The organism is Cellulomonas sp. CW35 (assembly GCF_052378485.1).
GTDB lineage: Bacteria > Actinomycetota > Actinomycetes > Actinomycetales > Cellulomonadaceae > Cellulomonas > Cellulomonas uda.
On record NZ_CP199000.1, the window covers coordinates 2,341,420 to 2,396,122 of the forward strand.

A 54,703-nucleotide genomic window follows, 5' to 3' on the forward strand; every position below is an offset into this window, starting at 1 on the left:
GCGGTGCACCAGCCTAGACGCTCACCGGGTGGCACCGGCGAGCGTGGCCTCCTCCGTGAGCACGTGGCCCTCGTCGACGAGGCCCTCGTCGGGCGCCTGCTCGTCCGGCGCGTCGTGCGCGGACGCCTCGTCGAGCTCGACGAGACGCGTGACGTCGACCGGGCGGTCGCTGCGCACCTCGTCCGCCGCGAGCGCGGCGGCGCCCGAGAGCGTGCGCTCGAACGCCACGGTGCCGTACGTGAGGTCGAGCCCGATGGCCGTCGCCTCCAGCACGAGCGACGTGCGCGTCGCGCCACCCTGGTCCTGCCACTCGCGCGTCGACAGGCGCCCCTGCACGACGACGGGAACGCCCTTGCGCAGCGAGAGACCCGCGTTGACCGCGAGCGCGCGCCAGGCCTTCACCTGGAACCACTCGGTCTGCGAGTCCTGCCACTGCCCCGTCACGCGGTTCCACCACCGCCGCGTGCTCCCGACCCGGAAGGTCGTGTACGCCGCGCGCCCGTCCTGCGCGGGCAGCGTCGTGATCTCGCTGCCGACCCACCCCGTGACGGTGATGTCGAGGGTCCCGTTGCTCATGCTGCCTCCTGCCGACCGGCCCCGTCTCGACCGGGGCGTGTGCGGGCAGCGTGGCCGCGACGACGCCGTCGATGGGCGCGGACCGGCCGGGCTGGGGACCGACCGCGGCGGCCAGGGGGCTGGGGTCGGGTGGCGTCAGCCGCGCGCGGTGTCGAGCAGCCCGCGCACGCGCCGGTGCTCCGCCACGACCGCCGCGGTCGGCTCGACCAGGTCCTGCCGGGCGACCTCCTCGATCGCGGCGCGTCCCTCCTCGCGCACCCGGGCGGCCGCCCGCCGGGCCGCGCGCGCCCGCACGGCGCGCCCCACCAGCAGGCACGCGAGCGCCAGCGCCAGGAGCACGACCCCGAGCCGCAGCGTGCCCGTGACCCCCGCCCCGCCGACGAGCTCGCCGGCACCGAGTCCGCCGACGACGAGCCCCGCGAGCCCGAGCACCGCCGCGAGCGCGACCAGCACCGCCGCGGCGCGTGACCGCCGCACCGCGACCGTCACGTCGCCGAGCGCGTAGCCCACGTGCCGCCCGAGCGCGTCCGCGGACGCGACGCGCTCGCGCACGGACGCCGCCCAGCGCTCCGGGAGGTCGGCGGTCGCGCCCGCGAGCCACGAGCCCCGCGCGAGGCGCACCGCGTCCGGGTGCACGGGCACGATCTGCGGGACACGCACGCCGCGTCCGCGCACGGCCGCGGCGACCGCGTCCGTCACCGCGTCCATGCCCGAGGCCTCCGAGAGCGCCGCGACGATCGGGCCGGTCGCGAGCGCCGCGGGCGCCGGCTCGTGGTCGGCGACACCCTCGGCGAGCCGGCGAGCGGCCGCCGTGACCTCCTGCTCGGCCCGCCGCGCGGCGAGCGAGCGCCCCGCGACGACCCGCGCGAGCCCTGCCCGCAGGTCCGGGACGCCCTCGTCGGTCGCGGCCGACGCCGCCACCACGGGGACGTCCGGCAGCCCGTCCTCCGCGAGCAGGCGCGTCACGTCGGCGACGAGCGCCGCGCGCTCACCCTCCCGCACGGTGTCGACCTGGTTGAGCACGACGAGCATCGAGGTGTCCTGGCCCGCGAGCGACCGCAGGTAGCCCGCGTGCAGCGCCTCGTCGGCGTACTTCTGCGGGTCGACCACCCAGACGAGCAGGTCGGCCTGCGGCAGCAGGCGGTCGACGACCTCCCGGTGCGCGGGCTCGACCGAGTCGTGGTCGGGCAGGTCCAGCAGCACGAGGCCGCGCAGGGGCGCCTCGCTCTCGCCGTCGAGGACGCTCTCGCGCTGGATCCGCAGCTCGGGCTGCACGCCCAGCCAGTCGAGCACCGGGTCGCCCCCGGGACCCCACACGCACGCGGTGACCTGCGAGCTCGTCGGGCGGCGCACGCCCACCTCGGCGAACCGCAGCCCGCTGACCCGGTTGAACAGGCTCGACTTGCCGGACCCGGTGCCGCCCGCGAGCGCGACGACCGTGTGGTCCACGCCCAGCGCGAGCCGCTCCCGCAGCCGGGTGACGGCCGCACGGGCGTCGGCCGACGCGTCCGGGTCGAGGCGCTCGCCCGCCTCGTCGAGCGCGGACTCGAGCGCCGCGACGCGCGCGGACAGCGCCACCGTCTCCTCGCCGACCGTGACGCTCACGGCGGCTCCGGCGCTCGTCGGCACGCTCATGTCAGCCCCTTGATGACGGCGAGCCGCAGGCGCAGGCGCGACGCGGCATCGGAGGCGAGGTCGGGGTCGGCGAGCGGGGTCGCGGCCTCGTCCCGCACGAGCGAGACGCGCGCCCGAGCGCGCCGTTCGAGGTCGTCGCGCAGCTCGGCGACGATGTCCTGCGCGGCCGGCCCGACGAGCGTCGTCAGCGTGTCCAGCGCGTCGTCGACGCCGCCCGCGGCGGCCAGCGCGACGGTCGCGACGACCTCCTCGCCGAGCACCCGCACGCCCTTGTCCCGCCGTCTGGCGGCCGCCCGGTCGAGCGAGGGGTCGGCGAGCGCGCCGCGCACCGCGCGCACGCCCTGCCCCACCCACGCGCGCGCGGCCTGCTCGGACGCACCGTCGGGGCCCGTCGCGCGCGGCGCCCAGCGGTCCAGGACCGCGACGGCCCCGGCCGGACCGGCCGCGAGCGCGTCGCGCAGGTCGACGTCCGCGTCGGTCGCGGCCGCCGTCAGCACGGTCGTCGCCGCGTTCGTCACCTCGGCCCGCAGCGCGGCCACGGCCGACTCGCGGTCGGCGCGCCCGCGCCCGGACCCGCGCACCTTGCCACCGCGCACGACCGAGCCGATCGCCCCGCGCGGCGACGTGAGCTCGGCCCACCTCACACCGACGGCGCCGCGTGCGACGTCACCGCCGGCCACCGCGGCGCTCGCCCGCGCCAGCGGCGCCTCGCTCGCCTGGTCGAGCAGAGCGCCCACCTGCGCGGCCGCGTCGGCCTGCGCCTGGACGGCCTCGGCGAGCTCGTCGACCCACAGCCGCAGCGCTGCGAGCGAGCCCCGCAGGGTCCGCCCGATCACGGTGCGCGCGCGGTCCGGCCCGGCGAGCATGAGCAGCCAGCGCTGCACCGGCGCGACGACGCGCGGCTCGAGCGGACCCTCGTGCGGGCCCTGGTCCGGCACGACGAACAGCGGCGACCCCGCGAGCCCGTGCTCGCGCAGCCGCGCGAGCAGGTCGCCGCGCACCGCGGGCAGGGACTCGGTCGGCACACGGTTGAGCACCATCGCGATCGACGCGCCGCGCTCCACCGCGTCCTGGAGCACGCGCCACGGGAGCGCGTCGCCGTACCGCGCGGCGGTGGTCACGAACAGCCACAGGTCGGCGGCCTCGAGCAGCCGGTGGGCGGCTGCACGATTCGCGTCGAGGACGGAGTCCAGGTCCGGCGCGTCGAGCAGGGCGATGCCGCGCGGCACGGCGTCGTGCGCCACGGCACGGGCCGTGCCCACCAGCGGGTGCGCCTCGAGCAGGTCCGAGTCGCCCGGGTGGTGCACGAGCACGGGCTCGCGCGTGGTCGGCCGCAGCACGCCGGCGGTCGTCACCTCGTGCCCGACGAGCGAGTTCACGAGGGTCGACTTGCCGGCCCCCGTGGAGCCCGCGACGACGACGACCGCGGGCGCGGAGAGCTCGGTGAGGCGCGGGACCAGGTGCTCGGTGAGCTGGTCGACCAGGCGCGCCCGGGACGCGCGCGCCGCCGCGGTACCGGGCAGGTCGAGCGGGAACGTCGTGCGCTCGACGTCCCGCCGCAGGTCACGCACCGCGTCGAGCAGCGACCCCGCCGCGAGCGGGCGGGCGAGGATCTCGCGCGGGTCGTCCGCGGTGTGCCGCCCGGCGTGCCGCGCGTGCTCGTCGGCCGCCGCGGCGTCTCCCGCCGGGGCGTCGGCGGACGAGCCGCCACCCGCCTCGGGCGCGGTCGGTCCGGCGGCCGCCGTCGGGTCCGCGCCGGCCGCGGGCGCACCGGGGTGCTCGTCGGCGGGGGCGTACCCGGCGGTCTGCGCCGTGGTGGTGCCGGGCTTGGCGCTCACGGCGCCATTCTCGCGTCGTCTGATGACCTGCACAAACGCGCCACGCGGGGGTGAGCGCCCGCAGGTGCCCGCGCGCGGTGTCCCCCGGTCGTGCGCCGACCGTCCGGGTGGTCCCCGCGCCGGCTCTCGGCCCGGTGCGTCAGGTCTCGTCCGGCGCCCCACGCCCCGGCGTGGCCGCGAACCGCCGCTCGGCGTCGGACGTGAGCCCGAGCTCGTCCGCGAGGAACAGGAACGCCCGCGCGTACGGCTGCTCGGCCACGTCCGCGCGCACGCGCGGCCAGTCGACCTGCTCGCGCAGCGCCCGCACCATCGGCAGCAGCCACGTGAAGTCGCAGTAGTGCTCCCCCAGCACCCGCAGCTTCGCGGAGACGATCTCCGTGGCCCCGATCACGGGCATGCGCACCGCGAGCACCTCGAGCTCCTGCGCCTGCGCGAGCTGCTCGTGCGTCACGGGCTCACCGACCATGCGGAAGATCACGTCGACGAGCTGGCCGTGGTGGTACGCCTTGAACAGCCAGTTCTCCGCGGGCTCCTGCACGTCGAGGCCGGCCGCCGCGAGGGCCTGGCGGGCGCGGTCGGCGTCCTGCTCGGCGACCGCGAAGTCCGCGTCGTGGCTCGGCTCCGGCGCCCCGAGCGCCCACGCGGCGTACCCGCCGACGAGCGCGAACGGCACCTGCGCGTCGATCAGCGCGACCGCCGTGCGGCGCACCGCGTCCTGCAGCGCGAGCCGCGCGTCGGGGGTGTCGGCGCCCGCGGGCTCGGGCAGCGGCGCGGGTGCGGCACCGGCGCGGGCGACGGCGACGGCGGGCGGGGTCGGGGCGGACATGGTGCGTGTGTACACCGCGCCGCGGCGTCCCGCAGCCCGAGCGCCCGCCGCGCGGCCGGGTCACAATCGCCGCGTGCGGCTCGCGACGTTCAACATCCTGCACGGCCGCTCGACGGCCGACGGGCGGGTGGACCTGGACCGCCTGGCCGCGGGCGTGCGCCGGCTGGACGCCGACGTGCTCGCGCTGCAGGAGGTCGACCGCGACCAGGCCCGCTCGCACGGCGCGGACCTGACCGCCGTCGCGGCGGACGCCATGGGGGCGCCCCACCACCGGTTCGCCGCGACGCTGCACGGCGAGCCGGACCTGTGGGTCGCGGGCACCGGCGACGCCCAGCCCACCGGCGCGGCGTACGGCATCGCGCTGCTGTCCCGGCTGCCGGTGCTGGAGTGGCGCGTCGTCGCGCTGCCCGCGCTGCGCCGGCGGGCGCCCGTGCTGTTCCCGGGGCGCCGGTGGCCCACGCTCGTGCGTGACGAGCCGCGCGCGGCGATCGCCGCGGTCGTGCACGCCCCCGAGGGGCCGTGCACAGTCGTCGGGACGCACCTCACGTTCATCCCCGGCTGGAACGTGCGCCAGCTGCGGCACCTGGTGCGCGCCACGCACGCCATGCCGGGCCCGCGCGTCGTCATGGGCGACCTCAACCTCGCGGGCGACCGGCCGGCGCGCGTCACCGGTCTGCACCCGCTCGCGCGGGCCGCGACGTTCCCGGTGCACGCGCCGGACCAGCAGCTCGACCACGTGCTGGGCACCGCCGACGTCCGCGCGCGCCGCGCGAGCGCGCTGGACCTCGGCCTGTCGGACCACCGCGCGCTCGTCGTCGACGCGGCGTTCTGAGCCCTCCGCGCCCGTCCGCGTCCGCTGGCGCCCCCGGCAGGACTCGAACCTGCGACCGACCGCTTAGAAGGCGGCTGCTCTGTCCACTGAGCTACGGGGGCCGGCAGCCGCAGGGTACCGGTCCCCGGCCCGCGGGCCCCGGTCGTCTCGCCCGTGCCCGGCGGCGATAAATCCCGTGACGGGGGTATCTGCGAGGTGGTCTGGTTGTCCTGCACGGTGGTCGAGACGGGTCGGACCCGCCCGGCCCGTGCCGTCGCGGATCGCCGCACCTTCACCCACCCACCCGAGGAGTTCCTCATGCATGCCCTCATGACCACCGACCTCGCCCGTGCCGACTACGTCGAGCGGGAGCGCGCCGTCCAGGACGAGCTCTCGCGCGCCGAGCGGGCCAGATCTCGTGAGCACGCCGCGAGCCATCCACCGGAACGCCGTCCGGACCTCGCGCTGCTGATGCTGTACGCACGGGCGTAGCAGTCGTCCGGTGCGCCGGACACGCGCGACCCAGGAGAACGGCGGTCCCCCACTCGGGGGGCCGCCGTTCTCGCGTCCGCGGGTCACCCCCGTGGCTCCCGCTGCGCGCGGTGCGGGCGTGCCACCATGTCGCCATGAACGCAGGTCACGCGCGCGTCCCCGCGGGGCGGCGTCGTGACGTGCGCCCGCGCGGGGGCGCCGCCTGATGGGTCGGCATGCCGGACGCGAGCCTCGCGTCGACCTGCGTACGCGGCTCGCCGCGTGGCTCGAGCGCGTCCTGGTCGGGATCGGCGCAGCGGGCGTCGTCGCCGTCGTCCTGCGGTGGGCGGGCACGTCGGTCGGGACGGCCGTGACGGTCGGGCTCGCGGTCCTCGTCCTGGTGCCGACGGCCGCGTGGGTCGCGTCCACCGTGCCGCAGGGCGACGACGAGGCCCCGCGCACCGGCCCGCACCCGGGCCCCCGCACCGGTTCGCACGGCGGGACGTGACCTCGCGGGCCCGCTCGTCGTCCTAGGCTGACCCGAGTGACGACGACGAGCCAGCCCAACGGCCACGAGAGCAGCGACCGCATCGTGTGGATCGACTGCGAGATGACAGGGCTCGACCTGACGGCCGACGCGCTCGTCGAGGTCGCCGCGGTCGTCACCGACTCCGAGCTCAACGTGCTGGGCGACGGCGTCGACGTGCTCGTCGCGCCCCCACCGGAGGCGCTCGAGCAGATGGGCGACTTCGTGCGGACCATGCACACGACGTCCGGCCTGCTCGACGCGCTCGCGACCGGCACCACGCTCGCCGACGCGCAGCGTCAGGTGCTCGAGTACGTCCGGACGTGGGTGCCGGAGCCCGGCAAGGCCCCCCTGGCGGGCAACTCGGTCGGCACCGACAAGACGTTCCTCGACCGCGACATGCCCGAGCTCGTCGCGCACCTGCACTACCGCGTGATCGACGTCTCGTCGATCAAGGAGCTCGCGCGCCGCTGGTACCCGCGCGTGTACTTCGCCTCGCCCGCCAAGAACGGCGGCCACCGCGCGCTCGCGGACATCCTGGAGAGCATCGACGAGCTGCGCTACTACCGCGCGGCGCTGTTCCCCGCCGCCCCGGGCCCCGACTCGACGACCGCGCGCCGCATCTCCGCGCAGATCGCCGCCAGCTCGGTGGCCAAGCGTCCCGAGACGCGCTGACCTGCGGGGACACCCGCACGACGACGAAGGGCGCCGACACGAGATCGGCGCCCTTCGTCGTACTGGGGTGGCTAACGGGACTTGAACCCGCGACCCCCTGGACCACAACCAGGTGCTCTACCACCTGAGCTATAGCCACCACTGTCCCGGTCGGAACCGGGCCGTCGAAAAGTGTACCGGCTCGCGAGCAGTACTTCGCACACGGACCGGTGCCCGGTCCCCGGGCGAGCGGTCAGCCGCTGACCCGGGCCGCCACCGCGTCGGCGAACCGCTCGACCGAGCCCGGCGCGTGCGCGAAGAACAGGCTGGGCTCGGCGAGCTCGAGCTCGAGCAGGACCGGGTCACCCTCGTCGTCGGGGATCAGGTCGACGCGCGCGTACAGCAGCGGGCCGTCGAGGCCGAGGATCCCCGGGAGCTCTCCCACCACCTTGCGGGCGAGCTCGAGCTCCGCGTCGGACGGCTCGGCGGGGCTCATCTTCTCGTCGCGGTAGAGCACCCCTTCGTCGGAGCCCTCCTTGTACGGGCCCGACAGCAGCGCGCCCTTGTGCACGGCGTGCGAGTACTCGCCCTCGACGAAGACGAGCGCGGTCTCCCCGACCGTGTCGACCTGCCGCAGGTAGCGCTGGATCATGACCCAGCGCCCCACGCCCAGCAGGTTCCGGGCGTGCATGATCGCCTGCGACCGCTGGGGCGTCTCGTCCGCGCGGTACCGGCCCGTGTCGCGCGAGCCCGCGCTGACGGTGGGCTTGACGACGAAGTCGCCGAAGGCGGGGAAGCGCGTGTGGATCGCGCGGGAGTTGAAGTTGCGCGCCGGGTCCAGCCAGATCGTGGGGACCGTCGGGACGCCCGCGGACTCGAGGTCGCGCAGGTAGGTCTTGTCGATGTTCCACGTCACCACGGGCGACGGGTTGAGGAGCACGCTCGACCGCTCGACGCGGCGGGTCCAGTCGGCGAACTGCGCCGGGCGGTGCGTGTAGTCCCACGTCGAGCGGATGAGGACGTGCGGGTACGTGCCCCAGTCGACGGTCGGGTCGTCCCAGACGACGACGTCCGTGGCGATCCCCCGCGCCTCGAGCGCCGGGCGCAGGGGGGCGTCGTCGGGGTCGAGGTCGGGCAGCTCCGCGCACGTCACGAGAGCCAGCCGCGCCTGCGTGCCGGGGGGCGTCCCGGGGGTCGTCGTCACGTTCGCAGCGTACCGGCGCGCGCGGTACCGGCCAGGTGACGGTGGTCACGGCTGACGGGTGGTCACGGCTGACGGCGGTCACGACGACGCGCGCGTCCGGGAACGGCACGAGGCCCCCGGCATCGACCGGGGGCCTCGTGAGGTGGTACGGCACCAGGGACTCGAACCCTGAACCCGCTGATTAAGAGTCAGCTGCTCTGCCAGTTGAGCTAGTGCCGCGCGGGAAAGAACGTTAGCAGCCCTGCGGCCCTGCGAGCGAACCGGTGCCCTGCGTCGTGACGAGGGTCACGGGCGAGTGTCACGGACGAGGGTCACGAGCGCGGCCACTGCGGCACGGACTCCTCACGCACGAGCCGGGCCGCGGTCGGGCCGGGCGCGGTGAGGTCCGCGACGAGCGCGAGCGGGACGCGCGATTCGAGGAGCGCATGGATGCGCTCGGGGCTCACGTCGACATCCGGCACGGTCGGCGGGCGTCCTGACGGCACGGGCGGCCGCGCGGCGAGGTCGCTCATGGACTCCTCCTCGGGGACCGGCGACCGTCCGCGCCCCCTGGCCGCCGAGCGTCAGCACACCACCCGAACCTGGCAGTCGCCCGTCGAGGACCGCTCCTCCACGGAATCCACACAGATCGTGCGGCTCACAGGTACAGGCCGGTGCCCTCCCCGGTCGCGCGCGGGGCGGCGACCGCGTGCACGTCCTTCTCGCGCAGCAGCACGTACGTCGCCCCCTCCAGCTCGACCTCGGCGCGGTCCTCCGGGTCGAACAGCACGCGGTCCTGGACCTCGACCTGCCGCACGTGCTGACCCACGGCACGCACGCGGGCCCACGCGAGCCGCTTGCCGACCGCCGCCGTGGCGGGGATGACGATGCCGGCGGCCGAGCGCCGCTCCGCCGCGTCGTCGTCGAGCTCGACGAGGAGCCGGTCGTTGAGCATGCGGATCGGCAGGGGCCCGGCACCGGGGCTCGGGGTGGGGCTCGTGGTCGTCGCAGGCTGGGGCTCGGGCGTCGTGCTCACGCGCCGACGCTACCCCGCGCGCCGTAGGCTGACGCCAGCCGGTGACCGGGCGGTCGCCGCCCCACCTGCCGTCAGCCCGCAAGGAGACCTCATGCCCCGCCTCGCCGTCGGCGACGTCGCACCCGACTTCACGCTGCCCACGGCGGACGGCGGCTCGCTGACGCTCTCGGACCTGCGCGGGCGCCGGGTGGTCGTGTACTTCTACCCGGCCGCGGGGACGCCGGGCTGCACGAAGCAGGCGTGCGACTTCCGCGACTCGCTCGCGGCACTTCAGGGAGCGGGCCTGACGGTCGTCGGCGTGTCACCCGATCCGGTGGCGAAGCTCGCGGCGTTCGCCGCCGAGGAGCACCTGACCTTCCCGCTGGTGTCCGACGAGTCGCGCGAGACCCTGCAGGCGTGGGGTGCGTACGGCGAGAAGCAGCTGTACGGCAAGACGGTCACCGGCGTCATCCGATCGACGGTCGTGCTCGACGCGGACGGCGTGGTCGAGCTCGCGCAGTACAACGTGCGCGCGACGGGCCACGTCGCGAAGCTGCGCCGGGACCTCGGCATCGCCTGACCGGTCATGGCCTGACCGGTCATGACGGGGTGTGGGAGGATCGGCGCCCCGGCGGAAGTGGTGAAACGGCAGCCACGCCAGGTTTAGGTCCTGGTGCCCTCGCGGGCGTGCGGGTTCGACTCCCGTCTTCCGCACCGCGCAGTGCCCCCCGCTCGTGGCGCGCCGGGGCTCCGCCTCCTCGCGGGTGTCGAGCACCGACCGGCCTCACGACCGGCCTCGCGACCGGTCTCACGCCGTCCGCGTCTCGCCATGCGGACCGGTCGCGTGGACACACCCAGACAATTGCCCAGCCGAACCAACAAATCGGCACATTGGCACGTTTCACCTGAAACGTCGTCGGCCAAACCGGTCCGTGTCGCCCGAAGTGCTTCATATCCTCTCCGTGGGAGCGCGCTCACACACCGGCCTCGCGACGCAGACGTGCGTCGTCCCCTGACTGCCGGTCGGCCCCACGCGAGTCCGTCGTGACTCGGCACCGATGAGGAGATCGCATGTCCAGAACGTCCCCGCGCGCCCGTGCCGCAGCAACCCTGATGACGGGGTTCCTCGCGGCCGCCCTCGCGGCGTGCAGCGCCACCGCGAGCGCCGACACCTCCGACGCGGCGTCCGCCGCGGGCAGCGGTGCCGGCGGGCTCGTCACGGTCGGGTTCGCGCAGCGGCCGGGCGCCGACGAGGGTTGGCGCGACGCGAGCACCGCGTCGCTGCGGGCGAACCTCACGTCCGAGAACGGCGTCGAGCTCGTCGTCGCGGACACGCAGCGCACGCAGGCCGAGCAGGTCGCGGCCCTGCGCGGGTTCGTCGAGCAAGGGGTCGACGTGATCGTCTTCTCGCCGGCGGTCGAGACGGGCTGGGACGAGGTGCTCCAGGAGGTCAAGGACGCGGGCATCCCGCTGGTGCTCGTCGACGGCGCGCTCGACAGCCTCGTCGTCGAGCCCTACCTCACGTGGATCGGCCACGACTTCGAGGGCGAGGGCGTCGCCGCGGGCGAGTGGGTCGTGGCGCACCGCCCCGACGCGCAGGTCGCCCAGGTCGTGGGGGCGGCCGACTCGCGGCCGCAGCGCGACCGCGCGACCGGCTTCGCGTCCGCCGTCGGGGCCAAGAACGTCGTGGGCAAGGCGGCGGGCGACGGGACGCGCGCCGGCGGGCGGGCCGCGACGGCCGCCTTGCTCGAGGCCCACCCCGAGCTCGACGTCGTCCTCGCGCACGGCGACGACATGGCGCTGGGCGCGGTCGAGGCGGTCACGGCCGCCGACAAGGTCCCGGGCGAGGACGTCGTCGTCGTCGCGATCGGGGGGAGCCGCGCGAGCCTGCAGGCCCTCGTCGACGGGGAGATCGGCTACGTCGTGGAGTGCAACCCCGCGTTCGGCGAGCAGGTCCTCGACGCCGTGACGAAGGCGCACCAGGGCGTCGACCTGCCGCGCCGGTTCATCGTCATGGACCGCGCGTTCGACTCCTCCGCGACGCAGGCCGACGTCGACGCCCGCCCGTACTGACGCCGGCCGCGGGTCGGCTCCCCCGGCCCGTGTGAAGCGATTGGGAGGGTTACGCCGTCCTCTACCCGGTGGCGAGGCTGCCCACAAGGGGCAGACGGCCCACCCGCGCGGGTCCCGCGCGGGTGGGCCCCACGAGAGGACGTACGCGATGCATCCCAGCACGACGAGGTTCTGGCGCGCGGCGCTGGCGGCGACGACCGCGGTCGCGGCCGCGCTGGGCGCGACGGTCGCGGCGGTCGCGACCGGGAGCGCCGCCCAGGCGGCAGGCTGCCAGGTGGCCTGGAGCACCAGCTCCTGGCCGGGCGGTTTCACCGCCGACGTCCGGGTGACGCCCGGCGCGGCCACGCACGGCTGGACGCTCACCTGGACCTGGCCGTCGGGCCAGCGCGTCACCCAGGCGTGGAGCTCGACCGTCACGCAGTCGGGCTCGGCGGTGACCGTGACGAACGCGCCGTGGAACGGCGAGCTCGCCGCCGGCGCCACGACGTCGTTCGGGTTCCAGGGCACGTGGACGGGCGAGAACGCGGCGCCGACCGACTTCGCGCTCGACGGTGTCGCGTGCAACGGGGGCACGACGCCGACGCCGGACCCGACCGTCGACCCGACCGACGAGCCGACGCAGGACCCGACGGACGACCCCACGCAGGACCCGACCGACGAGCCCACCACCGAGCCGACGCAGGACCCGACCGACGAGCCGACGCAGGACCCCACGGACGACCCCACGACGACGCCGGCGACGTGCGGCACCGCGGTGTTCTGCGACGGGCTGGAGACCCAGACGAGCGCCACACCGTCCGGCACCTGGGCCGTGACGTACCCCGACTGCTCGGGCAGCGGGCGGGCCGTCGTCGACTCGACGGTCGCGCACTCCGGCAGCCGGTCGCTGCGCGTCGACGGCGGGGCCGGCTACTGCAACCACGTGTTCGTCCAGGCGCAGCCGAGCGCCCCGCTGCCGCGCACGGTGTACGTGCGGTTCTGGGTCCGCCACACCACCGCCCTGCCCGTCTCGCACACGACGTACCTGGCGATGCGGGACGCGAACGACGGCAACCGTGACCTGCGCATGGGAGGCCAGAACGCGCTGATGCAGTGGAACCGCTCGTCGGACGACGCGACGCTGCCCGAGCAGAGCCCCGCCGGTCTGACCCGGACCGCGCAGCTGCCCGCGGGCGGGTCGTGGCACTGCGCCGAGGTGCTCGTCGAGGGCGCCGCGGGGCGTCTGACGACGTACCTCGACGGCTGGGCCGTGCCGGGCCTGATCGTCGACGGCACGCCGACGCACGACATCGACGGCCAGTGGCTGAACAAGGCCTGGTCGCCCCGGCTCACCGACCTGCGGCTCGGCTGGGAGTCCTACGGCGACGGCGCCGACACGCTGTGGTTCGACGACGTCGTCGTCGCCGACAGCCGCGTGGGCTGCTGACGGACCGGCCCCCGCCCGCTGCGGGGCCGTGAGACGACGACGGCGCCCACCCCGCCGGGGGTGGGCGCCGTCGTGTCAGCGGGCGAGGACCGCCTGCAGGGTCAGGCCTGACCGTCCGAGGCCGCGGCGATCTTCGCGCGGACCTCGTCCATGTCGAGGTCCTTGACCGCCTGGACGACCTGCTCGAGCGCGGGCCCGGGCAGCGCACCGGCCTGGTTGAAGACGAGGATGCCCTCGCGGAAGGCCATGAGCGTCGGGATCGAGAAGATCTGGAGCTCGGCGGCGAGCTGCTGCTCGGCCTCGGTGTCGACCTTGCCGAACACCACGTCCTGGTGCTGCTGCGACGACGCCTCGAAGACGGGACCGAACCGCTTGCACGGCCCGCACCACTGCGCCCAGAAGTCCACGAGGACGATGTCGTTGTCGGCGATGGTCTGGCCGAGGGTGTCGGCTGTGAGCGTCGTGGTGGCCATGGCGGCCCTCCTTCAGGGTCTCGGGGGTTCCGCCCGCTAGAAGGCGTCGCACGCTCGGGGTATTCCCGTGCCCGGGGCGATTCGGGCTCTCCGCGCGCGCCTGTGACCCGTTCGCGGGCGAGCACGGTAGAACGGCACGGTGACCGAGACGGCCGAGTTCCCGCCCTCCCCCGAGCGCCCGTCGGGCTGGCTCCCGCCCGAGGAGATCGCGCGCGTGCGTGGCCTCATGCCGCTCGTCTACGTCGACGCGGTCCCGGTGCGCGTGGACGACTCCGGCGACGTCGTCGCCGTCGGGCTGCTGCTGCGCGTGACGCGCGAGGGCGTGATGTCGCGCGCGCTCGTCTCGGGCCGCGTGATGTACCACGAGCGGGTGCGGGACGCCCTGGTCCGGCACATCGAGAAGGACCTCGGGCCGGTCGCGCTGCCGCAGATCCCCGCCTCACCGCAGCCGTTCACGGTCGCGGAGTACTTCCCCACGCCGGGCATCACCTCGTACCACGACCCCCGCCAGCACGCGGTGTCGCTCGCGTACGTCGTGCCCGTGCTGGGCGACTGCCGCCCGCAGCAGGACGCGATCGACCTCGCCTGGCTGACGCCGGAGGAGGCGTGCGGCGAGCAGGTGCAGGTCGAGATGACCGGCGGGCAGGGCGTGCTGCTGCGCCAGGCGATGGCGCACGTGGGCCGCCTGCCCTGAGCCCCCGGGCCCCTGGGCCCCCGAGCCGCGGCGGCCGTCGTCAGGTCAGGTCGAGCACCGGCCAGTCCGCCAGGTCGGCGCGCATGCGCCGGTCGTGGGTCGCGACGACGACCGCGGCGGACGTCGAGCGCAGGGCGGCCGTGAGCTCGTCGACGAGGCCGACCGACAGGTGGTTGGTCGGCTCGTCGAGCACCAGCACGTGCGGCGCCGCGAGCAGCGCGCACGCGAGGTCGAACCGGCGGCGCTGCCCGACGGACAGCTCGCGCACCGGACGCTCGAGGTCCTCCTCGGTGAGCAGGCCGAGCGCGGCGACGGGGACGAGCTGCTCGGGGTCGAGCAGCCCCTGCCCCAGCAGGTCGAGCGCGTGGCGCGCGTACGCGTCGAACGCCGACGGTCCGCGGGGCGCGTCCGCGACGAGCCCGGCCGGGCCGGCCGTCGCGTCGGCGTGCTCCGTGGGACCCTCCTGCCCCAGCACGCCGAGCCGCACACCGGGCGCGACGGTGCGCGTCCCGCGGTCGAGCGGCAACGCGCCGACGAGCGCGGCGAGCAGCGTGGACTTGCCGGACCCGTTCGGTCCGACGACGAGGAGCCGTGACGCGGGGGCGACCTCGAGGCGCCGCCCCGGCAGGTCGAGCCGCACCCCGTGCGGGCCGAGCACGCGCGGGGCGCGCAGCTCGAGCAGCGGGCCGGCGTGCGCGGCCCGGCGGTCCGCGTCCGGGTCGAGCGGGCGGTCCGGGTCCGCGCCCGTCGAGGCGCGCCGCGGCAGGCTCGGCAGGTCCGGGAACTGCAGGGTCGGCGGGGGCACGGGCACCGCGACGGCCTGTGCCTCGAGCCGCTGGACGAGCCGGTCGGCGGCCTTGACGTGGATGCGGGCGCGCGTGCCGCGGCGGTGCTTGTCGGAGCCCTTGGGCGGGCGCCACTCGTCGGACAGCCCCTCGTACGACGCGTCGAGGCGCTGCGCGAGCTGCAGCGCGCGCTTGCGCTCGGCCCGGTAGCGGGCACGCCACCGGCGCAGCATCTGGTCCTTCGCGAACCGGTAGTCGGCGTAGCGGGTCGCCCCGTACAGGGCGGGGCGGCCGTCCATCGCGGGGTCGAGGTCGAGGATCGCGGTCATGACGTCGTCGAGCAGCTGCCGGTCGTGCGTGACGATCACGACGGCCCCGGGCCACTCGCGCAGCAGCCCGGTGAGGTAGTCGATGCCCGCCGCGTCGAGGTGGTTGGTCGGCTCGTCGAGCAGCAGCACGTCCGAGCGCTCGCCCACGCGGCACGCGAGGCGCACGCGGTACCGCTCGCCGACGCTCAGCTCGGCCAGGCGCCGGTCCGGCTGGCGCGGGGCGCCGAACCGCGTGAGCGCCTCGTCGACGCGACGGTCCACGTCCCACGCCGCGAGCTGCTCGTACCGCGTCATCGCCGCGGTGAGCGCGGCCAGGTCGCCGGTCTCGTGGTCGAACGCGGCGATGACCGACTCGAGCTCCGCGGCGACCGCACGCACGCCGGCGCCCGTGCCGCGCACGAGCGTGCCGACGGTGTCGTCGGGGCGCACGACGAGCTCCTGGTCGACGACCGCGAGCGACCCCGAGCGCCGCACCGTGCCCGACGAGGGTGCGAGGTCGCCCGCGAGCACGCGCAGCAGCGTCGTCTTGCCCGCGCCGTTCTCCCCGACCAGGCCCACCCGCTCACCCGCCGAGACGGTCAGGTCGAGCCGGTCGAGCACGGGCCGGCCCGGGTAGCCGAACGTCACGGCGTCCGCGACGAGCTGGACCGCACCCGGCAGGGCGTCGGGGGCGGGCATCAGCCGCCGGTGCCCTCGTCGGGACCGGCCAGGACGCGCGCGACGACCGGCGCGAGCGCGCGGAACGCCCGACCCCGGTGGCTGATCGCGTTCTTCTCCTGCGCGGAGAGCTCGGCGCACGTGCGCGACTCGCCGAGCGGCACGAGCGCCGGGTCGTACCCGAAGCCTCCGGCACCCCGCGGCGCGAGCGCGAGCGTCCCGACGAGCGCGCCCGTCTCGACGTGCTCGAACCCGTCGGGCGTCACGAGCGCGGCGGCGCACACGAAGCGCGCACCGCGGTGGGGGTCGTGGATGTCGGCGAGCTGCGCGAGCAGCAGCTCGAGGTTCGCCGCGTCGTCGCCGTGCCGGCCCGCCCAGCGCGCCGAGAAGATGCCGGGTGCGCCGCCGAGCACGTCCACGGCCAGGCCGGAGTCGTCCGCGACCGCGGGCAGACCCGTGAACGCCGCGAGCGCGCGGGCCTTGAGCAGCGCGTTCTGCTCGAACGTCACGCCGTCCTCGACGGGCTCGGGCGCGCCGACGTCCCGGGCGCCCACCACCGCGTCGGCCGCCAGGCCGGGGAGCACGGGGGCGAGGATCGCGCGCAGCTCGCCGACCTTGTGCGCGTTGTGCGTGGCGAGCACCAGGCGCGCGCCGGCCGGGACGCTCACGCGACGCCCTCGACGCGCGTCGCCGAGCCGTCCGAGGGCGGCGCCGCGAGCGCGGCGGCCTGCAGCGCGGCGAGGCGTGCGGTGCCCGCGAGCGCGAGGTCGAGCAGCGCGTCCAGCTCGCTGCGCACGAACGGCGCATGCTCGGCGGTGCCCTGCACCTCGACGAACGCCCCCGAGCCGGTCACGACGACGTTCATGTCGGTCTCGGCGCGCACGTCCTCGACGTACGGCAGGTCGAGCACCGGCACTCCGTCGACGATCCCGACGCTCACGGCCGACACCGAGTCGCGCAGGACCTGGCGACCCGGTGCGACGATCCGTCGGTCGACCGCCCAGGCCACCGCGTCGGCGAGCGCCACGTAGGCGCCGGTGATCGACGCGGTGCGCGTGCCGCCGTCGGCCTGCAGCACGTCGCAGTCGAGGACGACGGTGTTCTCGCCCAGGGCCGCGACGTCCACGACGGCGCGCAGCGAGCGGCCGATCAGCCGCGAGATCTCGTGCGTGCGGCCGCCGACCTTGCCGCGCACCGACTCGCGGTCCGAGCGGCTGTCCGTGGCGCGCGGCAGCATCGAGTACTCGGCCGTGACCCAGCCCTCCCCCGAGCCCTTGCGCCAGCGCGGGACACCCTCCGTGAAGGACGCGACGCACAGCACCTTCGTGCCCCCGAACTCGACGAGGACCGAGCCCTCGCCGGCGGTCAGGAACCGGCGCGTGATGGTGACGGGCCGCAGCTCGTCGGCGGCACGCCCGTCCGGGCGCGCGGAGGTCACAGGGGTGGAAGACATGCCACGAGCCTAACGACCCGGGCGCGCGGCCCCGTCGGCGGTCCGGGCCGCGCGACGCCGCGCGGGGGTGCGCTCAGAGCGTGAACACCGCACCGGGACGCGCGACGTCGATCCGGCCCGCGTACGCGCGGGACGCGTGGGCGACCACGTCACGCGGGTCCTCCCACGCGGTCAGGTGCGTCAGCACCAGGCGTCCGCTGCCCCCGCGCGCCGCTGCGGCCCCCGCCCGTGCACCGGTCAGGTGGATGCCCCGCACGTGGTCGTCCAGCCCGTCCCGGAACCCGGCCTCGCACAGCAGCAGGTCCGTCCGTGCGAGCGTGTCGAGGCCGGGACACTCGTCCGTGTCGCCCGTGTACCCGAGCGTCACGGCGCGCGACGGGTCCTCGTCGGAGGGCCCCGAGACGAGCAGGCCGAACGCCGGCACGGGATGCTCGACCGGCACCGGTGTGAGGGTCAGCGGCCCGATGCGCACCGGCGCGGCCGGGTCCCACGTGCGGAACCGGAACTGCCCGTCCAGCTCGGTCGCCGGGTCCTTGCCTGCCATGTCCGCGAGCCGCTGCTGGGTCCCCTCGGGACCCCACACGTCGACCGCGGGCAGCGGACCGTCGGGCCGGTAGCGGCGCAGCACGTTGAGCACGACGAGGTCCGCGACGTGGTCCGAGTGCAGGTGCGAGACCGCGACCGCGTCGAGCGCCGTCGGGTCGCCGTAGCGCTGCAGCGGGCTCAGCGCGCCATTGCCGATGTCGAGCAGCACGTTCCACGTGCGCCCGTCGGCGTCGTCGGCCTGCACGAGGTACGACGACGCGGCCGCCTCCGCCGACGGGTACGAGCCGGCGCAGCCGATCACGACGAGTCTCATCTCGGGGCCTCCGCGGCGCGACGACGACGGGTCTCGGGACTGGTGGGACCGACCGGGGCCGTCACGGCTGGCGTCACGGGTGCCGTCACCGCAGGGCCCCGGCGGGCTCGACGGCGTCGACCTCGGGCCCCAGGAACCGGCGGGCGAGCGTCCGGAACGACTCCGGGTCACCCGTCGCGAGGAAGCGGTGCTGCGGCGGGCCGGCGTCGACAGAGCGCTCGAGACCGTGCGCGACGAGCGTGCGGTAGACGTCCTTCGCGGTCTCCTCGGCGCTCGAGACGAGCGTGACCTCCTCGCCCATGACGTACGAGATCGCGCCCGTCAGCAGCGGGTAGTGCGTGCAGCCCAGCACGAGCGTGTCGACCCCCGCCTCGCGCACCGGGTCGAGGTACTCGTGCGCGACCGCGAGCACCTCGGGGCCGGACGTCACGCCCGCCTCGACGAGCGGCACGAACCGCGGGCACGCCTGCGTCACGAGGCTCAGGCCGGGGGCGACCGCGAACGCGTCGTCGTACGCGAGCGACTCGACGGTCGCCCGCGTGGCGATCACGCCGATCCGCCCCGTGCGCGTCGCGGCGACCGCGCGTCGCGCCGCGGGCAGGATCACCTCGACCACGGGGATGCCGCGGCGCAGCGTGTACCGCTCGCGCGCGTCGCGCAGCATCGCCGCCGACGCCGTGTTGCAGGCGATGACCAGCAGCTTCACGCCCGCGTCGACCAGGTCGTCCATCACCTGCAGCGCGAACGCGCGCACGGCGGCCAGGGGCTTGGTGCCGTACGGCGTGTTGAGGGTGTCGCCGATGTAGAGCGTCGACTCGTGCGGGAGCTGGTCGAGGATCGCTCTCGCGACCGTCAGGCCCCCGACGCCGGAGTCGAAGATCCCGATGGGCGCGTCGTTCACGCGGACGAGCCTAGCCCGCGGATCCGCCGCGTCCCTCCGGGCCGGGGCCGGGGCCGCCGTGTGTCGCGTCACGCGAGCGGACCCGGACGAGCATCGCGGTGACGAGCGTCTCCTGCAGCTCCGAGAGCATCGCGTACACGCCGATGAACGCGCGGCGCACGGCCGCGGCCTCTCCACCGTCGCCGCCGTCGACGCCGCCGCCGTCCCGTCCGCCGCCCGCGTCGTGGCCGGACGCCGCGTGCAGCTCGGCGTAGACGCGCTCGCCGTCCTCGTCGGTCCGGATCCCGAGGCGGTCGGCCAGCACGATCCGCACGTCCGTCATCGCCGCCGCCACGGCCGGGGCCTCCGCGGCCGTGATGGCGACCGCGTCCCCCTGCCGCCCGCCCGGTGTGCGCAGCGCGTGCCACCACGTGCGCAGCCCGGCGATCTTGCGCGCCCGCAGGTCGGCGTCCGTCAGGCGGCGGAACTCCGCGGCCTGCTCCGGGTCGTCGCTCGCGTCGGGCAGCAGCCGGCGCACCGCGGGGTCCGTCGGTGCCTCGACCGGTCGCTGCCAGGGCCAGCCGAGCGCGTGCAGCGGTGGCTCCTCGACGAGCTCGTCGTCGTCGACCTCGTCGGAGGCGTCGGCGTGGGACGGCGCGCCCACGTCCGTACGCAACCGGCCCGCCGTGCGGAACTTCTCGGCACCGAGCAGCACCGCGACCTCGGACGCGATGCCCGCGAGGACCGCACGCTCGTCGGCGTCGAGCCGCGCCACGTACTCCTGCTGGCGTGCGACGAACCCGCGCATCAGTGCCCGCTGCGCTGCAGGGTCGCCCACAGCCCGAACCCGTGCATCGCCTGCACGTCGACCTCCATCGCCTCGAGCGTGCCGCGCGAGACGACCGCCCGGCCCTCGGTGTGCACGCGCCGCATCAGCTGCTCGGCGACCGTGCGCGGGTGCCCGAAGTACGACTCGAACACGTACGTCACGTAGGTCATGAGGTTGACCGGGTCGTTCCAGACGATCGTCACCCACGGGTCGTCGACCGACGTCTGCGCGTCGGAGGCGACGACCTCGTCGAGATGCGGTGCCGAGCTCACGGGGACCACTCTAGGCAGCGCGCACACGTGCTTCACCCCTAGCGTGTGGCCATGACGACGCACGCCACGTCCGCGCTCCTGACAGACCGGTACGAGCTGACCATGCTGCAGGCGGCGCTGCGTGACGGCACGGCGCAGCGGCGGTGCGTCTTCGAGGTGTTCACGCGTCGCCTGCCGCCCGGGCGGCGCTACGGGGTGGTGGCCGGCACGGGACGCGTGCTCGAGGAGCTCGACCGGTTCCGGTTCGGGACGGCCGAGCTCGACTGGCTCGCGGACGAGCGCGTCGTCGACGACGCGACGCTCGAGTTCCTGGCGGGGTACCGGTTCACGGGCTCCGTCGTCGGCTACGCCGAGGGCGAGGTGTTCTTCCCGCAGTCCCCCGTGCTCGTCGTCGAGGGCTCGTTCGCGGAGGCGGTGCTGCTCGAGACGTTCGTGCTCTCCGTCCTGAACTACGACTCCGCGGTGGCGTCCGCGGCGTCCCGCATGACCAGCGCGGCGCTCGACCGCCCGTGCCTCGAGATGGGCTCGCGGCGCGCGCACGAGTGGGCGGGCGTCGCCGCCGCGCGCGCCGCGGCGGTCGCCGGGTTCGCGGGGACCTCGAACCTCGAGGCGGGCCGCCGCTACGGCATCCCGACGATCGGCACGGCCGCCCACGCGTTCACGCTGCTGCACGACGACGAGGCCGCCGCGTTCGCGTCGCAGGTCGACGCGCTCGGCGCCGGCACCACGCTCCTGGTCGACACGTACGACGTCCGCAGCGGTGTCGCCGCGGCGCTCGAGGCCGCCGGGCCGGGCCTCGGCGCGGTGCGGCTCGACTCGGGCGACCTGGCCGTCCTCGCGCACGAGGTCCGCGCGCAGCTCGACGCCGCCGGAGCGCGGTCCGTGCGGATCACCGTGACGTCCGACCTGGACGAGCACGCCATCGCCGCGCTCGCCGTCGCCCCCGTCGACTCCTACGGCGTCGGCACGTCGGTCGTCACCGGCTCGGGCGCGCCCACGTGCGGGATGGTCTACAAGCTCGTCGCGCGCGAGGACCGGGACGGGGTCATGCAGCCCGTCGCGAAGGCCTCCACTGCCAAGACCAGCGTCGGTGGTCGCAAGGCCGCGGCACGCCGCACGGTCGACGGGCGGGCCGTCGAGGAGGTCCTCGTCGCGGGGCCCGACGAGCGGGTGCGGGCCGTCTCCGCGTCGCCCGACACGGAGCTCGCGTCGTTCGCGGACGACCGCGGCCCCGGCGTGCTGCGCCCGCTGCACGTGCCGCTCGTCGTGGAGGGCGAGGTCGACCCCCGCTGGACGGGTCCGCGAGGCGTCACGACCGCCGCCGAGCGGCACCAGGAGTCCCGGGCCGAGCTGCCCCGGGGGGCGCGGCGCCTGTCCGCCGACGAGGCCGCGGTGCCCACGGTCGCGCTCACGCTCGACTGACGTCCTGCGTCCCCGGACGCAGGCCCCGCCCCATGCACGACCGACACGCACGACGGACGCCGGCCCCCGTCGCGGGGGCCGGCGTCCGTCTGTCGTGTCGCGCTGTCATGTCGCGGGCGCGTCACGCGCCCACCGAGGTCGTCGCTACACGCGACGACGGCCCGCGAAGGCCAGGACGAGGCTCACGACCAGGACGGCGAGACCGATCCAGATCAGGATCTGGCCGAGGCCGCCGAAGCCGAGGACCAGCAGGACGACACCGATGATGACGAGGATGAGCCACGAGGGCATCGCGTACCCCTTTCGTCGGCCGGCAGGGGGACTGCCGGCGGGAGGGAGCGGGGCCGGTCCGCGGCGCCCGCTCGTACGGTTCCGTGGGATTTCTCCGTGGAGCCTTGCGTTCTTCGAGCACGACAACGTTCCCGCGCCCCGCGGCGATCGGCACGTCGAACGCACGACTTGCGAGCGGATCGGCCGCTGCTATGTGGACGCGCGTCCACGGCGCTGACCTGCGGGTTCTCACGCAAGGTCCGGCGCGCAGGCCGTCCATATCCTGAGACGGGGGTTGCGCCGGCCCTTCCGGAGGAGAAACGTCAAGCGATTAGGGCGCCGCTGACCATGTGCCGACGAGCTAACGCTTGCCGACGAGCTAGCGCTTGCCGACGAACCAGCCGCGCACCATCGCGATGCGCGCCTCGAGCTGCGCCGGGTCCGCGAGAGCGACCTCCGGCCCCCCGCACCGCCGCCGCAGCTCCGCGTGCACCGACCCGTGCGGCTGCCCGCTGCGCCGCGCCCACCCGCCCACGAGCTGCGCGAGCTCCTTGCGCAGCTCCGCCTGCCGGCGGTGGTCCATCGCCTCGAGGTCCGGTGCCGCGGTCCGGACGGACCGCCGGCCCTTGAGCTGGTCGGCCTGGCGCTGTCGCAGCAGCGCGGACACCTGGTCGGCGTCGAGCAGCCCCGGCAGGCCGAGGAAGTCCAGCTCCTCGTCGGAGCCCACCTCCGCGCCCGTGCCGAACTCGCCGCCGTCGAACAGCACGCGGTCGAACGACGCCTGCGCCTCGAGCGCCTCGAACGTGCCCTGCAGGCCGTCCGAGCCGACCGCGTCCGGCCCGTTCTGCTCACGGTTCGCCGCGGCGAGCAGCGCGTCCTCGGGGTTGAAGCCCGCGCCGTCCTCCTCCGCGGTCCTCGGCCGGTCGAGCGCGTGGTCGCGCTCGGCCTCGAGGGTGTTCGCGAGCTCGAGCAGCTGCGGGACGGACGGCAGGAACACCGACGCCGTCTCACCCCGCCGGCGCGCCCGGACGAACCGCCCGACGGCCTGCGCGAAGAACAGCGGCGTCGACGTGCTGGTCGCGTACACGCCCACCGCCAGCCGGGGCACGTCCACGCCCTCGGAGACCATGCGTACCGCCACGAGCCAACGCGAGTCGCCGGCGGAGAACTCGTCGATCTTGTCGCTCGCGCCGTCGTCGTCGGACAGCACGACCGTGGGCGAGGTGCCCGTGATCCGCGCGATGTGGCCCGCGTACGCGCGCGCGTCGGTCTGGTCGGTCGCGATGATCATCGCGCCCGCGTCCGGCACGCTGCGCCGCACCTCCGTGAGCCGGCGGTCGGCGGCCTGGATGACGGCCGGGATCCACTCGCCGCCCGGGTCCAGCGCCGTGCGCCACGCCTGCGCGGTCATGTCCTTGGTCATGGCCTCGCCGAGCCGGGCGCTGACCTCGTCGCCCGTCTTCGTGCGCCAGCGCATGGCGCCCGAGTAGGACAGGAAGATCACCGGGCGCACCACGTGGTCGCGCAGCGCGTCGCCGTAGCCGTAGGAGTAGTCCGCGACCGAGCGGCGGATGCCGTGCGCGTCACGCTCGTACGTGACGAACGGGATCGCGGCGGTGTCCGAGCGGAACGGCGTGCCCGTCAGCGCCAGGCGCCGCTCGGCGCCCTCGAACGCCTCGCGCACGCCGTCGCCCCAGGACAGCGCGTCCCCGCCGTGGTGCACCTCGTCGAGGATCACGAGCGTGCGCGCCGCGGTGGTGCGGGCCGCGTGCAGCGCCGGCTTGTTCGCGACCTGGGCGTACGTCACCGCCACGCCGTCGAACCCGTGCCCGTGCCGCCCCTGCGCGTTCGAGAAGTTCGGGTCGAGCCGGATCCCGACGCGCGCGGCCGCGTCCGCCCACTGCCGCTTGAGGTGGTCGGTGGGCGCCACGACTGTGACGCGGCGCACCACGCGCCGCTCGAGCAGCTCGGTGGCGATGCGCAGCGCGAACGTCGTCTTGCCCGCGCCGGGCGTCGCGACCGCGAGGAAGTCCCGCGGCTCCCGTGCCCGGTAGAGCTCGAGCGCCTCGGCCTGCCAGGCCCGCAGCTTGCCCGCCGTCCCCCAGGGCGCACGCGACGGGAAGGCCGGCGGCAGGTGCGATGCCGCCGACGTCGACGCGTGCGTGGTGGACGGTTCGAAGGCGGCGCTCAACGCCCGCCGCGCCCGAAGCCCCAGCGGCGCCCGCCGCCCGAGCCTCCGGAGCCGCCGTCACCGCCGGACTGCCCGTCGCCGTCCTGCGGCGGCCGCAGACCCTCGTAGATCTGCTTGCACGTGGGGCACACGGGGAACTTGTTCGGGTCCCGGCCCGGGACCCACACCTTGCCGCACAGCGCGACGACCGGCTTCCCGGTCACCGCGGACTCCGTGATCTTCTCCTTGCGCACGTAGTGCGCGAACCGCTCGTGGTCGCCCGGCTCGACCTGCTCGGTCGACTCCGTGCGCTCGAGGACGCTGGTCCCCGTCGCCTGGTCCGGGCCGAACGGGTCGTCGGGGCCGGCGGGCGGGAACTGCGGTTCACTCATGTCGGGCAGTCTACGTCGCACGGCCGACACCCCACGGGGGTCGGTCTCGCGCAGCGGGACGCGCCCGGCCGACGTCAGAGCGTCTGCCACGCGGGCTTGGCCGCGTACGTCTCGCGGTAGTAGTCGGCCAGCTGCAGACGGCTCGCCGCCGCGTCGTCCACGAGCACCGTGACGTGCGGGTGGTGCTGCAGCACGGTGGCCGGCCACAGCGCGGACACCGGCCCCTCGACGAGCTGGTGGACCGCCTCGGCCTTGCTACGGCCCTGCGCGAGCAGCACCAGGTGGTGCGCCGCCATGATCGTCGCGAGCCCCTGGGTGAGGCAGTGCGTCGGCACCGCCGTCACGTCGTCGTCGAAGAACCGCGCGTTGTCCTCACGCGTCTGGCGCGTGAGCGTCTTGATGCGTGTGCGCGACGCGAGCGACGAGCCCGGCTCGTTGAACGCGACGTGCCCGTCCGTCCCGATGCCCAGCAGCTGCAGGTCCACCCCGCCGGCGTCCGCGATCGCGCGCTCGTAGCCGGCGCACGCGGCCGCGAGGTCCTGCGCCAGCCCGTCCGGCCCCAGGACGGCGCCCGGTGCGAGGTCGACCCGCGAGGCGATCTCGGCCTCGATGACGTTGCGGTACCGCTGCGGGTGGTCCGCCGGGAGCCCGACGTACTCGTCGAGCATGAACGCGCGCACGCGCGCGAACGACAGCCCGTCCTCGCGGTGGCGGCGCGCGAGCTCGTCGTACACCGCGAGCGGGCTGGACCCCGTCGCGAGCCCCAGCACCGCGGTGGGACGGGCGCGCACGAGCCGCTCGACCGCGTCCGCCGCGAGCCGCGCGAGCGCGGGCGCGGGTGCGATCACGACCTCCATCAACGACCTCCTCGGGCGACGAGCGCCGCCCCGACGGCGCCCACGGGCAGTCCCGCGGGCGCGAGCTGGACCCGGCCCGGCAGGTCGGCCGCCGCCAGGAACGGCGACGACGCGGCCTGCCGCTCGAGCTCGACGACGAGCGCGTGCAGCAGCGGCTCGCCGAGCTGCGCGACCCCGCCGCCGATGACCACCCGGCCGACGTCGCACGTGAGCACCAGCACGCGGACCGCGCCGGCGACCGCGGCGACGAACTCGTCGCGCACCCGCACGGCCAGCGGCTCCCCCACCGCCGCGGCCTCGAAGACCTCCACGGGCGCGGGCCGGCCCGAGCGTGCGGGTCCCCACGCGGCGTCGAGCGCCGAGCCGGACGCGTACCGCTCGAGGCAGCCCGACTGGCCGCACTTGCACGGCAGCCCGTCGGGCACGTAGCGCAGGTGGCCGATCTCGCCCGCGGCGCGGTGCGGGCCGCGGCGCAGCCGACCGTCGAGCATGATGCCCGCCGCGAGCCCGGTCCCGAGGGCGATGAACGCGAGGTCGTCGACCGTCTCGCCCGACCGCTCGCGCAGCACGTGCGCGGCGCCCAGGACGGCCGCGTTGAGGTCGTTCTCGAGGACGACACGCGGGGTGCGCGCCGCGTCGCGGCCGTCCGCGAGCGCGGCGGCGACGAGGGCGGCGAGCGGCGCGGGCCGGTCGATCCCGAGGTTCACCGCGTTCGCGACCGTGCCCTCGCCGGGGTCCACCACGCCGGGCACGCCCACGCCGACGCCCGTGAGGTCCTCGAGCGCCACGCCCGCACGGGCCGCGGCGCGCCGGACGGCCCCCGCGGCGTGCTGCGCGACCGCGGTGGCGCCGCTCGGTGTCGGCGAGACGTCGCGCTCGCCCACGCGACCCTCGTCGTCCAGCACGACCGCGACCGTGGTCGTCCCGCCGACGTCGACGCCCACGGACGGGCCCGCGCCGACGCCGGGGCGTGGTGCGGGAGGGGCGAGCGCGTGGCCCGTCGCCGGGCTCGGGGGCCCGGTCGTCGTGAGGTCCGTCATCGCTCAGCCCTTGACCGCGCCGGAGACCAGGCCGGACGTCATCCGGCCCTGCACGACCAGGAAGAACACGATCACGGGGATCGCGATCAGCGTCGAGGCGGCCATGACCTGGCCCCAGTCGACGCCGCGGTTCGCGGACGCCGACAGGAACTCGCGCAGCCACAGCGGCAACGTCTGGCTGGACTGCGACGGCAGCGCGACGAGCGCGATCGTGAACTCGTTCCACGCCTGCAGGAACGCGTACACGCCCGACGCGACGAGGCCCGGTGCGAGCAGCGGGAACGTGATGCGCAGGAACGCCTGCGTGCGGGACAGGCCGTCGACCATCGCGGCCTCCTCGAGCTCGGCGGGCACGCCCGCGACGAACCCGCGCAGCATCCAGATGGTGAACGGGATGACCGCCGCGGTGTAGAGCACGGTGACGCCGATGACGGAGTCGAGCAGGTGCACGCCCGAGAGCATCTTGTACTGCGCGATGAACAGCCCCTCGGCGGGCAGCATCTGGATGAACAGCACCGCGAGCACGAACGACCTGCGCCCGCGGAACCGCCACCGGCTGATGGCGAGCGCACCGAAGAACGCGAACACCAGGACCGCCAGCACGGTGAGCGAGGTGACCGCGAGGCTCATGCGCAGCGCGCTCGTGAACCCGCCACCCTCGAGCACGCGGGAGAAGTTGACCCCGGTCGCGTGCAACGGCAGGAACTCGGGCGTCGACGAGCGTAGGTACGCGGCGGGCGTGAACGCCGAGAGCACCATCCAGTACACGGGGAACACCCAGACGAGCGCGCACACCAGGCCGACCGCCCCGAGCGCGATGCCGCGCACGCGACGGCGGGTGCGGCCGGGCGCGTGCTGCGGGCGGGCCGCGGCGGACCGGGTGACGGTCGCGGGACGCGACGGCTGCGCGGGCGCGATGGCGCTCATGCGTCCTCCTTCAGGAGACTGCGGACGTACGGCCAGCTCAGCGCGACGGTGAGGAGCAGGACGAAGATCGAGACCGCGGCCGCGCCACCGAAGTCCTGCCGGCTCATGCCGAGCTCGTAGATGAAGTTGCCGAGGAGGTTGGTCTCGGAGACGGGGGCGCCGGCGTCCTGCAGCAGGCGGATCTGCGCGAACACCCGCAGGTCCCAGATGACCTGCAGCAGCAGGACGATCGAGAGCACGGGCTTGACCATCGGCAGCAGGATGTGCCACAGCTGCTGACGTCCCGACGCCCCGTCGATGCGCGCGGCCTCGAGGACCTCCTCGGGCACCGCGGTCAGGCCCGCGTAGATCGACAGCGCCACGAACGGGACCGACATCCAGACGATGACGAGAGTCGCGACGAGGAAGAACGTGAACGGCTGCGACAGCCACGAGAAGTCGCGGAACCCGTCCAGGCCCAGCTGCACGAGCAGCCAGTTGACGACGCCCGTGCGGTAGTCGAACAGCCACTTGAACACGGTCACGCCGGCGACCATGGGCATGGCCCACGCGAGGAGCAGGCAGACCTGGAGCGTGAGGCGCACGGCGGTGTGCACGGCGCGCATGAGCAGGGCGAACGCCAGCCCGATCGCGACCGTGAGCAGCGCGTTGACGAGGCAGAACACGATCGAGCGCGTGACGACCGCCCACAGGCTGTCGTCGGTGAAGACGCGCACGAAGTTGTCGAGCCCGACGAACTGCGGCGGCTGGCCGAACTGCTGCTCGAGCCCGTACCTCTGCAGCGACATGACGACCTGCCGGCCGACGGGGTACGCGAGGCCTGCGAGCAGCGCGACGACCGCGGGGACGAGCAGGAGGTAGGGGGCGGCGGGTGCGCGGCGCCGGCGCACGCGGGGTGCGGTCGCCGGGCGGGCCGCCGGTGGGGTGGGGGCGCCGTCGGTGTGCGCGGGCACGCCGAGGGCGGCGTCGTGGGACATGGGGTCTCCTGGGGTCCGTGGCCGTGCGCGGAGCGCCACGGCCCGGGGGCCGTCCGCGGGGTGCAGGGGGCTCCCCCGCGGACGGCCGGTTCTCGGGCGCGGCGGGTCAGCCCGCGGCGCCGCCGTTGAGCATCGGCGTGAGCTTGGCGTCGTACTCCTTCGCCAGCGCGGTCACGTCACCGCCGTCGGCGATCTTCTGGAACAGCTCCTCGTAGACGAACGCGCCCTCGATCGCGGCCCAGCCCGGCGCGGCCGGCGTGAGCTTCGAGGCCGCGGCCGTCTCGATCATCGTCTGGGCGAACTTGTCGTCGCCGAGCGAGGACACGTAGTCCGAGTTGCCCGGGCCGAGGCCCGCGCCGCCGAGCATCGTCTGGTACTCCTCCGAGAAGATGATCCGCAGGAGGTTCTCGGCGAGCTCGGGGTGCTGCGACTTGGCCGAGACGGCGATGTTGGAGCCGCCCGCGAACACCGGCGCGATGCCGCCGTCGACGCCCGGGAGCGCGAAGATGTCGAACTTCGTGTCGTCCGCCATGCCGTCACGCACCTCCTCGCCCGCGTCGTTCTTGGTGATGTCGCCGATCGACCAGCGCGCCCAGCCCGGCGCCATGATCGTCGCGGCGTCCGGACCGGTGCCGTCGGTGCCGTCGTTGAGGAAGTCCCAGTACGCGACGTCGCGCTCGGTCGAGGGCAGGTTCGACGCCTTCTGGTACACCTCCTGCCACTGCTCGAGGCCCTTGATGGTGCTCGGGTCGGACAGCGTCGAGGTCCACGTGGTGCCGTCGACGGTCGCGAGCTCGCCGCCGTTGGCGAACACCCACGAGATGCCGTTGCGCCAGTCCTGGCCGCCCATCGCGAAGCCCGACTGCGTGTCGGTCTTGAGCTTGGCGACGGCCTCGGTGAACTCGGCGAGCGTCTGAGGCACCTCGACACCCGCCGCCGTCCAGATGTCCTTGCGGTAGAACATGTAGCGCGAGCCGAAGTAGTACGGCAGCGCGAAGTTCTTGCCGTCGACGGACCCGACGTCGACGAACGACTGGAGCAGCTTGTCGCCGCCGAGCTCGTCGTACAGCGGCGTGAGGTCGCGGAACGCACCGACCGTGGTGAACGTCGGCGACTGCGTGTTGCCGATCTCGACGACGTCGGGCGTGTTCGCCGCGTCGGGCAGCGCGGTGGTGAGCTTGGTGACCAGGTCGGGCCAGGCGACCTCCTCGATGGTCAGCGTCGAGCCGGGGTTCTGCTCGGCGAACGTGTCCACGAGGTACGTGCGCAGGTCCTTGTTGGTGTCGCCGCCGGCGAGCCACAGGGTGATGTCGGCCGCCTCGGCGGCCTGCGTGCCATCGCCGCCGGCGGTCGTCGTGCCGTCCGCCGGCTCGTCCGAGCCGGAGCTGCAGGCGGTCAGCGCGAGCGTCGCCGCCACGCCGAGGGCCGCGAACCGTAGCATCTTCACGTTGGGGTTCCTCCCGAGTGCGAGGCGAGCGCCGGGGCGGCGTTCGCCGGGATGGTGCCGTGACACTGCAAGGGGGCGGCTCGGGGTCGTCACGTGACCCCGAGCTGCCCCGACAGGACGAGCACCGCCGCACCGGCCAGCGCGCCGTCCTCGTCGAGCGAACCCATCCGCACCGCGAGGCCGCGCCCGATGACGGGCATGGTCCTGGTCCGGATGGCCGTGAGCGCCGCCTCGCGCAGGGGACCGTCCAGCAGCTCCGTGGGGCCGGAGAGCAGGACCTCCGCGAGGTCGAGCGCGCTGACGACGGGTGCCAGGGCGATGCCCAGCATCCGTCCGACCGACGCCAGCGCGGCGTCGGACTCCTGGGGGTCGAGGCCGGCGACGCGCCGGCGCAGGGCCGGCACGCTCAGCACGGTCTCGAGGCAGCCGGCGCGGCCGCACGCGCACGCGGCGGGCGTCTCACCGGGGGTCGTCGCGTCGACGACCGTCACGTGGCCGATCTCGCCCGCGGCGTTGTTGCGGCCGAGGACGAGCGCACCGTCCACGACGAGCCCGGCACCGACACCCTGCCCGACGGTCACGACCATCGAGCCGGACCCGGACGCGCTGCCGTAGGTGAACTCGCCGAGCGCGCGGGCGTTGGCGTCGTTCGCGACGTGCACGGGGACGCCGAGCCGGGTGCGCAGCAGCGAGGCGAGGTCCAGGTCGTACCAGCCGCGGTTGGGCGCCTGCACGACGAGCCCGTCGGTGCGGATGACGCCGGGCGAGGCGATGCCGACGCCGATCACCGGACGGTCCGCGGCGGCCAGCAGCGCGCGGCACACCCCCTCGAGCGCGACGACTGCCGCCTCTCCCGAGCGCCCGTCGAGGGGAGCCTCGTGCCGCGAGACGACCTCGCCCGTGAGCGTGAGGACGGCGCCGAGGATCGTGGCGTCGTCCGTCAGGTCGACCGCGACCACCTGGAACGCCTCGGTACGCATCCCGACGAGCGTCGCGGGCTTGCCGACCTTGCCCTCGGACCGCACGCCGAGCTCCTCGACCAGCCCCTCCTCGATGAGGTCGGCGACGAGCGTCGAGACCGTGACGCGCGTGAGCCCGCTGCTGCGCGCGATGTCGGCGCGCGACGACGGGCCGGTGTGGAACAGGTGCGCGAGCACGAGCGACCGGTTGTGCACGCGGGCGTGCCCGGGCAGGACCTTCGCGGTGGGCCGCAGGGCTCGTCCGCGGGCTCCGGGCTGCGTGGTGGTCGCTGGCATGTTTGTTAGTAGACCTTCTTTATTAATCGCGGGTCAAGAGGCACCGGTGACCGTGATCACATCGTGACCGTCACGTCACGCGCCCGACTCACGCGCCCCGGCCGTTCGCTCGGCCGGTGGCGTCCGGACGCGCCCGTCGGGGGTCAGGCGCGCGAGCGCCCGTCCACCAGGAACCACGTGGCGACGCCCAGCACGGCGGCGACCAGCGCGACCGAGGCCCACGCACCGAGAGAGGTGCGGGCCAGCACGTGGGACGCGACGAAGCAGCCGGCGCCCAGGAGCACGAGCGCGGCGCAGCGCACCGGCCCCGCGGGCCGCCACGCCCGCACCACGCACCACGCCGCACCGGCCACGAGCACCGCTCCCCCGAGCAGGCGGACCCCGGTGAGCCGCGCGACGGCGAACGACACGACGAGCGACAGCGCGGCGAGCAGGGCGACCGGGACACGTCGAGGCACGCCAGGGACCCTACGTCGCCCGCCCGGGTCCCACGGACGTCCCGTGCGGCGACGTCCGCGTGCGCACTAGGTTGGGAGCCCTCGTCACTTCCCGGAGGGACCCACCGTGACCACCCCGATCGACCCCACGACGACGCCCGCCTGGCAGGACCTGTCGGAGCACGAGTCGACGCTCACGCCGGACCTGCGCGGCTGGTTCGCCGCCGACCCGCAGCGTGCGCAGCGCCTGACGTTCCGCCTCGCGGACCTGCACGTCGACCTGTCGAAGAACCTCGTGACCGACGAGACGCTCGCGCTGCTGGTGCAGCTCGCGGAGCAGACCGGCGTCGCGGACCGCCTGCAGGCGATGCTGCGCGGCGAGCACATCAACGTCACCGAGGACCGCGCGGTGCTGCACACCGCGCTGCGCCGCCCGGCCGGGGCCTCCCCCGCGCTCGTCGTCGACGGGCAGGACGTCGACACCGACGTGCAGGCCGAGCTCGAGAAGGTCTACGCGTTCGCCGACACGGTGCGCTCGGGCGAGTGGACCGGCGTGACCGGTGAGCGCGTGCGCACGGTCGTCAACATCGGCATCGGCGGCTCCGACCTCGGACCCGTGATGGTCTACGAGGCGCTCAAGCCGTACGTCCAGGACGGCCTCGAGGTGCGGTTCGTCTCGAACATCGACCCGACCGACCTCGCGGAGAAGGTCAAGGGCCTCGACCCCACCACGACGCTGTTCATCGTCGCGTCCAAGACGTTCGGCACGCTCGAGACCCTGACCAACGCGCGCCTCGCGCGCGAGTGGCTGTGGCAGCAGCTCGTCGCCACGGGCGCGATCGCGGACACCGACGAGGCGCGCACCGCCGCGGTCGCGCAGCACTTCGTCGCGGTGTCGACCGCGCTCGACAAGGTCGCGGCGTTCGGCATCGACCCGGCGAACGCGTTCGGCTTCTGGGACTGGGTCGGCGGCCGCTACTCGGTGGACTCGGCGATCGGCACGTCGGTCGCCATCGCGATCGGCCCCGACGCGTTCCGTGACTTCCTCGCGGGCTTCCACGCGGTCGACGAGCACGTCGCGACGACGCCGTTCGCGCGGAACGTGCCCGTCCTCATGGGGCTGCTCAACGTCTGGTACGTCAACTTCCTGGGCGCGCACACGCACGCCGTGCTCCCCTACGCGCAGTACCTGCACCGGTTCCCGGCGTACCTGCAGCAGCTGACGATGGAGTCCAACGGCAAGTCCGTGCGCTGGGACGGCTCGCCCGTCACCACCGACACGGGCGAGGTGTTCTGGGGCGAGCCGGGCACCAACGGGCAGCACGCGTTCTACCAGCTCATCCACCAGGGCACGCGCCTGATCCCGGCGGACTTCATCGCCGTCGCCAACCCGGCCCACCCGCTGCAGGACGGCGGCACGGACGTGCACGGCCTGTTCCTGGCGAACTTCTTCGCGCAGACCAAGGCGCTCGCGTTCGGCAAGACCGCCGACGAGGTGCGCGCCGAGGGCACGGACGAGGCGATCGTCCCCGCGCGCGTCTTCTCGGGCAACCGCCCGACGACGTCCATCCTCGCCGCTGCGCTCACGCCGTCGGTGCTGGGCCAGCTCATCGCGCTGTACGAGCACATCACGTTCGTGCAGGGCGTGGTCTGGGGCATCGACTCGTTCGACCAGTGGGGCGTCGAGCTCGGCAAGAAGCTCGCGCTCGAGATCGCGCCGGCCGTCGAGGGCGATTCCGCGGCGCTCGACGCGCAGGACCCGTCGACCAAGCACCTGATCGAGACGTACCTGTCGCTGCGCGCCTGACGCCGCACCCACCGCAACGGGTGGAGAACCGCTCGCCTGACGAGCGCTTCTCCACCCGTCGCGCGTCTCAGGGCGTGACGACAACCCGGCCCGACGCGCCCTTCTCGGCGTCCGACATGACGTGCGAGACGAACGGGTAGGTCCCCGGCTCGGGGAACGTCAGCTCGACGAAACCGCCTTCGGCCGGTTGCAGCGCGAGCACCTGCGCACCGCCCGTCCCCGTCGAGCCGCCGTCCCGCAGCGTGTACTCGCCCTCGCGGTAGACGGTGTCGAACTGCCCGCCGACGACGTGGAACGCACTCGGCCGGTTCGGGCCCGCGTCGAGCACCCACAGCCGCACCCGCTCGCCCGCGGCGACCGTCAGAGGCCGGTCCCGGTACTGGTTCGCGTACCCGTTGAGCACCACCAGGTCGGGCGACTGCGAGGCCACACGCGCGGCGTCCACCTCGCCGTCCTGCGGCCCCAGGTACAGCTCGGACTGCACGAGCGCGTACTGCGCGTCGACCGGGGCGAGCCCGTCCGGCTCGATGACGACCGCACCGGACATGCCGTTCGCGATGTGCACCGACATGGGCATCGTCGAGCAGTGGTACATCCACATGCCCGACCGCGTCGCGGTGAACGAGTACGTGAGCGTCTCGCCGGGCTGGATGGTGCGCATGACGTCGTCGGGCGCGAGGGCACCCGCGTGGAAGTCGATCGAGTGCCCGATCGAGCCGTCGTTGACGAGCGTCACGACGAACCTGTCCCCCACGCGTCCGTGCAGCACGGGTCCGGGGGCGGTGCCGCCGAACGTCCACAGGCGCTGCCGCACGCCCGGCGCGACCTCGCGGACCACCTCCTGCACCGGGAGCGTCACGTGCCTCGTGACAGGCCCCTCGTCGGGGCCGAGGGGGTCGAGCGCGGCGTCCCGCGCGACGAACGCGTCGTCCGGCCGCGCCATGAGGTCGAGCAGGTCCGCGGCGGACGGCGCGGGGGCGTCGCCGTCACCGACGCCGCCGTCGGCGCTGTGACCGTCGTGCCCTGCGTGCGCCGACGGGCCGGCCGTGTCGCCGCGCGCGTCGTCCGCGGTGTCGTCGGGTGCCGCGACCTGCGCGTCCCCCGTCACGACGATGTCGAGCGTCATCCCCATGAGCCGGTGCCCCGCCACCGAGCACCAGGCGTCGAGCGCGGCGCCGACGACGCCGACGTCGACACGTGCGCTCTCGCCGGGCGCGAGCCGCCCGCTCGTCGCACCGTTCGCGACGACGAGGTCGTGCACGTCGTCGTCGACGTTGGTGACCTCGAGCACGAGCCGGTCGCCGGCGGGGACCTCGACACGGGACGGGACGAACCGCATGTCGCGCGCCTCGACGCGCACGGTCGTCGTGCGACCGCTCGCCTCGACCCGGCCGGAGCCGCCACCGTCCGCGGCACCGGCGGTCGGGATCCCCGCGGCCGGCGGGTCCATCGCGACGCCGACGACGAGCGCGAGCGCGAGCGCACCCACGCCCACCGCGACGGCGCCCGACCGACGGACCGTCGAGGGTGCGTCGGTCGACGTGTCCGGGTGCGCGGGAGCGGGCGCCCCGCGACGCGCGAGCACGACGGCTCGGACCGCGAGCACCAGGAACGACGCGAGGGCGCCGAGCACCACCATGGAGACGACGACGCGCACCGCGCTGGGCACCGGCGCGCAGAACAGCAGGAGCCCGCCGTTGACGAGCACGAGCCGGACGACCGCGCCGCGCTCGAGCTGGGCCGCCGTGGCCCGTGCGGTCGCAGGGCCGCCGCCCAGCACCACGGGCAGCAGGTGGGACAGCGCACCGACGAGGACCTGCGCCGCGAACCCGACGGCGAACGGTGCGACCAGCCCGCGCACGCGGTCCGCGGCGACGTCCCACCCGGGCGCGGCGACGACGACCGCGCCGAACGCGACCAGCGACCCGACGAGCCACAGCACGGACGCGGCGAGCGAGGCGGGCGCGAGGACGGGCGGGACGTAGACCGGCGCGGTCCGGCCTGCGTGCGGCCGTGCGGCGTTCGCCGCGACGACAGGCGCGGCCGCGCGGCGCTGGCGCCACATCACGCGCGCGACGAGGCCTGCGCCCCCGGCGACGACGACGCACCCCACGGGCACCAGCCAGCGCACCCCGGTCGCGGTCGCGAGCAGGACCAGCGCGAGCCCGCCGGCGACCACGGGGAGCGCGCGGGACCCGTCGCGCTCGTCGACCGGCTCGATGCGCGCGTGCTGGACGGTCGGCCACAGCACCATGAGCGTGCCGAGCACGGTGGTGGCGACCCAGCCGACGAGCGTGAGGACCACGTGCGCGACGTACAGGCGCCCGTGCGCCGCGTCGCCGAGCGCGCCGCGCGCGAGGACGACGCCCGCCGCGACACCGACGGGGAGCGCGGTGCCTGCCGCCACGTACCACCGCACGAGCGGTCGGAACCGCGTGGGCAGGGCGCCGCGCATCTGGCGCACGAGGACGACGACCTGTGCGCCGCCGGCACCTGCGACGAGCACCCCGCCCGCGACGACGAGCGCGAACCGGGGCAGGGCGAGGCCCGCGACCACCAGCAGCGCGCCCGCGGTGTGGGCCGCGAGGCGCGCGGTGAGCCCGCGGCGGCCGCCGGGTGCGGGCGAGCGCAGCAGCGTGTCCGCGAAGTGCTGGCTCCACAGCAGGATCGCGGTGCTCACCGCACCGAGCAGGAGCAGGTGCACCATGAGCCACTGCGCGGCCGGCACCCAGCGGTGCACGAGGGTGAGCACCGCGGCGGCCGCGAGCCAGGCGAGCACGAGGGCGTTGGCCCGCACGTGCCACGACGCGCGCGTCACGCGACGACCTCGAGCGCGCCGGCCGCGGCGTCGCTGCGAGCCGGCGTGCGGTCGGCGCGTGCGCCGGGCCGGGCGGGCGGACCGAGGAGCACGCTCGTGACGGCGACGACGACGAACGTGAGCACCGCGACGACGTTGCCGACGCCCGCCACCTGCACGACGACCGCCGCGTCGCGTGCGTCGCCGAGGACACGCAGCAGCAGGGTCACGTGCAGCAGGGTGAGCGGTACGTACATGACGGGCCGGTACGGCAGCGGCCGGCGCAGCACCGCGGGCAGGATCACGGGGGCGTGCGCCATCACCATCGACATCACGAAGCCCAGGAACACGGCGTGCAGCAGCGCGTCGTACCGCGGTCCGCTCGTCGTCGGCCCACCGACCATCCACAGCCCCCCGGCGACGGCGAGCCAGGTGAACGAGCCGAGCATGGCGACGGCCATGAACCGCGGGAGCCCGGTGCCGCGCACGGTGCGGCGGGCGACGTCGAACCGGGCGAGCAGGACGACGAGGCCGACGAGCGCCGCGCCGAGCACCGCGCTGCCCACCGCGGGCCACACGAGGGCCAGGGCCGCACCTGCGACGAGCGCACACGCACCGGCGACGACACCCCGCCCCGCCGCAGCGGGGACGGGTGCGATCCGCATGAGCTCGAGCCGTTCGCCGACGACGGTGAGCACGAGGAACGTCACGAGCCAGGGCGCGAGGTGCGGTACGGGGACGCCTGCTGCCCACAGCGTCGCGGCACCGACCGCGGCGAGCGCCCCGAGCCCCTGCACGGCGATCGCGTCGTCCGCGCGCCGGCGCCAGGCCGCGCGGTAGAGCGCCACGAGCACGGCCGACCCGGCCACCAGGCACGCCCGGCCGGCCGCGAGCGGGAGGGGTGCGACGAGCAGGAGCGCGCCCGCCCCGAGCAGGGCGGGCGCGGCCCACGCCCACGGCCGCGCACGTTCACCCGCCGTCGCGGGGGCGAGCGCCACGGCCCGTTCGAGTGCGACGAGGGTGCCGACGAAGCCCAGGACCATGAGCGGTCCGTGCACGTCCGCGAGCCGCTCGGACGGGACGGGCGCGGTCAGCCCGAGCAGCGTGAGCGCGGCGTCGAGGCCCGCGAGCATCGCGACCCCTGCGGGCAGCAGCAGGACCAGGCGCACGGTCGGCACCGCGCGTCGTGACGTGTTTTCCACGTCTGGACCGTAGTTAACCCGCGCAGGCGGGCGCGCGGGACCGAGGTCCCGCCCGGAGCCCCGGTACGCAGGCCCGATACTGACGGCATGCCGGCACCCCGACGCACCCCCGCGGAGCGCACGCTCGCCGCGGCGAGCCGCGTCGACCTGCTGCGGATCCTGCAGCGCGGCGGCTCGCACACGGTCGGCGAGCTCGCCGCCGCCACGGGTCTGCACGAGAACACGACGCGTGAGCACCTCGCCCGGCTCGTCGCCGACGGGTACGCGGTCCGGACGCCCGAGGCGCGCACCGTGCGGGGCCGCCCGCGCATGCTCTACCGCGTCGCGTCGCCCGACGACGCGCGCCGCGACCCCATCGCGATGGGCCGGCTCGAGGAGTCGATCGCGCACGTCGCCCTGACCAAGGTGCTGATCAGCGGCTTCGGACGCGACCTCGGCCCGACGCGAGAGGCGGCACGGTCCGCGGGCTACGCGCTCACGGCGCCGGGCGGGGTGCTCGAGCCGGCGGTCGAGCCGTTGCCCGAGCCGGCGGCGGTGACGCCCGGCGGGCCGGACGCGGGCGACGCGTCGCGCGCCGTCGAGCGCCGCCAGCTCGACGCCCTCGAGGGGCACCTGGACCGGCTCGGCTTCGACCCGGAGCGCGACGACGACGCGCTGCGCATCGACCTGTGGCGCTGTCCGTTCCTCGAGCTCGCGCGCGAGCGGCCCGACGTGGTGTGCAGCGTGCACCTGGGGCTCGCGAGCGGTGTGCTCGAGACCGTCGGAGGGCCGCTCACCGCGGACCGGCTGCGTCCGTTCGTCGGGCGCGAGCACTGCGTCCTCGAGCTGCGGCGCTCGACGGCGCCCCTCGCGGACGCCTGACCCACCAGGGCCCTAGGTCCTTTATCCACGGCAGGCGCCGTGACAATCTGGCCTCGACGCGCGCACGACCCGTGCGACGAGCCCCAGCACACGACCTCGGGAGACCGTCATGACCACGCAGGACGTCGACATCCTCAGCACCGCGCCCGAGCCCGCTGAGCAGCAGCACTCCTGCGGCTGCGGCGGCCACGACGAGGCCGACCCCGTCCTGGACGTGCGCGCCATCCCGCACGCCATCCGGCACGCGACGGTGTTCGGCGCGTTCGAGGCGATCGCCCCCGGCCAGTCGCTCGTGCTCGTCGCGCCCCACCTGCCGCGCCCGCTGCTCGCTCAGCTCGCCGAGCGCGCCCCGATCGACACCGAGGTGCTCGTCGACGGCCCCGAGGCGTGGACGGTCAAGATCACCCGCCGCGCCTGACCTGCCTCACAGCAGGGGCAGGACCAGCCGGGTGACGTTCTGCTCCGGGTCACCGCCCGGGTCCGGGTCCGTGACGTACTCCTCCCAGAAGTCGCCGCGGCCCTGGACGCCCTGCTCACGGCACCATGCGACCACGGTGCTCCACGCGTCCGGCAGCCGGTCGTACGGTCCGCGGTGGACGCCGACCACCGCGGACCCGCCGGCGAGGGTCAGGAGCTCCAACCCGTCGACGACCGCGTCCGGCGGCACCGCGAACCCTGCCGCGACGTCGGCGGTGTCGCTCGGCATCTCTCCGTACCACCCGATCGCGGGGCCGGTCGGCGGCACGCCCGCGGCTCCGAGCGCCTCCTGCACCTGGCGGTAGGCGCGGTCGTAGAACGCGCTCAGCGCGTCCATCGGCACGCGCTCGTGCACCACCGCCACCGTCGTCGTCGGCAGCTCGACCTGCTCGATGTCCATGTCGACCTCCTCGTCGTCTCGCACCCTCTCGCGCCGCGCCCGAGTGCGCCAGTGCGTGTGCCAACCTGGGGGCATGGCCGAGGTGGTGCGGGCGCGCGTCGACGCGTGGTGCTGGGCCGTGCGCCTGTTCCCGACGAGGTCCGCGGCGGGTGCGGCGTGCCGCGCCGGCCACGTGCGCGTCAACGGCGAGCGCGCCAAGCCCGCGACGATCGTCGTACCCGGGGACGAGGTGCACGTGCGTGGCGGCGAGCGTGAGCGCATCGTCGAGGTGCGCCGCACCGTCGTCAAGCGCGTCGGCGCCGCGGTCGCCGTCGAGTGCTACCTGGACCGCTCCCCCGCCCCGGTGCCCAAGGCCCAGATCGCGCTCGCCGGGGTGCGGGACCGCGGCGCGGGCCGTCCCACCAAGCGCGACCGCCGCCAGCTCGACCGGCTGCGCGGGCGCGGCTGACGGCCTGGCCGGACCACGAAGGGCTCAGCCGGGCGCGAGGTCGGTGACGCGTGCGATGAGCCCCTGCGCGTCGAACGGGGCGCGGACCTTCGTGTCGTTGTCGAAGTAGACGAACACGTCGCGACCCTGCGGGGCGGGCGGTGCGGGCGGCGCGAGCCGACGCGCGTCGTCGGGCTCACCGCCCGCGGCCCACGCGCGCACCCGCTGCGCCCAGCGGTCGAGCGCGGGGTCGTCGTAGCCGCTCGCGTACAGCTCGGTGTCACCGTGCAGGCGCACGTAGACCACGTCGGAGGTGACGTCCTCGATCACGGGCCAGCGGCCCGCGGTGTCGGCGACGACCAGGCCGATCCCGTGCGCGCGGGCGAGCGCGACGAACGCCGGGACCTCGAACGACGCGTGGCGCACCTCGAGCACGTGGCGCAGCGGACGGTCGGCGTCGGTCGTCGTCCACGCACGTCCCTCGAGCCGCTCGTCGTGCTGCTCCGCGAGCGCCGCCGCGGCCGCGGTGCTGCGTGGCAGGAGGTCGAAGAACGACGCGAGACGGTCCACGTCGAAGCCGAGGGTGGGCGGGAGCTGCCACAGCACGGGACCGAGCTGCGGGCCGAGCGCGAGCACGCCCGAGGCGAGGAAGTTGGCCACCGGCGTGCGCACGTCGGCGAGCTTCTTGAGGTGCGTGACGAACCGAGGGCCCTTGACCGAGAACACGAAGCCCTGCGGCACCTGCGCGGCCCACGTCTGGTAGCTGGCGGGGCGTTGCAGCGCGTAGAACGAGCCGTTGACCTCGATGCTCGTCATGCGCTGCGCCGCGTACTCGAGCTCGGCGCGCTGCGGCAGTCCGCGCGGGTAGAACACGCCGCGCCACGGCGCGTAGCGCCAGCCCGAGATCCCGATGCGCACCGTCACGCGGCCAGCCTGCACTCTCGCAGGGAGATCGGCAGGACCGGCCGGGCGGTCGCTCACCTGGGACCAACGTCCCGGGTAGGCTGACCCGCATGAGCGAACCCGTCCTGCAGCGTCGCGACGACGACCGTTCCGGCTCCGCGGAGCGCGCCGTCACCGTGTTCTTCACGTTCCTGCTGTTCTTCGTCGGCATCGCCCTGTTCGCGGTGTCGTTCGAGGTGGTCGACGCCGCGAAGCCGTGGGTCTTCTTCGGCGCCATCGCGTCGATCAGCCTCGCGTTCGCGATCCCGACCACGATCATCCCGGCCCTCGAGGACCGCTGACCTCCGGCCCCACCACGCGTCCTCCAGCGCGGAGAGCCGCCGCCCGTCTCCCGGGCGGCGGCTCTCGTCGTCCCGGGACGCGTGCGCGTCACCCGTGTACGGCCACCGCGCCGGGGCGTGTGTGACCTTCGGCTCACGCCCGGCCTGACCTGCGCTCCTAGCGTCGACCCCAAGAGCACCTCACCTCTCAGGGGAGATCGTGGACACCGCCGCCCGCACCGCAGCCGAACGCAGCACCGCCGCCCACGCCCCCGGGGCGTCGCCGCACGAGAGGTCGGCACCGCCGCGTCGTCGCCGAGCACGCCTGCTCGTCGGCCTGCTCGCCCTCACGGCCCTGCTCGCGGGGTGCGGGCAGAGCACGACGAGCGAGGGCTCCGTGCACGGCGGCGAGGCGAGCCTCGCCCTGCCCGACCTCAGCCAGGTCACCGTCCTCGGCGGGCTGTCGGGGCGCGCGCTGCTCGGGCTCGGGCTCGTCGTGTGCGTCATGGGCCTGGCGATGGGTGTCGCGACGTACCTGCAGATGCGCAAGCTCGAGGTGCACGCGTCGATGCGTGAGGTCTCCGAACTCATCTACTCGACCTGCAAGGCGTACCTGGCGCAGCAGGGCAAGTTCCTCGTGGTGCTGTGGGCGTTCATCGCCGCGGTGATCGTCGTGTACTACAAGGTGCTCGTCGGGTTCGGGTGGGGCCGCGTCGCGGTCGTGATCGCGTTCAGCCTGATCGGCATGGCCGGCTCGTACTCGGTCGCGTGGTTCGGGATCCGGGTCAACACGCTCGCCAACAGCCGGGTCGCGTTCGCGAGCCTGCGCGGCAAGCCGCTCCCCCTGCACCGCATGCCGCTCAAGGCGGGCATGTCGATCGGCATGGTGCTGATCAGCCTCGAGCTGCTGATGATGCTCGTCATCCTCATGTTCCTGCCGCGCGAGATCGCGGGTGCGTGCTTCATCGGGTTCGCGATCGGCGAGTCCCTGGGCGCAAGCGCGCTGCGCATCGCCGGCGGCATCTTCACCAAGATCGCCGACATCGGCTCGGACCTCATGAAGATCGTCTTCAAGATCAAGGAGGACGACGCCCGCAACCCCGGTGTGATCGCCGACTGCACGGGCGACAACGCGGGCGACTCCGTCGGCCCGTCCGCCGACGGCTTCGAGACGTACGGCGTCACCGGCGTCGCGCTCGTGACGTTCGTGCTGCTCGGCGTCCACGACCCGGCGGTGCAGGCGAGCCTGCTCGTCTGGATCTTCGTCGTGCGGGCCGTGATGATCGTCGCGTCCGCCGTGTCCTACCAGCTCAACGACCTGTGGACCGCGCGCCGCTACCGCGACGCGGAGCGGATGGACTTCGAGCGCCCCCTGTCGAACCTCGTGTGGCTGACGTCCGCCGCGTGCATCGTCGCGACGTTCCTGACGACGTGGTTCGTCCTCGCGGACACCGCGGCCGCGGACCAGTGGTGGAAGCTCGCGACGATCGTCTCGTGCGGCACGCTCGCGGGCGCGCTCATCCCCGAGCTCGTCAAGGCGTTCACGTCGACCTCCTCGCGGCACGTCCGCGAGGTCGTGAAGTCCTCGCGCCAGGGTGGGCCGTCGCTCAACATCCTGTCCGGGCTCGTCGCCGGCAACTTCTCGGCCTACTGGCTGGGTATCGCGATCGTCGGGCTCATGGGCGGGTCCTACCTCATCAGCGAACAGGGCCTCGGCGACCTCATGGTCGCGCCCGCGGTGTTCTCGTTCGGGCTCGTCGCGTTCGGGTTCCTGGGCATGGGGCCCGTGACGATCGCCGTGGACTCCTACGGGCCGGTCACGGACAACGCGCAGAGCGTCTACGAGCTGTCCGTCATCGAGGACATCGAGGACATCGACGCCGAGCTCGAGCGCGACTACGGCTTCCAGCCCCAGTGGGAGCGCGGCAAGCTCATGCTCGAGGAGAACGACGGCGCCGGGAACACGTTCAAGGCGACCGCCAAGCCCGTGCTCATCGGCACCGCCGTGGTCGGTGCGACGACCATGATCTTCTCGATCATCATGGGCCTGACCGGCGGTCTCACCGAGGGCATCGAGAACCTCTCGCTGCTGCACCCGCCGTTCCTGCTGGGCCTCATCACCGGTGGCGCGGTCATCTTCTGGTTCACCGGCGCCTCGATCCAGGCCGTCACCACGGGTGCGCACCGCGCGGTCGAGTTCATCAAGACCACCATCAAGCTCGACGGCGTCACCAAGGCGTCCGAGGAGGACTCGCGCCGCGTCGTCGAGATCTGCACGCAGTACGCGCAGCAGGGCATGCTCACGATGTTCCTCGGCGTGTTCTTCGCGACGCTCGCGTTCGCGTTCGTCGAGCCGTACTTCTTCATCGGCTACCTGGTGTCCATCGCGACGTTCGGCCTCTACCAGGCGATCTTCATGGCGAACGCCGGCGGCGCGTGGGACAACGCGAAGAAGATCGTCGAGACGGACCTGCACGCCAAGGGCACCTCGCTGCACGACGCGACGATCGTCGGCGACACCGTCGGCGACCCGTACAAGGACACCTCGTCGGTCGCCCTCAACCCCGTCATCAAGTTCACGACCCTGTTCGGCCTCCTGGCCGTCGACCTCGCGGTCTCGTTGACCGACGACGGCCTGCACACGCTCGTCGTGAGCCTCGCCGCCGTGTTCTTCGTGATCTCCGCGTTCTTCGTCCACCGGTCGTTCTACGGCATGCGGATCCGCACGTCGCTCGAGGACGACGACGAGGGTGCGTCCCTCGCACCCGCCGACGAGCCGCCGGCCGACGAGCACGCGTCCGACGAGCGAGCGTCCGAGAAGCCCGCGTCCGCCGAACCCGCCCTGCCCGAGCAGGCACGGCCCGTCGACGACGAGCTCGGCGCGAAGGAGGCGAGCGTGTCATGACCCCGCGCATCGCGATCCGCTACCGGGACGTGCTCGTCGACCCCGACGGCCACGTCGCCGGGCACGACGCCGGCGCGACGCTCGTGCGCCGCCTGCTGCGCGTGTTCCCCGGCTCCGTCCTCGTGGGCGACGGCCCCCGCCGCTGCGACGGGTTCGACGTCCTGCCGCTCGAGTTCCTCGACGCGAGCGACACCGTCGTCATCAACATGGACGTCGTCGACTCCGCCGCCGTCTGGCGCACGCTCGCCCGCTCCGGCACCGCCCGGCCCGGCACCGAGCCGCGCGTCATGAACTTCGTCTGGTGGACCACCTCGCAGTTCACGCACCCGGTCGATCGCGCGTGCCTCGGCCTGGCCTGCGCGCTGTTCCCCACGTTCGCGAACTCCGAGCGGACCGCGACCGAGGTCCGCGAGATCGTCGGGCAGTGGACCGTGCAGCAGCTCGCCGAGCAGGCCCGCATCGGCTGGGTCAACCTCGGCATCCGGCTCGAGCACGTGCACCCGCGCCACGAGCCCGACGTCCCCGTGGTCCTCTACCCCGCGATCTGGCTGTCCGACCGCAAGCAGCCTCAGGCGTTCGTCGACGTCGTCGAGCGCGTGCACAAGCGCGTCCCGCTGCGCGTCGAGGCCCGGCTCGTCGAGTCGCACCTCGTCTCCGAGGCCGCGATGCGCCTGTCCCGGCACGACTGGGTGTGGCTCGGCCCGCTCACCGCGAGCCGCGACGACTACTGGGAAGCCCTCGCGCACACCACCGCGTTCCTCGCCACCGCCACCGACGAGTCCTACGGCCTGGAGTACGTCGAGGCGCTCGTCGCCGGCGCCGTCGGCGTGTTCCCCGACCGCCCGTGGGCGCGCGCGATCCTGCCCGCGACCTACCCGCTGCTCTACCGCACCACCGCCGAGGCCGAGGCGATGCTCGAACGCGCCCTCACCGACACCGCGACCGTGCGCCGCGAGCTCGACGACGCCGCCGGCGGCTCCTTCCAGGAGTGGCTCCGCGCACGCCACGACGACGACGCCTTCGACCACGCCATCGTCGAGCACGTCCACCGCTGGTTCGGCCAGGTCCCCTGAGCCGCGCCGCCGTCGACGGGAGGTCGGTCAGCGGTAGGCGTCGGCCCGGTGGGAGATCCGCACCACCAGGAGCACTCGGGTGTCGTCGTCGAGGGTGAACAGGACGCGGTAGTCGCCGCGGCGCGCGGAGCGCAGCCCCTCGAGCTCATAGCGCAGCGGCTTGGACATGCGCTCGGGGTTGGTCGGGAGGGTCCGGGTGACGAACTCCACGACGGCCCCGACGACGCGCGGGGGCAGACGCTCGAGCGAGCGCAGCGCGCTCGGCGCGACCTGGACCCGCCACGGTTCGGCGGCCTCGCTCACAGCGGCGGGAGGCCGTACCGGGCCCGCAGGTCCTCACCGGAGATCGTCGTTGCCTCGGCCACCGCCTGGCGCGCTGCGGCGACGTCCTCGCGCACGCCGGGCTGGGACAGCCAGAACAGCGTCTCGTGCAGGGAGTCCAGGTCGTCCGCCGACATCAGCACCGCCGCGCTGCGGCCGTGCTTGGTGATCTGGATGATCTCGTGGGTGCGGTCGGCCTCGTCGACGAGCGCCGACAGCTTGTCCTTCGCCTCGCTCAGAGCGACAGTCCTCATAGGCCCACCATAGCCCCGAAACCGGCCCACGGATAGCCTGCCTGTTGGCCGATATCGCGCCGAGCCTCTTGCCGCACGGAATCAGTCGAGGTCACCAGTGCGTAGATCTCGCGGGCAGCGCACCGCCAGGCCCCCGCCCCGGCCGGCGAGCGCCAGGACGTCATCGCGAACTCCCTGAGGGTGGGTCTGGGCACGGTGGTGCACACCCCCGAGTTGCGCCTCCCGGTGCACCGCCCCGGCGTCCATGGTGGCTCGCAACCCACGGAGGATGAGAGTCATGGCAGCACCGAGCGTGGGAGTTCGTCTCAGGCGGCGAGTGCGACCTGGGTGCCGGGCCAATGACGAGGGCACAGGAACTGCTGCTTCGTGCCGGATGGCGTTCTGACCGGCATGTCGACGTGGAGCGCATGGTCGCGGAACTGGACGTGGCGGGCTACAGCGTGAGCCTGGCGGCCCGTGAGTTCCTCGAGGTGTTCTCGGGGCTCGTGATCACCGACGAGGAGGGCCGACGTGCTCTGCACATCGATGGGCACCAGGCCGCGCGTCACGCGGATCCCGACTGGTGCGAGGCGTATGCGGAAGGCATCGGCCGTGCCATCACGCCCGTTGGCGAGTACTCACACATGACCCTCGTCATCGACGAGACTGGCGCCTTCTGGGGTGGTTTCGACGCGGAGTACGGGCTCATGGGCGAGAACATCGTTGATGTTATCCGGGCCTTGCTGATCGAACCGGACTCTCGGCCGCTTGATCGCGTAGTCCCTGATTAGCCCGCGTCTCCTGCTGCTCGCGCAGTGAACTGGACTCCCTCGGGATAGACGGCTCAGGTCGCTGAGGTGTCGACGTGTTCGGGGATCATCCCGGTGCGGTCTGTGCGATGCACGCGGTCATCACGCCGCCACCCGGCGCGCCGGAGTCAGCCGATGGTCGCTGCGATGTCGCGCACCAGGTGAGCGCGGGCGACGGTCGTCTCGGGGCGAGGGTCGTCGAGCGCGAGGAGGACGACGCGGTCGTCGCCGATGGTGAGTGTCGAGAGCAGGTCCTCGTGGCGCGCGACCCGCTCGCGCACGGCCGGCAGCCAGGCCGGATCGGCCGTCTCGCGGCGGCCCGCCCACGCCGGGGTGACGAGCATCGAGTCCGCGGTCGCCCCGATCGGCACGCTGACGCGGGCCGGGCCGGTGCGCGCGTCGGCAGCCACGACCTCGCGGCGCACGGGAGAGCGGCGCGAGCCGGGCACCGCACGCAGCACCCAGGTCTCGCAGCGCACCGGCATGCCGGAGACCGCGAGACGCAGCCTGCCGCGTGCGGCCTCGACCCTCCACCCTCGCGGGAGCGCGAGCGCGGCGTCCCGGGGGTCGGGCGGGCCGTCGTCGACGAGCCTGGCGCCGTTCCAGGTCCGTGCCCACGCGGCTCGGGCGGACGCGACGCGACCGTGGGTCGCCTCCGCGCCGCCGGCCCGTCGCCACAGGACGCCGCCCAGGACGCCGACGACGAGGACGGCCGCGACGACGATCCGCTGCGCGGGGCCGCTGGCGAGGCCGGCGGCGACGACGCAACCCGCGATCGTCGCGACGCCGGTCACCGGCAGGACCGCGCCCGCAGCGGTCCACGAGCGGCGGCGCAGGCGCGCGCCGCTCGGCCGCGGGTCAGCGCCGGACATCGGGCGGCTCGTCGGCCGCGGGCAGCATCTCGTGGGCAGCGGCGGCGACCGCGCCGGAGAGGTCGCCGACGGACGCCGGTGCCTCGCGCACGGCCTCGTCGACCGACGCACGCAGCAGCGCGACGGCCCTGCGGTGCGCGTCCATCGTCGCGGCGGCGAGGGCGCGCGGAGCTGTGCGCATGGCGTGCGGCGTGAACTCCACGCCCTGGATCAGCGCATCGGGACCGAGCGTGACGCGGACCTCGCGCCCGGCCGACCATGCCGAGTAGGTGGCCTGCTCGATGCGTGCCGCGATGCGAGCGGTCTCGACTGCCGTCTCGTGCGCGTCGCGCTGCAGCTGCCTGAGCCGCTCCCGTGCGTCCACCAGGGGTGCGTAGGGGTCCATGGTCAGCCTCCGACCGTCTGGGCGCCTTGGTCGACCCCCGAGGCGCCGGCACCGACCACCGTGTCCGGCCCGATGCCGAGGTTGTAGAGCCCGACCTCGTCGAACGCCCGGTACAGGTCGGCCAGGAGGTCGCAGAAGCGCCCGGTCGACTGGAGCAGCTCGTCCGTCCACCTCGCGGCGTCGTCGACCCAGCGGGCGATCGCGGAGGTTGCCTGCGCGACGACGACGGGCACGCCGAAGCCGAGGGTCCCCAGCGCCTCGGCCACCCAGACGATCAGCTTGCCGACGAGCTCGGCACAGATGGCGGACACGATCTGCCGGACGATCTCGACGATCCCGCTCCCGATCGCGAACCCGGTGTTCACGCACCGGCACGCGAAGGCCTCCACGGTGGCCCGGTGCGCCATCTCGGTCACGCGGCGCCGGAACGCGTCGGCGGCGGGTCCGTGCCAGTACTGCGCCGTCCGGTCGCGGATCTCGATCAGACGGTCGGACTGCATCTCCAACGTGGCGCCGACGTTCGCCCAGGTCAGGCCGACCGCGGTGACCACGGCAGGGTCACCGACCAGCACGTCGAGGGCCTCCTGGAACCAGGAGAAGCGGTCCAGCAGGAATCCCGCGACGCTGGACGCGAGGGTGCCGAGAGGGTCGACCGCGACGCCGACGAGGTCGCCGACGCTCCCCGCGGCCGATCCCAGGGCCCCCGCCCAGTCCCCCGAGCCCAGGCTCGCACCCGTCGAGAACAGCGACCCGACGACCGGGACGCCCAGCGCGGTCCCCTCGAACCACGCGGGCGCCTCCCACGTCTCGGGCTCGACGACCAGGGTCATCCCAGCCGCCCCAGGAGCCCGCGGTTGCGCGCGGCCGACGCGGCGTCGGCCGCCTCGTAGGCCGCCACCGTGTGGCGCAGGTTCATGGCGACGGCCTCGTACGCCCCCGCCTCGGCACGCAGCGCCGCGACCGCCGCGGTCTGGACCGTCTGCGAGGGCGGGACCATCGCGATGCACAGCAGACCGAACGCTGTCTGCGACATCCCCTGCGCCGCGAGACCGGCGCTCACCGCACCGTCGAGCTCGTCGCTCACGGCGAAGACGTTCCCGACCTCGGCGGCGAGCCGCACCGGGTCGACCGAGAACTCGTCCATCACTTCCCCTCCTCCGCGAGAACCTGCCGGACACGCGCCGCGACCTCGCTGTCCCCCAAGCTCGGCAGTGCCTGGAGACGCGGGCGTCCTGTACCGCGGTACGCGTCCCGCACCGCGTCGAGCACGGCCGCCTCGAGCTGCTCCGGTGCGAGCCGTGCGAGGTCGGACGCGAACACGATGTCGGCCAGCAGACCGTGACCGTCGACGACGACCTCGACCAGGCCGTCCCGGTCCACGCCGGTCGTCGGCGCGTGCGAGGTCGTCGGGCGCACGCCCTGCGCCGCCCTCAGGTACGCGATCCCGTCCGCCAGGACGGACTCCAGGTCTTCCGTGGCCATGGCCGCGAGGGTAGCGGTGTGCACGCCCGTCGTGGGCGGGTTGTCCGACGCGGCGACGTCCTCCCTGCTCGCGACGAGCGGCACCAGCCAGTCGAGCAGATCGGGTTCGAGGGTGCGGGCGTGCCGGAGCACTGCGACACCTGGACAACCCGGCCACCGCGACCTCGTCGCCCGCGGCGCCGCTCACGAGGTGGCCGTCGTCGCCCGTGACCTCGATGCGGTTGTTGCTGACGACCTCCAGGTCCGGCGGGTCGGCCAGCAGATGCTCGACCACGGCCTCGTTCCACTGCGCGCACGCGTCGTACGTCGACTGCGTCGTGCCGAGCCACGGGTGGGCCGCGCTCAGGGCGCAGCTGCCCTTGGTGTAGGTGTCGAGGCGCCATCCCTCGTCGGCGGAGACCAGGGCGTCCAGACCATCACCCGCATCACCGGGGTCTGCTGCACGGATAGGTGACAGCGGGTCTCAGGCGGCGAGTGCGACCTGAGTGGTCATGATGGCCTCGAACTCGATGGGTGTCAGTCGGCCGAGTCGGGCTTGCCTGCGGCGGCGGTGGTAGGTCCGTTCGATCCAGGTGATGATCGCCAGGCGAAGTTCCGCCCGGGTGGCCCAGCGGCGGCGGTCCAGAACGTTCTTCTGCAGCAGCGGGAAGAAGCTCTCCATGGCCGCGTTGTCCCCGGCCGATGCGACCTGGCCCATGGATCCGAGCAGGTCGTGACGGTCCAGTTCGCGCAGGACCTTCCTGCTGCGGAACTGGCTGCCCCGGTCCGAGTGCACGATGCAACCGGCCACGTCACGACGGCGTTGCACGGCACTGGCCAGGGCGTTCACGGCGATCCGGGACTTCATGCGGTCGCTGATCGAGTACCCCACGATCCGGTTGGAGTAGAGGTCCTTGATCGCGCACAGGTACAGCTTGCCCTCGGGCGTGGCGTGCTCGGTGATGTCCCAGAGCCACAACCGGTTCGGTGCATCGGCGCGGAAGATCCGCAGCACCCGGTCGTCGTGCGCCGGCGGGCCGGCCTTCTTGCCGTTCCTGGCGCGCTTCTTGCCGAAGACCGACCACCATGCGTTGTCCCGGCAGATTCGCCAGACCCGCCGGTCACACGCGCGCAGACCCGCACGGTGAGCCTCGTCGGCGAGGAGCCGGTGCCCGAACTCCGGGTCGTCGACGTGGGCGTCGAACAGCACGTTGGCCAGGTATGCCTCGTCCAGGTCGTGCGCGGTCACCGGGGCGGCGAGCCAGCGGTAGTAGGGCTGTCGGGCGAGCTTGAGGGCCCGGCACGTCACCGCGACGGGGATCCCGTCACCGGCGAGCTCCTTCACGAGCGGGTACATCACTTTCCCGGCAGATGCGCCTGGGACAGATAGGCCGCGGCGCGGCGCAGGACCTCGACCTCCTGCTCGAGCAGCCGGTTACGGCGCCGCAGCTCACGCAGCTCGGCCGACTCACTGATCGTCACGCCGGGGCGGTTGCCGTCCTCGACGTCCGCATCACGCAGCCAGTTCCGCAGACACGACTCGGCGATGCCGAAGTCGGACGCGATCTGCTTGATCGGAGCATCGCCGCGACGGGCGACCGCCACGACGTCCGCACGGAACTCCTGGGGATAGGGCCTGGGCACGGTGCACATCCTTCCAGCGGCGCCTCCCGGCACCACAGGTCAGGTGTCACCTATCCGTGCAGCAGACCCCACCAAACCCGGGGCGATTCACCTCACGTCGTCCTCCCGACCACCAAACCGCCAGGCAGCTGGAGCACCCAAGGATCCACGTCGGTGTCCGGAGTCACGATCAAGCTCCCGGTAGAGAACTCGAACTCGACCGCAGCCCCGTCCTGCCGTATTGCAACCAGGTCTTCACCAACCAGATCCCACGACCGGTCCCCGATGTCGAGGTCCTCCCAAGACAGGGCACGCCCCCCGATCGTTCCCTCCCAGGGGCAGGCGATCGTCAGCGCCCAACCCTCGCCGAACAAGGTGAGGATCGGGTCCTGAACCTCCACGCCCTGGACGCGGACCGGTAGCACGGCGAGGGGATCGATGTCGGTCATGGCCCCAACTGGATGTGAGTGCGGCTGCGGATGTAGTCCAGCCGCTCAGGCTTGGACAGACCAGGCGGAGGCTGAACCGGCTTACCCGTGAACGGATTGATGGGACCACCGTTCGCGTTCGTGAACGACGCGCGCAGTCCTGCTTGACCAGAAGGTTCCATCACCCGCACCAGCGAACCATTCGGGAGCGTGTACTGCGTGCCCGCCGACGTCGTAGGCGTCGAAGGAAGCCCGGCCTCCTCGAAGCCGGCGACCAACCGACTTCGGCTCGTGGGGACTACCACCCCGTCGGCACTCGCGATGAAGTCGGCACGTGCGGTGTTTGCGGCACCGTCGGCCTTCGACACTACGCTAGTCGCTCGCTTCGCGACGGCCTTGGCGCCGGTGGCGATCGCTCGGGCGGCGCTGCTGGCACCGGCGCCAAGGTTGTCGCCAAGCGAGCCACTGGAACAGCCTCGAAGGCCGACGACGCCGCAGACAGCGGATTTCCTCGTGTGTCTTCGACGTTCGGCGGCGGGGACAAGGCCGTACGGAACATGGCAAAGTGGTCGGACCGGCACCCCGAGGAGGGGTACCTGGATGCGATCGGTCACGGGTCGCCGGATGACCTGGCGGGGATGTCAGCGGCTGAGCTGGCTGCGAAGATTCGCCCTGGCCTGGGGGGTCGAAACGTGCGGTTGCTCTCGTGTCAGACTGGGTGCCCTTCGGGTTCATTTGTCCCGCGTCAAGCTGCTGGCAGGTCTTGGGTCTCGGGAAAGTTGGGGGTCAGCGGGTCGGCCAGGCCCAGGTGGACCTCCAGGGGCCGGTTCCAGGCGATCGCCTCGTGCGGTCGCACGGTGTTGTACTCGGCCCGGTAGTCGTCGGCGTGCGCGACGAGGGACAGGACGTCGTCGATCTCTTCGAGGAAGAGCCGCTCGTACTTCAGGGAGCCGAACCCGCGTTCGCGTGACCCGTTCTGCCCGGGCGTACGCACCCGGGTGCGCACGTGCCGCAGCTCGGGGTGGGCGGTGATGAACGCCTCGAACCGGAACGAGCGGAACGGGCCACCGTTGTCCGTCACGACCGTCACCGCGGGCACGACGTTGCCGTCGCCGTCGCGGGCGCACGCGTCGATCAGGGGGCGGCCGAACATCGCCTCGTAGTCGGCCAGGGCAAGCTCGATCGCGGCGATCGCGTCGTGCTGGTTCGCGGTCGGGGACACATGCCACGGGTGCTCGTACTTCGACCAGTAGTCCCGGCACCCGGCGATGCGCCACGTGCCGCCGGTCGTGGTCTCGAACTCGGAGAAGTCCAGCTGCCACACCTGGTTCGGCCCCGTCGGTTCGGTGGCGAACGCGGCCTTCCTGCGGGCCGCGAGCTGGCGGCGTTCCCGCTGGTAGGCGGCGGGCAGGATCAGCCCTTCATCGCGCAGCAGGCGCAGCACGGTGGCCTGGGAGACCCGGTGCCCGTCGTGGCGCACCATGGCCCACACCTTGCGGTGCCCCCATGCCGGATGCGCCAACGCGTGCCGCCGCGCGGCCACGCGCACGCTCTCGCGCGCCGGGCGCGGCCACGGCCCCTTGACCGGGGACCCGGCCCGGGCGCGGGCCTGCCAGCGCCGCCACGACCGCTCGGGCACGCCGATCACCTGGCAGAACCTCGTGGTCGGCATGCCCGCCTGGATGCGGATCACCTCGAGGTCCTCGAAGGGCCCAGCCGGCCCTCCGCGGACTTCTTCCACACCCGGACCTCCAGGTGCGCCTCACCCAGGGCCTGGGTCAACTCGGCGACCTCGGCCTCCAGCTGCTGCTCACGCGTCGAGGGCCCCGACTTCCCCGCCGCCAGGCCGGTCCTGCCGGCCTCGAGGAACGCCCGCTTCCAGTTCCCGACCGACTGCTCGGACACCTTCGCCCGCCGGGCGGCCTCGGCGACGGTGACCTCGCCGGCCAAGACCGACAACACGATCCTGGTCTTCTCCTCGGCCGGAACGGCCGGTGGTCTTGCCATGAACGATCAGACTCCTCACAGGTCAGGCCCGCAAGCAACGGGCCCTGCCACAAAGTCTGACGCGCGACACATTTGGACAAGACTTGGCGAACGAGTTGGGTGTGCGGGTCCAGGCGCCGACGACGGATATTGGGCTCATCACAATGCAGGGTGTAGTCGGGGTCTGAAGCCGCCGGTCTCGAGGAGGCTGCGGGTGATGTAGTTCGTCAGGTTCCGGAAGCCGAGGGCGGAGCCGCACAGGTGTTCGAGCCGCCCGTTGATGGCCTCGGTGGGGCCGTTGCTGGTGCCGGGGCGGTCGAAGAACGCGAGGACGTCCGCGGCACGCTTCTTCAGGGTCCGGCCGAGGGTGATGATCTCGACCAGCGACGTCGGTACTCCGGTAGCGACGCAGTCGATCAGCGCGGTCATGATCTTCTTGCCGGTGGTCCGGTCCGGGTGCCGGTAGGCGCCGATCATCCGCTGGTAGATGCCCCAGGTCGCCTCGACGGGCACGTGCTCCTCGTCGGCGAACAGGGCCTCGAGGCGGGCGGCTTGCCGGTCGGTGAGCAGGTCAGCACCGGTGTGCAGGGTCCGCCGGGCCCGGTAGAGCGGATCGGTCGCGAGGCCGCGGTGCCCGTGGAGCTCCTGCTGGACCCGGCGCCGGCACTTGTCGAGGGCGTCACCGGCGAGGCGCACGACGTGGAACGGGTCCATGACCGCGACCGCGTCGGGGAGCTCTTCGGCGGCGGCGGTCTTGAACCCGGTGAACCCGTCCATCGCGACGACCTGGACGCCCTGCTGCCACGCCTTGGGCCGCCCGGCGAGCCAGTCCTTGAACACCGCCTTGGAGCGGCCCTCGATCATGTCGAGCAGTCGGGACGGCCCCGTGCCGTCCTTCACGGGGGTCAGGTCGATGATGACGGTGACGTACTTGTCGCCACGGCGGGTGTGCCGCCACACGTGCTCGTCCACGCCGATGACGGTGACCCCGTCGAACCGGGCCGAATCGGCGATCAGCACGCGGTGGCCTTCGGCGAGGACGGCGTCGTTGACCGTGTTCCAGGCCACGGCGAGCGCGTCGCGCAGCCGGGCGACGGTCAGGTGCTGGACCACCAGCCCGTTCAGCGCCCACGCCAGCGCGGCACGGGAGAGCTTCGCACGCGGCTCCGCCGCCCGGGTGGTGTCCTGCCGCCACACCCGCTCACAGGTGGGACACCGGTAACGGCGCACCCGCACGTGCAGCGTGGTGGGCCGCCACCCGAACGGCTCGTGCGCCAGTCGGCGCGTGACCGTGTCCCGCACGAGGCCCTCCGCACCGCACTGGCGGCAGAACTCGTCGCCCGGCACCGGGACGACCCGGCACTCGAGCACCGTGCGGCGGTCGGTGACGTGCTGGCCGACGACGACCAAGCCGAGATCGTCCAGACGGGCGAACGTGGTCAGGTCAGGCGGGCAGAAGGTAGCGTCGTCCAACGTCGAGGTCTTTCGGATGGGTTGGTGTGAGAACCCCCATCTTCGGAAGACCTCGACGCCTTCCCCGACGTAGCCGACTTCGCGGTCCACGCCTGGGTCAGGCTCCGGCCGTGCTGGTCGCGAGCTGCGAGGTCGACCGACAGGACCCGCGCCAGAATGTGCGCGAGGGTGTCGGTGCAGGCGCTACCTCGGGGCGGCCGCGACGAGCGGCACCAGCCAGTCGCGCAGCTCGGGTTCGAGGGTGCGGGCGTAGCTCGCGGTCACGTGGCTCACGTCCCGCCACACGAGCACCCCGCCGATCACCGCGGGGCACTGCTGGTCCGGGCACAGCAGGTCCGTGACGTCGAGCAGCGGCACGCCCAGCGCGTCGGCGGCGGCCTGCTGCTGCGCCAGGCTCGAGCGACGCTCCGGCGCGGCCGAGTCCGGGCTGCACTCGGTGGTCCAGGTGTCGCGGTGCTGCGCGACGCACTCCGGCACGTC

General features: G+C 74.0%; 60 protein-coding genes and 4 tRNA genes (1 of these 64 cut by a window edge). 18 read left to right on the forward strand and 46 right to left on the reverse strand.

All coding sequences use genetic code 11. The features are described 5' to 3' along the window. Positions 1-21 precede the first annotated feature (21 nt). From ACT17Q_RS10710 to ACT17Q_RS10725, 4 genes are all read right to left on the reverse strand, one after another. A complete protein-coding gene (locus ACT17Q_RS10710; RefSeq protein WP_094179643.1) occupies positions 22-576 on the reverse strand; it encodes a single-stranded DNA-binding protein in 555 nt (184 codons plus the stop codon). 135 nt (positions 577-711) lie between these two features. After that, positions 712-2,211: a GTPase gene (locus ACT17Q_RS10715; RefSeq protein WP_444662362.1), complete on the reverse strand. Its 1,500-nt coding sequence runs from the start codon at positions 2,209-2,211 to the stop codon at positions 712-714. Further along, entirely contained in the window at positions 2,208-4,049 is a 1,842-nt protein-coding gene (locus tag ACT17Q_RS10720) for a dynamin family protein (protein ID WP_444662364.1), read from the reverse strand. The genes ACT17Q_RS10715 and ACT17Q_RS10720 overlap by 4 nt, the downstream gene beginning before the upstream one ends. Before the next feature lie 139 nt (positions 4,050-4,188). After that, the gene (locus ACT17Q_RS10725) at positions 4,189-4,875 is read right to left on the reverse strand and encodes a nucleotidyltransferase family protein (RefSeq protein ID WP_444662366.1); all 687 of its coding nucleotides are present in this window, start codon (positions 4,873-4,875) and stop codon (positions 4,189-4,191) included. A 73-nt stretch (positions 4,876-4,948) separates the two neighbouring features. Between ACT17Q_RS10725 and ACT17Q_RS10730 the strand changes: the two genes are divergently transcribed. After that, entirely contained in the window at positions 4,949-5,707 is a 759-nt protein-coding gene (locus ACT17Q_RS10730; RefSeq protein ID WP_444662368.1) for an endonuclease/exonuclease/phosphatase family protein, read from the forward strand. A gap of 25 nt (positions 5,708-5,732) precedes the next feature. On the opposite strand, the gene ACT17Q_RS10735 is transcribed toward ACT17Q_RS10730, so the two are convergent. Further along, positions 5,733-5,808, reverse strand: a tRNA-Arg gene (locus tag ACT17Q_RS10735). Positions 5,809-6,004: 196 nt separating this feature from the next. Between ACT17Q_RS10735 and ACT17Q_RS10740 the strand changes: the two genes are divergently transcribed. From ACT17Q_RS10740 to orn, 3 genes are all read left to right on the forward strand, one after another. Beyond that, complete coding sequence (locus ACT17Q_RS10740; RefSeq protein ID WP_157732472.1) at positions 6,005-6,178, forward strand: hypothetical protein; 174 nt, start codon at positions 6,005-6,007, stop codon at positions 6,176-6,178. Between the two features lie 205 nt (positions 6,179-6,383). Next, entirely contained in the window at positions 6,384-6,665 is a 282-nt protein-coding gene (locus tag ACT17Q_RS10745) for a hypothetical protein (RefSeq protein WP_094179640.1), read from the forward strand. A gap of 102 nt (positions 6,666-6,767) precedes the next feature. Continuing rightward, positions 6,768-7,358, forward strand: a complete 591-nt coding sequence (orn, locus tag ACT17Q_RS10750; RefSeq protein WP_232514733.1) for an oligoribonuclease — start codon at positions 6,768-6,770, stop codon at positions 7,356-7,358. Between the two features lie 63 nt (positions 7,359-7,421). Here the strand turns inward: orn and ACT17Q_RS10755 are convergent. From ACT17Q_RS10755 to ACT17Q_RS10775, 5 genes are all read right to left on the reverse strand, one after another. Further along, positions 7,422-7,497: transfer RNA gene (locus ACT17Q_RS10755), tRNA-His, on the reverse strand. A gap of 93 nt (positions 7,498-7,590) precedes the next feature. After that, positions 7,591-8,541, reverse strand: coding sequence for an ATP-grasp domain-containing protein (locus ACT17Q_RS10760; RefSeq protein WP_444662370.1), 951 nt, complete (start codon positions 8,539-8,541; stop codon positions 7,591-7,593). Positions 8,542-8,684: 143 nt separating this feature from the next. Continuing rightward, positions 8,685-8,760 (reverse strand) — tRNA-Lys (locus ACT17Q_RS10765). A 92-nt stretch (positions 8,761-8,852) separates the two neighbouring features. Further along, complete coding sequence (locus ACT17Q_RS10770) at positions 8,853-9,053, reverse strand: hypothetical protein (protein ID WP_268531354.1); 201 nt, start codon at positions 9,051-9,053, stop codon at positions 8,853-8,855. Positions 9,054-9,178: 125 nt separating this feature from the next. Beyond that, on the reverse strand, positions 9,179-9,475 hold the full coding sequence (locus ACT17Q_RS10775; RefSeq protein ID WP_094182071.1) for a co-chaperone GroES: 297 nt from the start codon (positions 9,473-9,475) through the stop codon (positions 9,179-9,181). Positions 9,476-9,647: 172 nt separating this feature from the next. Between ACT17Q_RS10775 and ACT17Q_RS10780 the strand changes: the two genes are divergently transcribed. The 4 genes from ACT17Q_RS10780 to ACT17Q_RS10795 all read left to right on the forward strand — a co-directional run bounded on the left by ACT17Q_RS10780 (position 9,648) and on the right by ACT17Q_RS10795 (position 13,034). Further along, entirely contained in the window at positions 9,648-10,115 is a 468-nt protein-coding gene (locus tag ACT17Q_RS10780) for a peroxiredoxin (protein ID WP_094179635.1), read from the forward strand. A gap of 51 nt (positions 10,116-10,166) precedes the next feature. Then, positions 10,167-10,249: transfer RNA gene (locus ACT17Q_RS10785), tRNA-Leu, on the forward strand. A 357-nt stretch (positions 10,250-10,606) separates the two neighbouring features. Further along, the gene (locus ACT17Q_RS10790; RefSeq protein ID WP_444662373.1) at positions 10,607-11,608 is read left to right on the forward strand and encodes a substrate-binding domain-containing protein; all 1,002 of its coding nucleotides are present in this window, start codon (positions 10,607-10,609) and stop codon (positions 11,606-11,608) included. 148 nt (positions 11,609-11,756) lie between these two features. Continuing rightward, on the forward strand, positions 11,757-13,034 hold the full coding sequence (locus ACT17Q_RS10795; protein WP_094179633.1) for a cellulose binding domain-containing protein: 1,278 nt from the start codon (positions 11,757-11,759) through the stop codon (positions 13,032-13,034). Between the two features lie 101 nt (positions 13,035-13,135). Here ACT17Q_RS10795 and trxA read toward each other — a convergent pair whose 3' ends face one another. After that, positions 13,136-13,507: a thioredoxin gene (gene trxA / locus ACT17Q_RS10800; protein WP_094179632.1), complete on the reverse strand. Its 372-nt coding sequence runs from the start codon at positions 13,505-13,507 to the stop codon at positions 13,136-13,138. 139 nt (positions 13,508-13,646) lie between these two features. Here trxA and ACT17Q_RS10805 point away from each other — a divergent pair, with 139 nt between their 5' ends. Continuing rightward, entirely contained in the window at positions 13,647-14,201 is a 555-nt protein-coding gene (locus tag ACT17Q_RS10805; protein WP_094179631.1) for an NUDIX hydrolase family protein, read from the forward strand. 40 nt (positions 14,202-14,241) lie between these two features. Here the strand turns inward: ACT17Q_RS10805 and ACT17Q_RS10810 are convergent, their stop codons facing one another. The 7 genes from ACT17Q_RS10810 to clpS form a co-directional block, all read right to left on the reverse strand. Further along, on the reverse strand, positions 14,242-15,993 hold the full coding sequence (locus ACT17Q_RS10810) for an ABC-F family ATP-binding cassette domain-containing protein (RefSeq protein WP_444662376.1): 1,752 nt from the start codon (positions 15,991-15,993) through the stop codon (positions 14,242-14,244). Further along, complete coding sequence (gene rdgB, locus ACT17Q_RS10815; protein ID WP_444662378.1) at positions 15,993-16,640, reverse strand: RdgB/HAM1 family non-canonical purine NTP pyrophosphatase; 648 nt, start codon at positions 16,638-16,640, stop codon at positions 15,993-15,995. The genes ACT17Q_RS10810 and rdgB overlap by 1 nt, the downstream gene beginning before the upstream one ends. Continuing rightward, positions 16,637-17,425 carry a ribonuclease PH gene (gene rph, locus ACT17Q_RS10820; protein ID WP_444662380.1) on the reverse strand — a complete coding sequence of 263 codons (789 nt, stop codon included), beginning with the start codon at positions 17,423-17,425 and terminating at the stop codon, positions 16,637-16,639. Before rph ends, rdgB begins: the two co-directional genes overlap by 4 nt. Positions 17,426-17,498: 73 nt before the next feature. Then, a complete protein-coding gene (locus ACT17Q_RS10825) occupies positions 17,499-18,284 on the reverse strand; it encodes an MBL fold metallo-hydrolase (protein WP_268531358.1) in 786 nt (261 codons plus the stop codon). An 85-nt stretch (positions 18,285-18,369) separates the two neighbouring features. After that, positions 18,370-19,185, reverse strand: a complete 816-nt coding sequence (gene murI / locus ACT17Q_RS10830) for a glutamate racemase (protein WP_094179626.1) — start codon at positions 19,183-19,185, stop codon at positions 18,370-18,372. 10 nt (positions 19,186-19,195) lie between these two features. Beyond that, entirely contained in the window at positions 19,196-20,002 is an 807-nt protein-coding gene (locus ACT17Q_RS10835; RefSeq protein ID WP_444662383.1) for a DUF2017 family protein, read from the reverse strand. Next, a complete protein-coding gene (gene clpS, locus ACT17Q_RS10840; RefSeq protein WP_094182069.1) occupies positions 19,972-20,265 on the reverse strand; it encodes an ATP-dependent Clp protease adapter ClpS in 294 nt (97 codons plus the stop codon). The genes ACT17Q_RS10835 and clpS overlap by 31 nt, the downstream gene beginning before the upstream one ends. A 51-nt stretch (positions 20,266-20,316) precedes the next feature. On the opposite strand from clpS, the gene ACT17Q_RS10845 reads away from it, so the two are divergent. After that, positions 20,317-21,687 (forward strand): nicotinate phosphoribosyltransferase, encoded by a 1,371-nt coding sequence (locus ACT17Q_RS10845; RefSeq protein WP_444662385.1) that lies wholly within the window; start codon positions 20,317-20,319, stop codon positions 21,685-21,687. Positions 21,688-21,831: 144 nt separating this feature from the next. Here the strand turns inward: ACT17Q_RS10845 and ACT17Q_RS10850 are convergent, their stop codons facing one another. From ACT17Q_RS10850 to ACT17Q_RS10895, 10 genes are all read right to left on the reverse strand, one after another. Continuing rightward, positions 21,832-21,978, reverse strand: a complete 147-nt coding sequence (locus ACT17Q_RS10850) for a hypothetical protein (RefSeq protein ID WP_444662387.1) — start codon at positions 21,976-21,978, stop codon at positions 21,832-21,834. A gap of 358 nt (positions 21,979-22,336) precedes the next feature. Beyond that, the gene (locus tag ACT17Q_RS10855) at positions 22,337-24,148 is read right to left on the reverse strand and encodes a DEAD/DEAH box helicase (protein ID WP_444662388.1); all 1,812 of its coding nucleotides are present in this window, start codon (positions 24,146-24,148) and stop codon (positions 22,337-22,339) included. Then, entirely contained in the window at positions 24,145-24,519 is a 375-nt protein-coding gene (locus tag ACT17Q_RS10860) for a DUF3039 domain-containing protein (RefSeq protein ID WP_094179623.1), read from the reverse strand. Before ACT17Q_RS10860 ends, ACT17Q_RS10855 begins: the two co-directional genes overlap by 4 nt. A gap of 74 nt (positions 24,520-24,593) precedes the next feature. After that, a complete protein-coding gene (nagB, locus tag ACT17Q_RS10865; RefSeq protein WP_444662391.1) occupies positions 24,594-25,376 on the reverse strand; it encodes a glucosamine-6-phosphate deaminase in 783 nt (260 codons plus the stop codon). Continuing rightward, positions 25,376-26,416, reverse strand: a complete 1,041-nt coding sequence (locus tag ACT17Q_RS10870) for an ROK family protein (protein WP_444662392.1) — start codon at positions 26,414-26,416, stop codon at positions 25,376-25,378. Before ACT17Q_RS10870 ends, nagB begins: the two co-directional genes overlap by 1 nt. Before the next feature lie 3 nt (positions 26,417-26,419). Beyond that, on the reverse strand, positions 26,420-27,343 hold the full coding sequence (locus ACT17Q_RS10875) for a carbohydrate ABC transporter permease (RefSeq protein WP_444662393.1): 924 nt from the start codon (positions 27,341-27,343) through the stop codon (positions 26,420-26,422). Then, positions 27,340-28,320 carry a carbohydrate ABC transporter permease gene (locus ACT17Q_RS10880; RefSeq protein ID WP_094179619.1) on the reverse strand — a complete coding sequence of 327 codons (981 nt, stop codon included), beginning with the start codon at positions 28,318-28,320 and terminating at the stop codon, positions 27,340-27,342. The genes ACT17Q_RS10875 and ACT17Q_RS10880 overlap by 4 nt, the downstream gene beginning before the upstream one ends. Positions 28,321-28,426: 106 nt before the next feature. Further along, positions 28,427-29,761: an extracellular solute-binding protein gene (locus tag ACT17Q_RS10885; RefSeq protein WP_094182068.1), complete on the reverse strand. Its 1,335-nt coding sequence runs from the start codon at positions 29,759-29,761 to the stop codon at positions 28,427-28,429. A 95-nt stretch (positions 29,762-29,856) separates the two neighbouring features. Further along, positions 29,857-31,023 carry an ROK family transcriptional regulator gene (locus ACT17Q_RS10890; RefSeq protein WP_094179618.1) on the reverse strand — a complete coding sequence of 389 codons (1,167 nt, stop codon included), beginning with the start codon at positions 31,021-31,023 and terminating at the stop codon, positions 29,857-29,859. A 143-nt stretch (positions 31,024-31,166) separates the two neighbouring features. Then, the gene (locus tag ACT17Q_RS10895) at positions 31,167-31,481 is read right to left on the reverse strand and encodes a hypothetical protein (protein ID WP_444662395.1); all 315 of its coding nucleotides are present in this window, start codon (positions 31,479-31,481) and stop codon (positions 31,167-31,169) included. A 106-nt stretch (positions 31,482-31,587) separates the two neighbouring features. Here ACT17Q_RS10895 and pgi point away from each other — a divergent pair, with 106 nt between their 5' ends. Continuing rightward, on the forward strand, positions 31,588-33,267 hold the full coding sequence (gene pgi / locus ACT17Q_RS10900) for a glucose-6-phosphate isomerase (protein ID WP_444662397.1): 1,680 nt from the start codon (positions 31,588-31,590) through the stop codon (positions 33,265-33,267). A 67-nt stretch (positions 33,268-33,334) separates the two neighbouring features. Here the strand turns inward: pgi and ACT17Q_RS10905 are convergent, their stop codons facing one another. Together ACT17Q_RS10905 and ACT17Q_RS10910 are read right to left on the reverse strand one after the other, a co-directional pair. Next, a complete protein-coding gene (locus ACT17Q_RS10905; protein WP_444662399.1) occupies positions 33,335-36,085 on the reverse strand; it encodes a multicopper oxidase domain-containing protein in 2,751 nt (916 codons plus the stop codon). Then, positions 36,082-37,266 carry a hypothetical protein gene (locus ACT17Q_RS10910; RefSeq protein WP_444662401.1) on the reverse strand — a complete coding sequence of 395 codons (1,185 nt, stop codon included), beginning with the start codon at positions 37,264-37,266 and terminating at the stop codon, positions 36,082-36,084. Before ACT17Q_RS10910 ends, ACT17Q_RS10905 begins: the two co-directional genes overlap by 4 nt. 87 nt (positions 37,267-37,353) lie before the next feature. Here ACT17Q_RS10910 and ACT17Q_RS10915 point away from each other — a divergent pair, with 87 nt between their 5' ends. Both ACT17Q_RS10915 and ACT17Q_RS10920 read left to right on the forward strand, forming a co-directional pair. Next, positions 37,354-38,127 (forward strand): helix-turn-helix transcriptional regulator, encoded by a 774-nt coding sequence (locus ACT17Q_RS10915; protein WP_444662403.1) that lies wholly within the window; start codon positions 37,354-37,356, stop codon positions 38,125-38,127. 109 nt (positions 38,128-38,236) lie between these two features. Then, positions 38,237-38,545: a DUF2249 domain-containing protein gene (locus tag ACT17Q_RS10920; RefSeq protein ID WP_094179613.1), complete on the forward strand. Its 309-nt coding sequence runs from the start codon at positions 38,237-38,239 to the stop codon at positions 38,543-38,545. A 6-nt stretch (positions 38,546-38,551) separates the two neighbouring features. On the opposite strand, the gene ACT17Q_RS10925 is transcribed toward ACT17Q_RS10920, so the two are convergent. Continuing rightward, the gene (locus ACT17Q_RS10925; RefSeq protein ID WP_094179612.1) at positions 38,552-39,004 is read right to left on the reverse strand and encodes a GyrI-like domain-containing protein; all 453 of its coding nucleotides are present in this window, start codon (positions 39,002-39,004) and stop codon (positions 38,552-38,554) included. A 73-nt stretch (positions 39,005-39,077) separates the two neighbouring features. Here ACT17Q_RS10925 and ACT17Q_RS10930 point away from each other — a divergent pair, with 73 nt between their 5' ends. Then, positions 39,078-39,452 carry a S4 domain-containing protein gene (locus ACT17Q_RS10930; RefSeq protein WP_268531371.1) on the forward strand — a complete coding sequence of 125 codons (375 nt, stop codon included), beginning with the start codon at positions 39,078-39,080 and terminating at the stop codon, positions 39,450-39,452. Positions 39,453-39,476: 24 nt separating this feature from the next. Here the strand turns inward: ACT17Q_RS10930 and ACT17Q_RS10935 are convergent, their stop codons facing one another. After that, positions 39,477-40,355 (reverse strand): DUF72 domain-containing protein, encoded by an 879-nt coding sequence (locus tag ACT17Q_RS10935; protein WP_094179611.1) that lies wholly within the window; start codon positions 40,353-40,355, stop codon positions 39,477-39,479. Positions 40,356-40,444: 89 nt separating this feature from the next. Between ACT17Q_RS10935 and ACT17Q_RS10940 the strand changes: the two genes are divergently transcribed. The 3 genes from ACT17Q_RS10940 to ACT17Q_RS10950 all read left to right on the forward strand — a co-directional run bounded on the left by ACT17Q_RS10940 (position 40,445) and on the right by ACT17Q_RS10950 (position 44,632). Beyond that, a complete protein-coding gene (locus ACT17Q_RS10940) occupies positions 40,445-40,675 on the forward strand; it encodes a hypothetical protein (protein ID WP_444662407.1) in 231 nt (76 codons plus the stop codon). 199 nt (positions 40,676-40,874) lie between these two features. Next, complete coding sequence (locus tag ACT17Q_RS10945) at positions 40,875-43,559, forward strand: sodium-translocating pyrophosphatase (protein ID WP_444662409.1); 2,685 nt, start codon at positions 40,875-40,877, stop codon at positions 43,557-43,559. Next, positions 43,556-44,632 carry a glycosyltransferase family 1 protein gene (locus ACT17Q_RS10950; protein WP_268531374.1) on the forward strand — a complete coding sequence of 359 codons (1,077 nt, stop codon included), beginning with the start codon at positions 43,556-43,558 and terminating at the stop codon, positions 44,630-44,632. Before ACT17Q_RS10945 ends, ACT17Q_RS10950 begins: the two co-directional genes overlap by 4 nt. Positions 44,633-44,659: 27 nt before the next feature. On the opposite strand, the gene ACT17Q_RS10955 is transcribed toward ACT17Q_RS10950, so the two are convergent. Together ACT17Q_RS10955 and ACT17Q_RS10960 are read right to left on the reverse strand one after the other, a co-directional pair. Beyond that, positions 44,660-44,935 (reverse strand): type II toxin-antitoxin system RelE family toxin, encoded by a 276-nt coding sequence (locus ACT17Q_RS10955; RefSeq protein ID WP_268531375.1) that lies wholly within the window; start codon positions 44,933-44,935, stop codon positions 44,660-44,662. Next, positions 44,932-45,207 carry a type II toxin-antitoxin system Phd/YefM family antitoxin gene (locus ACT17Q_RS10960; RefSeq protein WP_094179607.1) on the reverse strand — a complete coding sequence of 92 codons (276 nt, stop codon included), beginning with the start codon at positions 45,205-45,207 and terminating at the stop codon, positions 44,932-44,934. The genes ACT17Q_RS10955 and ACT17Q_RS10960 overlap by 4 nt, the downstream gene beginning before the upstream one ends. A 398-nt stretch (positions 45,208-45,605) precedes the next feature. On the opposite strand from ACT17Q_RS10960, the gene ACT17Q_RS10965 reads away from it, so the two are divergent. Further along, positions 45,606-45,977: an SUKH-3 domain-containing protein gene (locus tag ACT17Q_RS10965; RefSeq protein ID WP_444662411.1), complete on the forward strand. Its 372-nt coding sequence runs from the start codon at positions 45,606-45,608 to the stop codon at positions 45,975-45,977. Positions 45,978-46,123: 146 nt separating this feature from the next. Here the strand turns inward: ACT17Q_RS10965 and ACT17Q_RS10970 are convergent, their stop codons facing one another. The 12 genes from ACT17Q_RS10970 to ACT17Q_RS11025 all read right to left on the reverse strand — a co-directional run. Next, positions 46,124-46,867, reverse strand: a complete 744-nt coding sequence (locus ACT17Q_RS10970) for a hypothetical protein (RefSeq protein WP_094179605.1) — start codon at positions 46,865-46,867, stop codon at positions 46,124-46,126. Further along, positions 46,854-47,252 (reverse strand): YbaB/EbfC family nucleoid-associated protein, encoded by a 399-nt coding sequence (locus ACT17Q_RS10975; RefSeq protein WP_444662413.1) that lies wholly within the window; start codon positions 47,250-47,252, stop codon positions 46,854-46,856. Before ACT17Q_RS10975 ends, ACT17Q_RS10970 begins: the two co-directional genes overlap by 14 nt. Positions 47,253-47,254: 2 nt before the next feature. Further along, positions 47,255-48,082: a hypothetical protein gene (locus ACT17Q_RS10980; RefSeq protein ID WP_094179603.1), complete on the reverse strand. Its 828-nt coding sequence runs from the start codon at positions 48,080-48,082 to the stop codon at positions 47,255-47,257. Then, entirely contained in the window at positions 48,079-48,396 is a 318-nt protein-coding gene (locus ACT17Q_RS10985; RefSeq protein WP_141322522.1) for a type VII secretion target, read from the reverse strand. Before ACT17Q_RS10985 ends, ACT17Q_RS10980 begins: the two co-directional genes overlap by 4 nt. Beyond that, positions 48,396-48,866 (reverse strand): YbaB/EbfC family nucleoid-associated protein, encoded by a 471-nt coding sequence (locus ACT17Q_RS10990; protein ID WP_444662416.1) that lies wholly within the window; start codon positions 48,864-48,866, stop codon positions 48,396-48,398. The genes ACT17Q_RS10985 and ACT17Q_RS10990 overlap by 1 nt, the downstream gene beginning before the upstream one ends. 331 nt (positions 48,867-49,197) lie before the next feature. Next, positions 49,198-50,357 (reverse strand): IS3 family transposase gene (locus ACT17Q_RS10995; RefSeq protein WP_444662418.1). Its coding sequence is split into 2 segments (ribosomal slippage): positions 49,198-50,076 and positions 50,079-50,357, totalling 1,158 coding nucleotides; the frame shifts between segments, so codons are not numbered across the junction. 92 nt (positions 50,358-50,449) lie between these two features. Then, positions 50,450-50,785: a hypothetical protein gene (locus ACT17Q_RS11000; RefSeq protein ID WP_444662420.1), complete on the reverse strand. Its 336-nt coding sequence runs from the start codon at positions 50,783-50,785 to the stop codon at positions 50,450-50,452. Beyond that, entirely contained in the window at positions 50,782-51,378 is a 597-nt protein-coding gene (locus tag ACT17Q_RS11005; RefSeq protein ID WP_444662421.1) for a hypothetical protein, read from the reverse strand. Before ACT17Q_RS11005 ends, ACT17Q_RS11000 begins: the two co-directional genes overlap by 4 nt. A gap of 131 nt (positions 51,379-51,509) precedes the next feature. Further along, positions 51,510-52,457: a transposase gene (locus ACT17Q_RS11010; RefSeq protein WP_444662423.1), complete on the reverse strand. Its 948-nt coding sequence runs from the start codon at positions 52,455-52,457 to the stop codon at positions 51,510-51,512. Beyond that, positions 52,454-52,771, reverse strand: coding sequence for a helix-turn-helix domain-containing protein (locus ACT17Q_RS11015; protein ID WP_115941774.1), 318 nt, complete (start codon positions 52,769-52,771; stop codon positions 52,454-52,456). The genes ACT17Q_RS11010 and ACT17Q_RS11015 overlap by 4 nt, the downstream gene beginning before the upstream one ends. Before the next feature lie 138 nt (positions 52,772-52,909). Beyond that, on the reverse strand, positions 52,910-54,223 hold the full coding sequence (locus ACT17Q_RS11020; protein ID WP_444665389.1) for an ISL3 family transposase: 1,314 nt from the start codon (positions 54,221-54,223) through the stop codon (positions 52,910-52,912). Positions 54,224-54,406: 183 nt separating this feature from the next. Further along, a protein-coding gene (locus ACT17Q_RS11025; RefSeq protein ID WP_444662426.1) for an acyltransferase family protein crosses the window boundary here: on the reverse strand, positions 54,407-54,703 show its 3' portion. 1,824 nt of this gene lie beyond the right edge of the window; only the last 297 of its 2,121 coding nucleotides appear in the window; its start codon lies off the right edge, out of view — the gene reads right to left on this strand; its stop codon occupies positions 54,407-54,409.

Bases quoted from the DNA above. Each gene is read 5' to 3' on its own strand.
- ACT17Q_RS10980 (WP_094179603.1), bottom strand. From the start codon at position 48,082: ATGACCCTGGTCGTCGAGCCCGAGACGTGGGAGGCGCCCGCGTGGTTC.
- ACT17Q_RS10860 (WP_094179623.1), bottom strand. From the start codon at position 24,519: ATGAGTGAACCGCAGTTCCCGCCCGCCGGCCCCGACGACCCGTTCGGC.
- ACT17Q_RS11000 (WP_444662420.1), bottom strand. From the start codon at position 50,785: ATGACCGACATCGATCCCCTCGCCGTGCTACCGGTCCGCGTCCAGGGC.
- ACT17Q_RS10775 (WP_094182071.1), bottom strand. From the start codon at position 9,475: ATGCTCAACGACCGGCTCCTCGTCGAGCTCGACGACGACGCGGCGGAG.
- ACT17Q_RS10850 (WP_444662387.1), bottom strand. From the start codon at position 21,978: ATGCCCTCGTGGCTCATCCTCGTCATCATCGGTGTCGTCCTGCTGGTC.
- ACT17Q_RS10925 (WP_094179612.1), bottom strand. From the start codon at position 39,004: ATGGACATCGAGCAGGTCGAGCTGCCGACGACGACGGTGGCGGTGGTG.
- ACT17Q_RS10915 (WP_444662403.1), top strand. From the start codon at position 37,354: ATGCCGGCACCCCGACGCACCCCCGCGGAGCGCACGCTCGCCGCGGCG.
- ACT17Q_RS10970 (WP_094179605.1), bottom strand. From the start codon at position 46,867: ATGTCCGGCGCTGACCCGCGGCCGAGCGGCGCGCGCCTGCGCCGCCGC.
- ACT17Q_RS10710 (WP_094179643.1), bottom strand. From the start codon at position 576: ATGAGCAACGGGACCCTCGACATCACCGTCACGGGGTGGGTCGGCAGC.
- ACT17Q_RS10825 (WP_268531358.1), bottom strand. From the start codon at position 18,284: ATGAGACTCGTCGTGATCGGCTGCGCCGGCTCGTACCCGTCGGCGGAG.
- orn (WP_232514733.1), top strand. From the start codon at position 6,768: ATGACAGGGCTCGACCTGACGGCCGACGCGCTCGTCGAGGTCGCCGCG.
- ACT17Q_RS10960 (WP_094179607.1), bottom strand. From the start codon at position 45,207: ATGAGGACTGTCGCTCTGAGCGAGGCGAAGGACAAGCTGTCGGCGCTC.
- nagB (WP_444662391.1), bottom strand. From the start codon at position 25,376: ATGGAGGTCGTGATCGCACCCGCGCCCGCGCTCGCGCGGCTCGCGGCG.
- ACT17Q_RS10940 (WP_444662407.1), top strand. From the start codon at position 40,445: ATGAGCGAACCCGTCCTGCAGCGTCGCGACGACGACCGTTCCGGCTCC.
- ACT17Q_RS10810 (WP_444662376.1), bottom strand. From the start codon at position 15,993: ATGCCCGCCCCCGACGCCCTGCCGGGTGCGGTCCAGCTCGTCGCGGAC.
- ACT17Q_RS10740 (WP_157732472.1), top strand. From the start codon at position 6,005: ATGCATGCCCTCATGACCACCGACCTCGCCCGTGCCGACTACGTCGAG.
- ACT17Q_RS10950 (WP_268531374.1), top strand. From the start codon at position 43,556: ATGACCCCGCGCATCGCGATCCGCTACCGGGACGTGCTCGTCGACCCC.
- ACT17Q_RS10985 (WP_141322522.1), bottom strand. From the start codon at position 48,396: ATGGACGAGTTCTCGGTCGACCCGGTGCGGCTCGCCGCCGAGGTCGGG.
- trxA (WP_094179632.1), bottom strand. From the start codon at position 13,507: ATGGCCACCACGACGCTCACAGCCGACACCCTCGGCCAGACCATCGCC.
- ACT17Q_RS10890 (WP_094179618.1), bottom strand. From the start codon at position 31,023: ATGCCAGCGACCACCACGCAGCCCGGAGCCCGCGGACGAGCCCTGCGG.
- ACT17Q_RS10745 (WP_094179640.1), top strand. From the start codon at position 6,384: ATGGGTCGGCATGCCGGACGCGAGCCTCGCGTCGACCTGCGTACGCGG.
- ACT17Q_RS10845 (WP_444662385.1), top strand. From the start codon at position 20,317: ATGACGACGCACGCCACGTCCGCGCTCCTGACAGACCGGTACGAGCTG.
- ACT17Q_RS10770 (WP_268531354.1), bottom strand. From the start codon at position 9,053: ATGAGCGACCTCGCCGCGCGGCCGCCCGTGCCGTCAGGACGCCCGCCG.
- ACT17Q_RS10880 (WP_094179619.1), bottom strand. From the start codon at position 28,320: ATGTCCCACGACGCCGCCCTCGGCGTGCCCGCGCACACCGACGGCGCC.
- rph (WP_444662380.1), bottom strand. From the start codon at position 17,425: ATGTCTTCCACCCCTGTGACCTCCGCGCGCCCGGACGGGCGTGCCGCC.
- ACT17Q_RS10795 (WP_094179633.1), top strand. From the start codon at position 11,757: ATGCATCCCAGCACGACGAGGTTCTGGCGCGCGGCGCTGGCGGCGACG.
- ACT17Q_RS10790 (WP_444662373.1), top strand. From the start codon at position 10,607: ATGTCCAGAACGTCCCCGCGCGCCCGTGCCGCAGCAACCCTGATGACG.
- ACT17Q_RS10875 (WP_444662393.1), bottom strand. From the start codon at position 27,343: ATGAGCGCCATCGCGCCCGCGCAGCCGTCGCGTCCCGCGACCGTCACC.
- ACT17Q_RS10725 (WP_444662366.1), bottom strand. From the start codon at position 4,875: ATGTCCGCCCCGACCCCGCCCGCCGTCGCCGTCGCCCGCGCCGGTGCC.
- ACT17Q_RS10715 (WP_444662362.1), bottom strand. From the start codon at position 2,211: ATGAGCGTGCCGACGAGCGCCGGAGCCGCCGTGAGCGTCACGGTCGGC.
- ACT17Q_RS10975 (WP_444662413.1), bottom strand. From the start codon at position 47,252: ATGGACCCCTACGCACCCCTGGTGGACGCACGGGAGCGGCTCAGGCAG.
- ACT17Q_RS11015 (WP_115941774.1), bottom strand. From the start codon at position 52,771: ATGGCAAGACCACCGGCCGTTCCGGCCGAGGAGAAGACCAGGATCGTG.
- ACT17Q_RS10780 (WP_094179635.1), top strand. From the start codon at position 9,648: ATGCCCCGCCTCGCCGTCGGCGACGTCGCACCCGACTTCACGCTGCCC.
- ACT17Q_RS10920 (WP_094179613.1), top strand. From the start codon at position 38,237: ATGACCACGCAGGACGTCGACATCCTCAGCACCGCGCCCGAGCCCGCT.
- ACT17Q_RS10885 (WP_094182068.1), bottom strand. From the start codon at position 29,761: ATGCTACGGTTCGCGGCCCTCGGCGTGGCGGCGACGCTCGCGCTGACC.
- ACT17Q_RS10930 (WP_268531371.1), top strand. From the start codon at position 39,078: ATGGCCGAGGTGGTGCGGGCGCGCGTCGACGCGTGGTGCTGGGCCGTG.
- ACT17Q_RS10870 (WP_444662392.1), bottom strand. From the start codon at position 26,416: ATGACGGACCTCACGACGACCGGGCCCCCGAGCCCGGCGACGGGCCAC.